The sequence below is a fragment of the Novacetimonas cocois genome (assembly GCF_003311635.1).
Lineage (GTDB): Bacteria > Pseudomonadota > Alphaproteobacteria > Acetobacterales > Acetobacteraceae > Novacetimonas > Novacetimonas cocois.
The window spans coordinates 1-41,644 of the sequence record NZ_QEXL01000016.1 but is presented as its reverse complement, the minus strand read 5'-3'; the positions used below and the strand labels follow the sequence as shown (position 1 = coordinate 41,644).

Below are 41,644 nucleotides of genomic sequence, written 5' to 3'. Positions count from 1 at the left end.
GTTTTCTGGAATAATCGGGCAGTATGAGGTCAGGACGGGCTGGTACGTACGACGGGCGATTTTCTGCTTATGTTCCAGATCGGTTTTGCGAGGGTAGCCAGCATGCAGGGTAACGACAGGCAGAAGATGGAGGAACCGGTACGGCTATTCAGGAATTCCATGCTTGAACGCCTGACCCTCCTGTCCTTTCGCGTGTTCCTGTGCGTCTGGCTGCCGCTTCTTGCCATGGCGCTGGCCTATGGCGCATGGCGATCCTCTTCCGTCATGGGATTCATCCTGTGGACGGCTATCGGATTTGCGGTCTGGTTTCCCACCGAATATCTGCTGCACCGTTTCCTGTTCCATCTGCAGGCACGTTATGTGGCCGTGCAGTCGCTGGTCTATCTGCTGCATGGAAACCATCATGAACAGCCTAACCATCCCCTGCGGAACCTCATGCCGCTCAGCGTGACGATCCCGCTGGCGGGGGTCATCTGGGGCGTGGGCGTTTTCATGCTGGGATCAGGCCGGGGCGGAAGTCTGGCCGCCGGGTTTTTTGGCGGTTACGTGTTTTATGATGTGATCCACTATTCTTGCCATCAGTTTCCGATGCGCGGGCCATTGCTGCGTCGGCTGAAAATTCATCACATCAACCATCATTACCGCGACCATCACACCAATTATGGCATTACCAGCACCTTTATCGACCGGACTTTCCATACGCTGCTCGTGATACAGCAGAAGAAATCCTGATCCCTTTCGCCCGAAGACATCTGGCCACACTTCCCTGACAGAAGTGTACGGCAGGGATCAGTTCCTGTTGTCCGACAGGGCGGTGTGTTGCGCGTCCTCTTCCCCCTGATCGAATTCCTGCGCCTCGTTATCCAGATCGTCGAGTTCGATCATGGCACTTTCCGCGCTTTGCGCCGGCGGCAGGGAGGGGATCGAGTCGCTTTCCGGCCCGACAGGCCTGGCATCAAGGGTGCGGACGACGTTGAAGGCCATCCCGACCGCCCCCAGCCCGAACAGGACACTTCCCATCACCTGTCCCACCTGCACGCCCATGGGGCCGAAACGGGTGCCGATCCAGACAAAGGGAATGGTGCCCAGCGTCGCCCGCCCCCAGTTGAACAGCGTCGAGTACAGCGGATAACCAAGGTTGTTGAACGCCGAGTTCGCGACGAACAGCATGCCGATAAAGACGTAACCGCCAATGGTCCAGTTGCAGAACAGGCGGATCAGGTCGGCGGTCGTGCCGGTGGCCGAAAAAATCCGGATCACGATGTCCTGTCCCAGGAACAGGATCGCCCATGTCAGGGCCACGCATCCCATCACCAGCTTCAGCGCGGCCACAAGTGTTTCCTGCACGCGCGCGACCTGGCCCGCTCCCAGATTCTGCGACATGATTGGCCCGATTGAACCCGTCAGCGCAAATACGAAGGCGAAGGCGACGGGTACGATGCGGTCAATGGTGGCCTGTCCCGCGACCGCCGCCAGTCCAAAGGACGCCATGGCATGGGTGACGAAAATACCACCCACGGGCGTGGCGAGGTTCGTCAGGATGGCGGGAACGGCGATGTGCCCGACGCAATAGGTATCGGCGCGTATGAACCGTGCCACGGGCCGCGCCAGCAGGTCGTGCTGACGCGCGCAGCAGATGCCAAGTGCCGCCACCAGCGCGCGTGACGCAAGCGTGCTGAGGGCCGCCCCCTCCAGTTCCAGATTCATCCACAGGATCAGGATGGGATCCAGCACGGCGGAAATCAGCGCGCCCGCCAGCGTGACATTCATGGATTGCTGGGCCGCCCCCACCGCGCGCAGCAGGCTGGAACATCCCATGCCCGTCGCGATCAGCGGCAGCAGGGGGGAGGCAATATACAGGTAAAGCGCTGCCTGATGCTCCGCCTCGCCATGGGCGCCAAGCGCATGCAGGATGGGATGGGCCAGCAGGGCCGTGCCAAACCCGATCAGGCTGGTCAGCGCCAGCATGACGACGGAAAAGGAAGAGGCGATGCGTTGCGCGACATCGTGGTGTCCGGCCCCGATCTGCCGACCCGTCGTCGCCCCGAGCCCGATCGACATGCCGATGGAGACGGCAATCTGGATGAACCCGACTGCTGCGGTAAAGCCGATCGCAGCCGTCAGGGCGGGATTGTGCAGCGTTGAGATGTAGAACAGGTTCAGCAGGTCAACCATGAACACGGCCATCAGGCCGATGGCGCCGGTGCCCGCCATGACGACCACATGGCGCATGATGCTGCCCTGACAGAAGGCGGCATGCCGTCTGGACGCGGGCCGTCGCATGCGCGTCATCCGGCGCTGGTCCGGATATTGCGGCCATAGCGTACGTTCATGCGATATCGGCCAGGGCCAGTCAGGCGGTTCATGTATCCACCATACAGGACATCCCCGGGATCAGGAACATATTGCATGCGGCCCGTGGGGTGAATAATCCCCGGTCGGGCGATGGCGCACTGATTTGTGTCATTTGTGTCTGTATTCTGATGTCCATTGTGCAATGCAAAATAAACACAGTAATTGTGCGGTGCAAAAAAAGTAAAAACGATATCTATTTTATTTTTTATGTTGACCTCGTGGAAAATAAATGCCAATAATGGCTCATGAAGTCAGCATGGCTTCGCAAAATACTGAAACGTCCGGACTGAATACAGTCTGGTATAAAATTCCACATGACATGCTCATGTGTGGCCACCTGGGCGGGGCACATTGCAATTGCAGTGTGTCCCGTTTTTTTTGACCTGGGCCAGCCGTGCATTTAGGCGGGGGCATGTCTTTGTCTTTTACGTAGCGATCACGGGCCGGGGCGGCGTAATCTTTGCATACGGGGTCATTCCGGATGGAAAGTGCCCGCATGAACGCTAAGAAGGATACGGATCATGTCCAGACTGACAACGGCCGAACGTGATGCACTGCCGGATTCGGCATTTGCCCTGCCGGGGCGACGCTATCCCATTCCTGATGAGACACATGCCCGTGATGCCCTCGCCCGGGCGAGCGAGATGCTGCATCGCGGAGACCTGACGCAGGAGGAATATGACACGATCGTTCGCCGTGCCCGCGCCGTGCTAGGCGAAGACTGAGACGCGACCATCCCGGTTTTGCCCGGTTTGCAAGGGATCGTTTAAGATAATCAATTGATAATTAACAAAAGTTTTTGGGTGCCGCCTTTTTTCAAAAAGGCGGCGTTCTTCGAAGCTTTTGCAAAAAGCTTCACCAAAAACTTCCTGATGATTTTCAGGGAATTGCATCCCATGTTGGGGGCCAGAAGGACCTGCCAACAAAAAACGGGCAGGGAACATGCCCCGCCCGTCATAAGGTCGTATCGCCGGGGAACGTGTCCCTCAGCCTGCCTTGTCGAGTTCGGCTTCCAGCGCGGGCAGTACCTCGAACAGGTCACCCACCAGGCCGTAATCCGCAATCTGGAAAATCGGGGCCTCGGGGTCCTTGTTGACCGCCACGATGACCTTGCTGTCCTTCATGCCAGCCAGATGCTGGATCGCGCCTGAAATGCCCATGGCGATATACAGTTCCGGCGCCACGATCTTGCCGGTCTGTCCCACCTGATAATCGTTGGGCACGAACCCGGCATCGACCGCCGCGCGCGACGCGCCGATGGCGGCACCCAGACGATCGGCCAGAGGCTCCAGCAGCTTGAAATTCTCTTCGTTCTGCATGCCGCGCCCGCCGGACACCACGACACGCGCGGATTCCAGTTCCGGACGCTCCGACTGCGACAGTTCGGTGCCGACAAACTGCGAACGGGTATCGTCCGCCGGGGTGGAAACATTCTCGACCGGGGCCGAGCCCCCCTCGGTCGCGACCGGGTCAAAGGCGGAGGCACGGACCGTCAGGACCTTTTTCGGGTCGGAGGACTTTACCGTGGCAAGCGCGCTGCCGGCATAGATCGGGCGCACGAAGGTATCGGCGTCGATGACTTCCACGACATCGGGGATCGGCTGCACATCCAGCAGCGCGGCGGCACGCGGCAGCGTGTTCTTGGCGTTCGCGCTCGACGCGGCAAGGATGTGGGTATAGCCATCCGCCAGCGAGGCCAGCAGTGCCGCCACGGGCTCGGCCAGTTCATCCGCGCTGACGCCATCCGCAGCACTCAGGACCTTTTTCACGCCGGGCAGCTTCGCCGCCGCCGTGGCGGCCCTGGCGGCATCGCGGCCCACGACCAGCACATCGACATCACCCAGCTTTGACGCCGCCGCGATGGCGGAACGCGACGCCTGTTTGATGGCGCCGGCTTCGTGGTCGAGGAGTACGAGTACGGTCATGATCAGATCACCTTTGCTTCGTTACGCAGCTTCGCGACCAGTTCCGCTGCGGAATCCACCTTGATGCCCGCCTTGCGTCCCGTGGGTTCGGCCACCGACACGATGCTCAGGCGGGGGGTCATGTCCACGTCCACCTCGGCGGGCGTGATTTTTTCCATCGGCTTCTTGCGTGCCTTCATGATGTTCGGCAGCGAGGCATAGCGCGGCTCGTTCAGGCGCAGGTCCGCCGTGACGATGGCCGGCAGCGTGAGCGCGACGGTCTGCAGGCCGCCATCGATTTCGCGCGTGACCATGGCCTTGCCATCGGTGATCTCCACCTTGCTGGCGAACGTGCCCTGCGGCCAGCCCAGCAGCCCGGCCAGCATCTGGCCCGTGGCGTTCATGTCGTCATCGATGGCCTGCTTGCCCAGGATCACCAGATCGGGCTTTTCCTTTTCCACCAGCGCCTTGAGCACCTTCGCCACCGCCAGGGGCTCGGTCACCGCGTCGGTTTCCACCAGGATGGAACGGTCCGCCCCCATGGCCATGGCGGTACGCAGCGTGTCCTGCGCCTTGGGCTCGCCAATGGAAATGGCCACGATTTCCGTGACAACGCCCTTTTCCTTCAGGCGGACGGCCTCTTCCACTGCGATTTCGTCGAACGGGTTCATCGACATCTTGACGCCGGCGGTTTCAACGCCGGTGCCGTCGGCCTTCACGCGTGGCTTGATATTATAGTCGATCACGCGCTTTACGGGGACAAGAACCTTCATCACGTCTCTTCCTGTCTGTGGCTGGATGGGGGATGGGAAAGGAGGGACGCCATGCGGCAGGCGCTGGCGTCCACGGGCATGTGCCTACATGCCGCCGGGGTAGTTCGGACCGCCGGACCCTTCGGGCGTCACCCAGTCAATGTTCTGGGTCGGGTCCTTGATGTCGCATGTCTTGCAGTGGACGCAGTTCTGCGCGTTGATCTGCAGCGTGGGGTTCGTTTCCTCGTCCACGACCTCATACACCGCCGCAGGGCAGTAGCGGCTTTCGGGGGAGCGGAACACGTCCCAGTTGACGGTCTTCCACATGGACATGCTGCGCACCTTCAGGTGCACGGGCTGGTCTTCCTCATGGTTGGTGTTCGACAGGAAGACGGAGGACAGCTTGTCGAACGTGACCTTGCCGTCCGGCTTGGGATAATCGATTTTCGGCGAGATGGAGGCAGGCTCCAGCGTCTCGTTATCGGCATGGCGGGTATGGAGCGTCCACGGTGCCCGCCCGCGCAGCAGCATCGCGTCAATGCCCGAATACAGCGCGCCGCCCTTCATGCCGAAGCGCGCGAAGGCTGGGCGGATGTTGCGCACGCCGCGCAGTTCGTCCCACAGCCACGATTCCCGGATGCGCCGCGTATAGGAACCCGGTTCCACCCGGTTGGTCAGGAAGGCCTCCGCCACGGCCTCGGCCGCCAGCATGCCCGACTTCATCGCGGTATGCGTGCCCTTGATCTTGGGCACGTTGAGGAAGCCCGCCGTGTCACCCACCAGCATGCCGCCGGGAAAGGTCAGGCGGGGAATGGACTGCAGCCCGCCTTCGGACAGGGCGCGTCCGCCATAGGACAGGCGACGCCCGCCCTCGAAATACGGACGGAAGGAGGGATGCAGTTTCACGCGCTGCATTTCGTCAAACGGGGAAAGCCAGGTGTTGGGGTAATCCAGCCCCACGACAAAGCCGTAGGAGACGAGGTTTTCCCCGAAATGGTACATCCACGCCCCGCCATAGGTGCGATCATCCAGCGGCCAGCCAAAGCTGTGCTGCACCAGGCCGGGGCGGTGCAGTTCGGCGGGGATTTCCCACAGTTCCTTGATGCCCAGCCCATAGGTCTGGGGATCGACGCCCTTGCGCAGGTTGTACATCTGCATGACCTGCTTGGTCAGCGACCCGCGGCAGCCTTCGGCGAAGATGGTGTATTTCGCGCGCAGTTCCATTCCCGGTGCATAATTGTCACCCGGCTTGCCATCGCGGCCGATGCCCATGTCGCCCGTCGCGACACCCACCACGCGCCCGTTTTCGGTCAGGACCTCCGCCCCTGCGAAACCGGGATAGATTTCTACGCCCATGGCCTCGGCCTGCGTCGCGAGCCAGCGGCATACTTCGCCAAGGCTTGCGATATAATTGCCGTGGTTGCGCATGTGCGGCATCACGCGGTCCAGCATCGGCACGCGATAGCCACGCGTCTGCGTCAGGTAGAGCATGTGCTCCTCGCTGACGGGGGTGTTCAGCGGCGCGCCGCTGTCGCGCCAGTGCGGCAGGAGTTCATCGAGCGCGCGCGGCTCGATCACCGCGCCGGACAGGATATGCGCCCCGATCTCGCTGCCCTTTTCAATCAGGCAGACGCTGGTGTCGGGGGCAAGCTGACGCAATCGGATGGCCGTCGTCAGTCCGGATGGGCCGCCGCCGATGATTACGACGTCGAATTCCATAATCTCGCGCGGGTTTTCGCTCATACCTAATCTGTCCTCTTGCGTCATGACCGGGATGACATGGATAGGTGGGATACCACATGTAGCAACGCTTCCTAGAACCGTTTGAAACGGGAATAAAGCTTTTGTGCATGTGTATCGTGCATGATGCATATATCCACGGGCGGACGTGGATATGGTTTCCCGTTCCGGCGGCTACTGCGGGGGAAAGGCCAGTTCGCCCCGCGACTGCCATTCGGGACCGACATAATTGACGATCAGCGTCCGGCGCAGGCCGGTGATGGGACGCCGCACGAAGCCGTGCCATGACCGGTCCGACGGAATGAACAGCAGCCCGGAATTGAACGCGCCCGACGCCCGGGCCACCGGCCGGCCCTGCGGGGTCAGAAGGTCGGTGCCCCATTCATGCGCGTCGGGGTCGATGGACAGGGAGATCAGCAGCGTCAGGCGCTTGGCCCCGATATCGGTGTGGGGGCTGAGCCAGAATCCGTCCGTATCGAGACACAGTTCAAGGCGCAGGAACGTATGGGCCAGATCGATATGGCACGTCCGTTCGAAATGCCGTCGCGCGGCGGGCGCGTCGAACAGGTGGGCAAGCAGGTCCAGGTCCGCATCACGGTCGCGGACGGCGGGCGTTACGAAAATGCGCCTGCCATTGCGCACGTCTCGCCGTCCGTCATTTTCGCCCGCATGGAATGTCGCGCCCGGATCCCATGCCAGCAGTGCTGCCGTCACCGACGGTGGCAGGACGTTTTCCATGTGCCAGTGGGGAAACGGCGCAACGGCGTGGCGCGCCGCCGTCAGGGCGCCGATCACGGAGGTATAGGCATCCTGATGCGTCACGGGACCGGTGGAGGCGCCATGCGGGGGCATGCTCAGACGCCGCTGGCGTGGCGCTGGGGCCTGTCCGTGTCTAGGTGACGGTCGAAAACGGCCGCGACATGGCGCAGGAAGGGCCGGCCTTTTTCGGGGATATGGAGTCGCTGCCCCGATATGGCGACGAACCCGTCGGCCTCGAGGTGGGCAAGGGCGCGTATTTCGTCGCGGAAATGATCCCGGGGCAGGTCGTGATGGTGAATGACATCGCCAAGGTCGATCGCCATGTCGCACATCAGCCGTTCGATGATCGCGGCACGCAGCCGGTCATCGGGCGTGCGGCGGACGCCGCGCACCACGGGCAGGCAGTCGCGTGTCGCCCCGATCAGCCGCGCATAGGCGGCGGAGGAGATCGCGTTCTGGGTCAGTCCCTGGGGAAAGGATGAAATTGCGGAGGCTCCCACCCCGATGAGGACCTCTGCCGGGTCGGTGGTGTACCCCTGGAAATTGCGATGCAGCGTGCCGCTTTGCGCCGCGGTGGCCATGCGGTCGTCGGGGCGGCTGTAATGATCCAGCCCGATGGGCATGTATCCCGCATCGCACAGGGCTTCGTGGATGGCCGCCCTCTGCGCGAAACGGGCTGCGGGATCGGGTAGCTGCCCTGTGGGCATCAGGTTCTGGCGTTTCTGTTTCCACGGCACGTGGGCATAACCGAAAACCGCCAGCCGGTCGGGCGCCAGCGCCGCGATTGCGGTGGCCGTGTCGCGCACGCCAGCCACCGTCTGGCGCGGCAGGCCATAGATCAGGTCGATGTTGATCGAACCGATCCCCTCGTTACGCAGCATGTCGATACAGGCGCGCGTCTGCTCCAGGCTCTGGATGCGACCGCAGGCTTCCTGCACGGCGGGATCGATGTCCTGCACGCCCAGGCTGGCGCGGTTGAAGCCCAGTTCGCGAAGCACGGCAGGGTAATGCGCGGGAAGGTGGCGCGGGTCGATTTCGATGCTGGTTTCCGCGTCGGGCAACACGGCAAAGCTGCTGCGGATGGTCTGCATGACCTGCCGCAGCGTGCCCACCGGCAGCGTGGTGGGTGTTCCGCCCCCCCATTGCAGGTGGGAGACGGGATGGCCGGTGCCGATCAGTTCGACAACCCGGCGCAGTTCCTCGATCAGCAGGGCGGCATAGGCGGCCCGGGCGTCGGCGCTGCGCAGGACGGCGGTATTGCACCCGCAGAAGCGGCACAGCGTGTCGCAGAAGGGAACATGGAGGTAGAGGGAGACCGGATCGCCCGGTCGCACGGCGCGCAGCCATTGCCGCGCGTCATCCGGCCCCACGGCATCAGTGAACTGCGCCGCCGTGGGATAGCTGGTGTAACGTGGCAGGTTCCGGGCGTACCGCGCCAGCAGCGCGGCGGGATCTGCCACGTTCATGTCATCAGAACCGGTAAGCGATACCGGCAGAGACGACCGTCGGGTCCAGCGAGTCGTGGGCCTTGACCTTCAGGGTTTCGGTGTCGTTTTCAGCCCAGGCGTGCATGCGCACGAACATCTGCTTCACGTCGAAGTTGAAGAACCAGTTGCCCACCAGCTGGTAATCGACACCGGCATTGATCGACGGACCACCGGTAAAGCCGGAGTTCAGCTTGTTCAGGCCCAGCGCGCCACTGGCGTTCATGTTGTGGAACCACATGAACGTGCCGCCCACGCCCACATACGGGTTCAGGCGCTTGTGCGGACGGAAATGCCACGCGACCGTCACCGTCGGCGGCAGCACCCAGGCGCTGCCGACATCGGTCTTGCCACCCAGCGCGCCGCCTTCACCCGCGACTTCATGACGGGTGCTGGTGGCGATCAGGTCGAGGGAGATGTTGTCGGTCACGAAGTATTCGAACGTCAGTTCGGGCATGACCTGATTGGTCGTCTTGACGCGCGCGCCCGGCAGGGCCTTGCCATCCAGCCAGACCTTGCTGTCGCGGTCTTCGGGCAGGACGCCGACGGCCGACAGGCGGATCATGAAATCGCCCTTGCCCAGACCGATCTTGGTGCTGGCGCATGTCTCAAAAATGCCACAGTGACCATGCGGGCGCGAGGGTGCGACGGGGGCGGCCAGCGGGGCGTTGACATAGGTGGACGGCGCAGTCGTCTGAGCATGGCCCGCGACGGGTGCGACAACTGCGGCACCCAGAGCCGCCACAACGGCAGTATTACGCATTTTCTTCATCTGGTGCGGACCTTTTCGTTCTGACGACTGAACGTCGCAAACAACTGATTTTGATGAATGGCAACAATCATGGGGCGCTTACATCGCACCTTGATATGGATCAATCAGGAAGGCGGAGAGAAACCGTTAATTTCCGTTAAAAGCAGGGTTCTTTCGACTATGTGTTCGTCAGGACACACTTTTTGGGGGTGGGTTGTCATTTTTGTGACGGGCTGCATTGTGCGTATTGCATGGCATCCCAGTTCGCGTGCCAGCTCCGCCATGACCGGATGAAAGGCGTTCATGACGTGCTGTGCATCGCCCGGTGTCATCACGATGTAATGGTCGCTGGTCAGCACCTGCCCGAGGCGGATGTCGAAATCGCGGCGGTAGGTCACCATGGCGCATGGCAGGCCGCGCGGCCCGTAATGGGCGACCAGTATGCCCTGTCGCGGGCGCTTGCGCCGCGCGGACATGCGACGCCCCACGTCCATCCACCGCCGACGTTCCATTTCGGGAAAAGCATGCTGGATCAGGGGGTAGAGTACCAGGATATCCGCAGCGCCAAGCCGCCGGACCGTCAGGGGAGAGCGTCCATGCACTGGTGGCGGAATCCTTTGCCCGAAGATGATTGACCTGCATGATTTACCGGATCGGGATCGGGGCTCCGCATTGATTTATATCAAGGGGTCATACATACTGCCGGGCTTTCGGGCAGCAGTCATTTGCCGGTGCCCAACTTAGTGTCCGCGCGGGCGCCCCGTCGCGGGCGCCACATGACGTCACATCGGGTGACAGCAGGGAATTGGGGAAAACATGCCGGATACGTCTTCGTGCCAGTTCGAGCAGCGACCACGGCGTCTTGTCATGGGCACTGCCGGGCTTCAGGCAGATTTCTGCAAGATGTGCAATGTCCGCCCCTCCAGCGTGTGCAGCGCCATCGAGAACGAAGACATAGGCCGCCTGGCCGAAGCCGCAGTGGAAACCATCGTGACCCCCGGCCGCTGCTTCATCGAGGAAGGGGAGCCGGCGACCGATTTCTTCAACGTGACATCCGGCACGGTCAAGCTGTTCAAGGCGCTGCCTGATGGGCGGCGGCAGATCACGGGGTTTGCCGGGCCGGGGCATTTCCTCGGGCTTGCGGTGTCCGACCGTTACGCCTTCGGGGCCGAAGCGGTCGATACCGTGCGGCTGTGCCGTTTTTCGCGCGAACGCATGCGCATCCTGCTGGATGATTTCCCCCGCATGGAACGCCGCCTGCTTGAGGAGGCGTCGAACGAACTGGTTGCGGCCCAGAACCAGATGCTTCTCCTGGGGCGCAAGACCGCCCGTGAGCGGGTGGCCAGTTTCCTGCTGGATCAGGCGAACCACGGCGAACTGAACAGCGAGGGGCAGCTTCACTTGCCCATGACGCGGGGCGATATCGCCGATTATCTGGGCCTGACCATCGAAACCGTCAGCCGTACGCTGAGCTGGATGCGCGCGCAGGGGATGATCGACGTTGGCAAGGGCTATGCCATTACCCTCCTTGCGCAGGAACGACTCGAAAGCCTAGCTGAGGGCGAGGACTGATCCCCGCACCTCCCGCCGTTTCGTGCGGCCACAGGGGCAGGCCCCTGCAGCGAAAGCGGCAATTTTAAATAGTACCCTGAAATCGTAAAAGTTTTTGGTGAAGCTTTTTGCAAAAAGCTTCAAGGAACGTCGCCTTTTTGAAAAAAGGCGACACCCAAAAACTCCTGTTTCCTATCAACGGACTGTTTTCAGGCCGGGTCTTACGCGCCCGGTGGCTGGCTGTCGTCTTCGTCAATCATGTCGGGCGTGAAGAGGGGCGTGGTATTCGTCCCCCGGGTCGGTCCGCCGACGATGTGGCCTATGGGCGTCAGGATATCGACATGGTCACAGATGATCTTGAATACCGCCAGCAGGGGCACCGACAGGAACGCCCCGCCAATTCCCCACAGCCAGTCCCAGAACATCAGTGATCCCATCACCAGCACGGGATTGAGCGTAAAGCGCCGCGCCAGCACCATCGGGGTGATCGTCTCGCCTTCCGTCAGGTGGATGCACAGGTAGATCGCGGGCGGCAGCGCCGCCTGAAGGACGGAGGGAAAGGTGAACAGCCCCACGAGGAAATAGACGGTGATCCCCATCATGGGACCGATGATGGGGATGTAGTTCAGCAGGAACGCCATCACCCCCCACAGCAGCGGGTTGGGCATGCCCAGCAGCCAGCACTGCAGCATGTTCGCAAGGCCGACGAGCGAATTGATGATCGTGATGGTCGCCAGATAGAGCGAGACGTTGCGTTCGATCTGATAGGCGATCTGGACCGTCCGCCGCTTGTCCGCGAAGGTGGGCATGATTTCCACGAACCGGCGCAACAGGCTGTCCCCCTGCGCCAGCAGGAAGAACAGCATCAGGATCATCGTGAAGAACTGCCCCACGAACGCCCGCGTTCCCAGCAGCAGGGAGGATCCGAAATTGTTGAACTCCCCACCCGCCGGCGCCGCCGACATCACGACGCGCTCGGACTCGTCCCCTCCGGCCTTGGCCGTGTGATCGAGGTGACTGCCCGCGATGGTCATGAAGTTCTCGATACGCTCCGACGCCGTGCCGATCAGGTGGATCGGCCCCCGCAGGAATGCGAGGCGGTCGCCCAGCGCGCTCATCGCCTCGGGGGCGCGTTCGATCCACCCGGCGGCGGGCACCGAAATGGCGGTCCCGATGGCGCCCACGACGCCAAAGACCCCAAGGATCAGCAGCAGGGCCGCCAGGGGCTTGGGCAGCTTCAGCTTCAGGTGCAAAAAGCGCATCGGCGTGGACAGCAGCAGGTTCACCACCAGCGCCAGGATCATCGGCAGGATGATGGAGGCCGCGAAATACAGCGTATAGAAGACGGCAAGGATGCAAAGCACCAGAAGGCAGGCCGTCTTGAGGTCCATGCGCGTATGACGCATGACCTCACGCGCGCGGTGCTGCTGCATGCTTTCGTACGATGGCGCGGCGGCAGGCGGCGGGGGGGACGTGGGCGTGTTCTCTTCGGGCGGCATGATCCGGCTTCACCTTTGGCAAGACCCAGGGGATCAGAGGACCGACCAACCGGTTTTACCGAGCAAGAAACAGGAAAATACGCCTAGTCCGTCCCGGTCGCCTTCGCAACCCACAACACGGGCTGTCATTGCCGCTACGCGATTCTTGCAATGGCCGGGACGGAAGGCCGGCGGAAGAACACGGGATTGTGAATGTATTCCTTTCCCCATCCGGCCGGATGCTGGCGGGAAGGTGTTGCAACCGGGGGGATTCAGCATTCAAATGAATAATGGATATGAAGGTTTATCGCCTTCATCGCAGGAATATGGAGATAAAGACATGGCATGGAACACCCCCAAGATCGTTGAGGTTCCCCTGGGCGCGGAAATCAACAGCTACGTCTGCGGCGAAAAGAAGTAAGATGTTTTCATCGCCACCTGTCTCGTCACAGGTGGCGATTTTCATATAAACACCAGCCATGATCGACATCATCGTTCTTGGCGCGGCCGCAGGTGGCGGATTCCCACAGTGGAATTCCAACGCGGAAGGCTGCCGACGGGCCCGGTCCGGCGATCCCGCCGCACTGCCCCGCACACAGGCATCGATCGCCATCAGTGGCGACGGACGGCACTGGTTCATCGTCAACGCATCGCCCGACCTGCGTACCCAGATCAACCAGACCCCTGCCCTTCACCCGCATGAAGGACTGCGTTCCACCCCGATCGCGGGCGTGATCCTGACGGGGGGAGAGGTCGATACCATCACCGGCCTGCTGACCCTGCGCGAACGCCAGCCGCTTACGCTGCTTGCGACCGATGCGGTCCTGGCGACGCTGGATGCCAACCCGGTGTTCGAGGCGCTGAACCGCCAGGTGGTGACCCGCACCGCGCTGCCGCTGGAGCGGGATTTCCCCCTGACGCTGGTGGATGGCACGCCTGCGGGCCTGACGATCCGGGCCTTTGTCGTGCCGGGCAAGGTTCCGCTGTATGCCGAACGCGGCCCCGATCCCGCCGCCATTGTCGAAAATGGGGAGACGATCGGGCTGGAGATCACCGATGGCGCGCGCCGCGTATGTTTCATTCCCGGCTGCGCGCGGATGACGGATGCCCTGCGACAGCGCCTGTCGGGGGCGGATCTGGTCTTCTTCGACGGGACGTTGTGGGTCGATGACGAAATGCTGCGCGCCGGCGTGGGGGAAAAGACGGGCCAGCGCATGGGGCACATGTCGCTGATGGGCGAGGCGGGGACATTCGCCGCGTTCCGCGATCTGGATATCGCGCGCAAAATCCTGATTCACATCAACAATTCCAACCCCGTGCTGCTGTCTGATTCGCCCGAGCGCAAGCGCGCCGCGGCGGAGGGCTGGGACGTGGCCCATGACGGGATGAGGATTACATTATGACCGGACAGATACTCTCTCCCGACGGGCTGGAAGCCGCGCTGCGTGCCATCGGGGCGGAGCGTTACCATAACCTCCATCCTTTTCATCGCGCGTTGCATGATGGCCGCCTGACGCAGGGACAGGTGCAGGCATGGGCGCTGAACCGTTATTATTACCAGTGCCAGATCCCGGCCAAGGACGCGACGCTGCTGGCGCGGCTGCCGACGGCGGAACTGCGCCGGGAATGGCGGCGGCGGCTGGTCGATCATGATGGCGACGCGCCGGGCACGGGCGGCGTGGCGCGCTGGCTGCGGCTGACGGACGGGCTGGGCCTTGACCGCGCGTATGTCGAGTCGCTTGACGGACTGCTGCCCGCCACGAAATTCGCGGTCGATGCCTATGTCGCCTTCGTGCGGGACCGTTCGATACTGGAGGCGATTGCGTCCTCGCTTACGGAACTGTTTTCCCCCACGATCATCAGCGAACGCGTCGCGGGGATGCTGCGCCATTATGATTTCGTCAACAGCGACACGCTGGCCTATTTCCATCCGCGTCTGACGCAGGCCCCGCGCGATTCCGATTTCGCGCTGGCCTATGTTCGCGAACATGCCCGCACCGCCGAACAGCAGGAAGCGGTGCTGGCGGCGCTGAAGTTCAAATGCGCGGTGCTGTGGTCCATGCTCGACGCGCTGGATTACGCCTATGTCACGCCGGGCCGGATTCCGCCCGGCGCGTTCCGGCCGACCTGTCCATGACGGAGGTCGCGCCCCTTGCGCCCGACAGCGTGGTGCGGTTCGCCCGTGGCGTGCGGCTGCAGCATGACCGGGTACGGGATCAGTGGGTGATCCAGGCGCCGGAACGCGCGTTCCTGCCCGATCCCGTGGCGGTGGAGATCCTGCGCCTTGTCGATGGGACGCGCACGCTGGATGACATCGTGACGGATCTTGCCGCGCGTTTCGCCGCCCCGCGTGACCTGATCGCGCGCGACGTCATGGAAATGGCGGCCGATCTGGTGGCGCGGCAGGTGCTGCTGCCATGACGGAGACGCCCGCGCCACCGATGAGCCTGCTGGCGGAACTGACGCATCGCTGTCCGCTGCAATGTCCCTACTGCTCCAACCCGCTGGCGCTGGAGCCACGCGCCGGTGAACTGACCACCGCGCAATGGATCGACATCCTGGACCAGGCGGCGGAGCTTGGCGTGCTGCAGGTGCATTTTTCCGGGGGCGAGCCGATGGCGCGTCCCGACCTGCCCGAACTGGTGCGCCATGCGGTGGGACGGGGGCTTTATACCAACCTGATCACATCAGGCGTCCTGATGACGCCCGCGACCTTTGGCGCGCTGGTGGAGGCGGGGCTGGATCATGTGCAGCTGTCGTTTCAGGACATCGACCCGCAGAATGCCGAACGTGTCGGTGGGATGAAGGGCGCGCAGGCAAGGAAGATGGCTGCCGCCGCCATGGTCGTGGCCGATGGTATGCCGCTGACGCTGAATTTCGTCATTTACCGTGAAAACGTCGCCCGCGTGGCACAGATGATCGACAGCGCGGCGGAAATGGGCGCGCGGCGGGTCGAAATCGCCCATACGCAGTATTATGGCTGGGGCCTGCGTAACCGCGACGCCCTGATGCCCACCCGCACGCAGGTGGACGAGGCCACCCGCGCGGTGGAGGCCGCGCGCACGCGTTATGCCGGTCGCCTGACCATCGATTACGTCACGCCTGATTATTATGCCGACCGTCCCAAGCCATGCATGGGGGGATGGGGACGCCGGTTCGTCAATATTTCCCCATCGGGCCGCGTCCTGCCGTGTCATGCGGCCGAAAGCATCCCGGGGGTAAGCATTCCCGACATCCGCGAGGCTGGACTGGGTGCGATCTGGGATACGGCCCCGCTGTTTACCATGTTCCGTGGAACGGACTGGATGCCCGCGCCGTGTCGCACCTGTGACCAGCGTGAAAAGGATTGGGGTGGCTGCCGCTGTCAGGCGCTGGCGCTGGCGGGGGATGCGGCGGCGACCGATCCGGTGTGCGAACGTGCCCCCGACCATGACAGGATCACAGCCGCGATCGCCGAGCGCCCTGACGTGGCCCCACCTTTTGTCTATCGCCGCTATGCCAATGGCGACGTGGGCTAACCCTTAAGTAATAAAAGTTTTTGGGTGCCGCCTTTTTTCAAAAAGGCGGCGTTCTTTCGAAGCTTTTTGAAAAAAGCTTCACCAAAAACTTCTTTACGGTTGCAGCGTGTCTCACTGGGTCGCTCCCTGCCGTGTTCGGGCAGGGAGCGGCATTTATGGCCTCTTGTCCCGCTCAGGATTCCTGGGAAAGGGGAACGGCGGCTTCCCGCTGCGCTTCCTTGCGCGAAGGCTGTCCGATTTCGCGCAGGGGCAGGCCCGCCATCAGCCGCTTTTCGATATTTTCAAGGGTCATGTCGCGCGTTTCAGGGACGAAGCGCCATGTCACGAACACGAACGCCAGGTTGAAGGCCGCGAACATCCAGAAGGTAGGGCCGTTGCCGATCCATTGCAGCAAAGACAGGAACGTCGCGCCGATAAACATGTTCGCCAGCCAGTTCGTCAGGGTGGAGATGGAAATCCCCAGATCACGTCCCTGAAGCGGCTGCACCTCCGAACACAGCACCCAGATCAGCGGACCTGCCGACATGGAGAAGCCGGAGATATAGATCATCAGCATGAAGACGGCGATGATCTGCTCCCCCTGACCCAGCGGGAGGGAGTTGAGCAGCAGCCCGAGGCTTCCCATCCCGACAGCCATGATAAGGAAGCCGGCATACAGGATCGGCTTGCGGCCCCATTTGTCCACCAGGCCGATAGCCACGAAGGTCGCCAGCATGTTCACCAGCCCGACCATCGCCGTGCACCACAGCTGCGCCGGGCCGACATATCCCGCCAGCGCGAAAATCTTGGGCGCGTAGTACATGACCACGTTCACGCCCGCCAGCTGCTGCATGATCTGCAGCCCCATGCCCAGTAGGATGGAGCGGCGGAAATTACGGTTGGCCAGCAGCCCCCAGCCTTTCTGCTTCTGCTGGAGCTGGTCGCTGATGTTCTGGATTTCGCGCCGGGCGTCGTCATCGCGGTCACGCAGCGCGACAAGCACCTCCAGCGCCTCGCTGCGGCGACCCTTCATCATCAGCCAGCGCGGGCTGAACGGCAGGAACAGCGTGCCGATCAGGAACAGCAGGCCCGGGATCGCGGCGACGGCGAACATGCCGCGCCAGTTGCCGGAATAGCTGAAGAAGGTGTTGCTCATGAACGCAAGGAAGATCCCCGCCGTGATCATCAGCTGATAGGTGGAGATCATGGCCCCGCGCGCCGTTTCGCTGGCGATTTCCGACAGGTAGAGCGGCGCGGTGAAGGCCGCGACCCCGATCGCCAGCCCCATGACCGCGCGTCCCACGATCATCGACGGCACCGACCATGCCAGCGCGCATTCCAGCGATCCGGCCACGAACACTACAGCGCCGATCAGCAGCGTGCGCTTGCGCCCGATATGGTGGGACATCCATCCCCCGCACAGCGACCCCGCCGCAGCACCCGCCATCATGGAACTGACGATCCATTCCTGCTGTATGGTGGAGGCATGGAACTGTCTGGCGACGAAATCCAGCGCGCCGGAAATGCCCCCGATATCCAGCCCCGCCATCAGGCCCGCCAGCGCGGCAAGACATCCGATGATCAGGGAACGTATCCGCGACGATCCCGCGGGTGGGGTGACCGACTGGTTCATTATGTGCTGATCCTTATATTTTATTTCTTTTTCGTTACCAGCGTGGCGGCCCGGCGCCACGCTGGTTCAGCCCTGAAATATGCCTGGCGTGGTTGACGCCGGACCTGTTGGAATACCTGCTCAAATAGGCGCCTGACGCGCCACACCCGTCAGGAAATAGCACGGAACGCCCCACGCACGTGTATGATCAGGATCATTTTCAACCAGATCATGCACCATAAAACGTCGCAGTCGCAGGATTGCCACACCGCCTTCGTCCGATACCGCCTCCATATCCTCCGCCATGGCGGCATACCATGGCATGACGCCATGGCGTTCCGTCAATCGCAAAGGCGCGCGTGGACTGATGGAAATGCCGTGCGCCAGCATGTCCTCGGCCTGCTGTTGCGTCGTTACATGATAGAAATACCCATCCGCGCCGTCCGAGGGACCGAACTGCCGCAGGGGAACAGGGCCCAGATTCACCTCTGCCCCCTGCAGATGGGTGACGACGCGCGGCGGGGCGGGCACCGGCGGCAGGGGGCGGGCGAACAGGTCATCCTGTCCCGCGATCGTCGCGTTGGTGGGATGCGGCCTGCGCGCGGACGGCTTGCGGGGGGGCGGTGTCCGTTGCCTGTCCTGCATGTCAGGGGGAAGCGGCAGGGGCAGTTCGCCGGTTTCGTTGCGACGCGAACGCGTCATCGCGACACTCCACCCCGAAGGGGGACCAGTGGTTTGATCGTGGCCTGTCGCGTCGTGACGCGGGCCGGGGCCATCATGCCGACAAACGCGGCGCGGATGCAATCGCCGTCACCCTGCGACGGGATCCGCGTTCAGGCGCAGGCGGCGCAGATGCCCTCGGCCTCGATCGTGGAGGTACGGATGCTGAACTGGCGGGCCTGCGTGGCATGGACCAGCGCATGCACGATCTGGCTGTCCTCCAGCTCGGTCACCTGTCCGCAGCGCGTGCAGATCAGGAACTGCGCGCTGTGCAGGTGGTTTTCGCATTCGCGCGCGCTGTGCAGCATGTGCCGGCAGGCCACGAAGGCCGACAGGCGTTCGATCTTGTGGATAAGCCCGTGTTCAAGCAGGAAATCCAGCGCGCGATAGACGGTGGGTGGTGCGGCCGCCCTGGTGTCGTTGCGCAGCCGGTCGAGCAGGTCGTACGCCCCCACGGGCCGGTCGGACGCAAGGATCAGCCCCAGCACATGGCGGCGTTGCGGCGTCAGGCGCGCGCCGTTGCGGCGGCACATATCCTGCGCCCGGCCCAGCATGCGTTCGACATCGGCGCCAAAGGTGGAACTGTCCGCGCCCGGGTCCGTGCTGTCCTGCCGATCATCCATGCCCATCTGTCACGCCCATTCCTGTCATCCTCTGATGGGGATATACGCCTGAACGCGGTGACGATGAAGCCCTGTGGCCGGTTTCAGCCTGTCATGCCAGATGATTGTCCCACCAGGACAGAAGCAGGATGAATATCACGACGCCGCCCTGCAGGCCCAGCAGCATGCGCCATGTCAGGACCGGCACGTCAACGCTGTCATCCGTCCTGTCGTCGTGTTGTCCTGTCTGTCGCAATACGTCCGTCCTGCCGTATAGGGGAGAGAAGGATATCGCCGCAGAGGAATTAATTTCGCGTAAATTCAGCGACAGTCTGAAAATGGTAAAAGTTTTTGGGTGTCGCCTTTTTTCAAAAAGGCGACGTTCTTCGAAGCTTTTTGGGAAAAAGCTTCACCAAAAACTTCTTAACTGTTTTCAGCCTTCGCTGGCTGGCGGCAGCATGTGGTAGGTACGGTTGAAATAGATCAGCCCCCCATGGCTGCTGCCATTGCGCAGGCTTTCGACCGCACCGAACATCACGCTGTGGGTTCCCACCTCCACGATGCGTTCGATCCGGCAGTCGAAGGACGCCACTGCCTCCTCCAGCACCGGCGCGCCGGTCGTCAGCGTGCGCCAGTGACCCGAGGCAAAGCGTTCATGCTGTTCCGCGGCGGAGGCGAACACGCCGGAAATGTCCTGCTGGCTGGCGGACAGCACGTTGATGCACATCGCCGCCCCCTCGCGAAAGCGGGAACGAACGCGCGACGTACGGTTCAGGCAGACCAGCAGGGTCGGCGGGTCGTCGGTGACCGAACATACGGCAGAGGCCGTGAAACCGGCCGGGTCCTCCATCGTGCCTGTCGTCACCACATTCACCGCCGCGCCCAGCCGCGCCATTGCATCCCGATACGTCCGGGCGTCGATACCCATTATGTTATCCTGTTTTCCTGACGTCACATGATCGCGCGTTCATTAAAAGCATGCCGAAGCGGTGGTTCCCCTACCTTATTCTGTCATGCTTGAACATAACCGACAATTCGAGGAGACGCCGCCACGATGACAGACGGGACGCTGCGCATTTCGCGTGAAGGCCATCTGGGCCGCATCACGCTCGACCGCCCACGGGCGCTTAACGCGCTTGACGCCGGGATGGTCGCGGCAATCGCCGGATGCCTCCGGACATGGCGGGAGGATCGCGAAATCCGGACCATCATGATCGACAGCACGGCCCCGCGCGCCTTTTGCGCGGGCGCCGACCTGCGCGCGCTGCACGCCCTGTTGCAGACCGGCGGGGCGGAGGCGGTGCTGTCGGTTTTCCGTGGGAACTACCGCCTTGTCTCGATGCTGGCGGGATATCCCAAGCCGATCGTCTCCTTCATGGACGGGATCTGCATGGGCGGGGGCATCGGGCTTGGCGGGCATGTCAGGCACCGGATCGTGACCGAGAATTCCGTCCTCGCCATGCCGGAGGTCGCGATCGCCCTGACCCCCGATGCCGGCGGATCCTACCTCCTGTCGCGCGCGCCCGGCCTGTCGGGGCTGCGGCTTGCGGTGACGGGCGGGCGCATGAACGCGGCGGAGGCGATCGCCGCCGGGTTCGCGGACCGGCTGGTCCCCTCGGCCCATCTGGAACAGGTGGCCACCGATCTGGCGCGGCATCCCGCCGGGCGCGTGCTGGACCTTGCCCCCGCCGTGACGGCAGAGGCGGCGGGATGGGGCGACATGGCAGAGGTTGATGCCGTCTATGACGCCCCGGACGTGAACAGCGTCCTCGAACGCCTGCGGACATGTGACGCCCCGTGGGCCGAGGCCGATCGCGCGGCGCTGGCGCAGGCCGACCCGTTCGCGGTGGAGGTCGCATGGCGCGCCTATTTCCGGGCGCGGGCGCTGCCGGATCTGGACATGGTGCTGGAACAGGAGTTCCGTCTGGTCTCGGCCCTGATCCGTCGCCCCGATTTCGCCGAGGGCATCCGCGCGCGGCTGATCGATCGCGATAACGCCCCACGATGGTCCTGCGCGGGTGGACAGGGCATAACGCCCCGACAGGTCGATGTCTGCTTTGCTCCTGCCCCCGTCTCGCTGGACCTTCCGGTCCTGCCCGCTGCCCAAGGTTGAATTCCATGCCCTTTTCCGCCGCCTATCGTCCCGCCACGCGCCACATGACACTGGGCGATGCGTTCTATGACCCCGTGAAGGCAGCGGATTTCCCGGCCCATATCCTGCGTTTCCGCAATCAGGACGCGGCCGGGCGGGTCGGGCTGGACACCCTGACGGATGCCGAGTGGATTGCCCATCTGGGGCGTTTCGAACCCCTGCCGGACAGCCTGCCGCAACCGCTTGCGCTGCGTTATCACGGGCATCAGTTCCAGTCCTACAACCCCGATCTTGGCGACGGGCGCGGGTTCCTGTTCGCGCAGCTTTATGACGCGCTGGACGGGCGGCTTCTGGATATCGGCACGAAGGGCAGCGGCACGACCCCATGGTCGCGTGGCGGCGATGGTCGGCTGACGCTCAAGGGCGGCGTGCGCGAAATCCTGGCGAGCGAGACGCTGGATGCGATCGGCGTGACCACTTCGCGCAGCCTGAGCGTCATAGAAACGGGCGAGGCCCTGCATCGGGGGGATGAACCCTCCCCCACGCGTTCATGCGTGCTGGCCCGGCTGGGACATTCGCATATCCGCATCGGCACGTTCCAGCGCCTCGCCGCGATGGAGGACCTGCCCTCCCTGCGGCTGCTGCTGGAGTATGTGATCGCGACGTACTATCCCGCGCTGTCCGGTGGCGAGGATCCGGCGGCGGACCTGCTTGACGCGCTGTGCGCGCGCCTTGCGCTGCTGACGGCGCAGTGGATGACGGCAGGGTTCGTGCATGGCATCCTCAATACCGACAACATCAACATCGCGGGCGAAAGCTTTGATTACGGCCCGTGGCGTTTTGCCCCGCATTACGATCCGTCCTTTACCGCCGCCTATTTCGATCATTCCGGGCTGTATTCCTTTGGCCGGCAGCCCACCGCCATGATGTGGAATCTGGCGCGGATGGCGGAATGTCTTCTGCCATTTTCGGAAATGGAGAAAATAAGAAGTATTTTTGAAAAATTTCCGAAACGTTATGAACGCTTCCTTGATATATGTACCCTGCAACGCCTTGGCCTGCATGAAGAATCAAGGAACAAATCCACCGAACTGCGTGAATCCGTCTGGTCTTTTCTCGAGGAAAGTCGGATCGGGTTTGAATTTCTGTTTTTTGACTGGTATGGTGGCGCCATCAGTTGTGAACGGGCCATGTCCGGACCACGGAAGTATTTTTACGAATCTTCGGCGTTCCAGGCATTGCGAAACCGGATCGAAGCCCATGCGCCGCGCGCGGGCGTCGATGTCTCGCTTGCGTATTTCAGGCGTGACGATCCCTGCGCGATGTGGATCGAAAGGGTCGAGGGGATATGGCATCCCGTCGCCCGCGATGATGACTGGTCCGCATTCCACGCGGCCATGGCACATGTTGCCGAAATGAAATCGGCCCTTGGCGCGGCAGGTCATATCCGATGTGCAACGGATGGAACCCTGACCGGGACCGGGAATTAAACAGAAACAGGATAAAGGAACAGGCATGCAGAATTATTCACCACACACCCAGACACCTCAGTCAACGGATGCCCAGTCGCCCCTGTCCGAACCCATTCCCGACCTGTCCAACCTCGAACTTTCGCCCAATGCCCACAAGACTCTCTGGCTCGCAGCCATCGTGGCCGCCATCTGCGGTGGCCTCTATGGCTACGATACCGGCATCGTTTCCGGCGCGCTGCTGCTGATCACACGCGATTTTCAGCTCAGCAGCTTCTATCAGGAGATGGTGGCCTCCGCGATCCTTGCGGGCGCGGTCATGGGATCGTTCATTACCGGCTGGATGTCCGAACGTTTCGGGCGCCGTAACTCGGTCATGATCGTCACGGCGGTGTTCGTCCTTGGCGCGATGGCCTGTGCCCTGGCGCCGGACGTGTATGCCCTGATTGCCGCGCGCGTGTTCCTGGGGCTTGCGGTGGGTGGCTCGACGCAGGTCGTGCCGATGTACATTTCCGAACTCGCCCCCGCGAAAAAGCGCGGGCACATGGTGACGATGTTCAACATCGCCATCGGTGTCGGCATCTTTACCGCCAACGTCATCGGCTTTGCCGCGCGCGATGCGTGGGGATGGCGTCCGATGGTGGCGATCGCGGCCATTCCTGCGCTGGTGGTTTTCATTTCCATGTTCTTCCTGCCCAAGAGCCCGCGCTGGGCGGCGGAAAATGAAAGCCTCGATTCCGCGATCGAGCAGCTGCGCCGGATACGCACCACGCGGCGCGAGATCCGCAAGGAGATCAAGCGGATCCAGATCACCGCGAACGAGGACGCGGACCCCGATGACATCGGCTGGCGCGGCCTGATGCAGCCATGGGTCAGGCCCGCGCTGGTCGCGGCGCTGGGCGTTGCGTTCTTCACGCAGGCCGGCGGACTGGAAATGATGATCTATTACGCGCCGACGTTCCTGTCGGATGCGGGTTTTGGCAATTCGGCGGCCCTGCTGGCCAGTATCGGGATTTCCATCGTCTATCTGGTGATGACGGTGCTGGGGTCGAACATCGTGGACCGCATCGGCCGCCGTCGCCTGGTGCTGGTGATGGGGCCTGGCTCGGTCCTCAGCCTGATCGGGCTGGGCATCATGTTCCTTGTGCATCCGGACAAGGGCAGCATCGGAAGCTGGATGATCATCATCTTCATGCTGCTGTTCATGGTGTTCAACGCCGGTGGCATTCAGGTGGTCGGCTGGCTGCTGGGCGCGGAAATGTTCCCCCTGTCGATGCGCGGCAACGCCACCAGCCTGCATTCCGCCATGCTGTGGGGCAGCGACCTGCTGGTGACCAGCACGGCGCTGACGCTGGTCTCCACCATCACGCTTGGCGGGACGATGTGGTTCTATGCCGGGGTCAATCTGGCGTCGGTGCTCTTCATCTACTTCTTCGTGCCCGAAACACGCGGTGCCTCGCTGGAGGATATCGAGGACGCGCTGCGCGAGGGACGTTTCCGCCCCACGCGCGAATGTGCCGCCATTGTCGAAGAGGAAGAGGACTGAAGTTCCGGTCCCCTTGCCTCCATGCGGTCCCATTAAGTAACAGAAGTTTTTGGGTGCCGCCTTTTTTCAAAAAGGCGGCGTTCTTCAAAGCTTTTTGAAAAAAGCTTCACTAAAAACTTTTATGGTTTCAGGCCATTTTCCTATGCCGTGCGCAGGACGACATGTTCGCCGTCATCCTGCGTCGGCAGCCCCAGCACCTGCCGGTAGAAATCCAGTTCCAGTTCAAGGGCGCGGCGGACCGTTTCCTCCTTGCGGAAACCATGTCCCTCGCCCGCGAATTCGTACTGCGCGCAGGCAATGCCGCGCTGACGCAGCGCACTGGCCATTTCGTCCGCCTGCGCGGGGGGCACGACCTTATCGTCCAGGCCATGCAGGAACAGGACCGGCACATGGATATCCGCCGCCTGCTGCAGGGGGGAGCGCGCGATATAGGTATCCTCGTCCTGCGGGTAGGGACCGATCAGCGAATCGAGGTAGCGGGATTCGAACTTGTGCGTCTCCTGCGCCAGCGCGCGCAGGTCGGTGACGCCGTACAGGCTGGTCCCGGCGGCGAACAGGTCCGAACGCGCCAGCGCCCCCAGCACCGTCAGGCCCCCTGCGCTGCTGCCACGGATGACGATACGTTTCGGATCGACCAGCCCCTGCGAAATCAGGTGGCGGCAGGCCGCGATGCAGTCATCGATGTCCACGATGCCCCATTCGCGTTCCAGACGCTGGCGATAGGGACGGCCAAAACCGGTGGAGCCACCGTAATTGACATCCACCACGGCAAAACCACGGGAGGTCCACCACTGCACCTTGAATGAAAAGGCGGGGTTCGCCCGTCCCGTCGGACCGCCATGCGCCATGACTACCAACGGCGGCAGGCTGTCGGTTGGGGCGTGGCAGCGGGCGCTGGCGGGGGGATAGAAAAAGGCATGTCCTGTTCCCGTCGCACCCTCCGGCAGTGGGAAATGCAGCGCCTGCGCGTGGGAGATGTCGACCGCCGACATGGGCAGGCTGATCGCGCGGCGCAGGACCTGCGGGGGCTGTCCGGGCGTGCCGGTCAGGACCGCCGCGGCATCGTCGGGGGGCGTATCCAGCCACGCCAGCGTGCCGTTCGACAGCGCGACCGGACACTGGGCGGGGAAATGCAGGTCCACCGGCGACGCCGCGCCATCACGCAGGATGACCGCGCGGTTCTGGCCGTCGCTGATGGCAATGGCAAGGATCGCGCCATCGGGCAGCGGGCAATAGCTGCGCAGGCCGAATACCCATTGCGGCAGCCCGATTTCCGCCTTCATCGGGGCCACGGGCTTTGCCGGCGCGGTCGTCGCCACGTCGAAACGGTAGAGGTTCCACCATCCGCTGATATCCGATGACGCCAGCAGGTGGCCGTCTGCCTCCCACCGGGGTTCGATGACGGACCGTGGGGTGCCGTCATCACCAGCCAGCGTCCATGGCGCGGCGGGACGGGGCATGTCCGTCCCTTCCTGCAGCAGTGACGCCACGCGCAGGCGGGTGGCGTCCCATGGCATGTTGGGATGGTCCCATTCAACCCATGCCATGAACCGCCCGTCGGGCGAGGGACGCGGGCTGCTGAGGAAATCCGGACCCATGACCAGCGGCGTTCCGCCGTTGTCGGTGGGATCGGCATCCGGCCCGCAGTCAAAGACGACGATGGCGGCAATGGCCTCGCCATCGGTATTATGGTCCTCGCGCACGCAGAAAACGAAACGCCCGCCCAGTCCCAGCGCGAAATCGGCAAAGCGCAGGTTCTCCATCCCGCCGAGCGGACGTGGCGCCGCGTCCCCGTCGATCAGCCAGACGGACCCGTCCGTCCGGTTGCTGAAGACGATCCGTCCCGCCGCGACCGTATAGGCCCCGCCGCCATATTCATGCACCCGTGTCCCGACATCGAACGGCGCGGGTACCATGTCCCGCGTGACGCCGTCCCGCCAGCGCACCAGCACGCGGCGTCCGCCTTCTGCCGGGCGTCCCTCGATCCAGTAGATGTCCGTGCCGTCCGCCTGCACGTCCGACAGGCTGATCGTGGCGCCAGCGACAAGGGCGGCCGTGATGGGCGACGGCCATGTGCCGTATGGGAGGGAGATCCGATCCACGGGATTGGATACGCGAGAAGCCATGTTTTATTCCTGCCACAGTGTCAGAACGTCATGATATGAACTTGGCATCGACAGGGGGTGCCGATATTTCCATGCCTTGTCCCTCATACACCACACTTGCCACAAGACAGGTAAAGTCCACTGCTCCAGCATTTTGAACAGCTTTTTCAGCATTATGGCTATGGCGTGATTGGCGTTATCGTCATGCTGGAAAGCATGGGCGTCCCGCTGCCGGCGGAAACGCTCCTGATCTCCGCGGCGATCTACTGCGCCAGTACCCATCATATGAGCATCCGCTGGGTCGCCACCGCCGGCGTGCTGGGCGCCATCATGGGGGATAATTTCGGATACCTGATCGGGCGCATTTTCGGCTTTCCGCTGCTCGAACGCCATGGGGCGAAGCTGGGCCTGACGCCCCGGCGCCTGACGCTGGGGCGTTTCCTGTTCAAGCGGCATGGGGGAACCATCGTCCTGTTCGGGCGCTTTGTCGCCATACTGCGCGTGTTCATCGCGCTGCTGGCGGGGGCCAATCACATGCCCTGGCACCTGTTCCTCATCTTCAATGCACTGGGCGGGATGCTGTGGGCCGGCGGGTATTCGTATGGCGCATACTATCTGGGGCACAAGGTGATGCAGATCTCCGGCCCCGTGGGGGTGACGTTCGGGATCCTCGGCGCGGTCGGGCTCGTGGTCTCGATCCTTTTCCTCCGCCACAATGAACAGCGCCTGACCGAAGAAGCGGAAGCCGCCATGGAAAAAGACATGCAGAAAGCCGAAAAACGGGGCGCGTCGTCATGACGGCCCATTGGGACATCACGCAGGCGCCACGCCTGGTGGGCAGGGTGGCGGTTGTCACGGGGGCCACGGGTGGTCTGGGCTATGCCACCGCGCGGGGGCTGATGTCGCGGGGCGCGCAGGTGATCCTTGCGGGTCGCAATCCGGCCAAGGGGGCCGCCGCGCTGGAACGGCTGCGGGCGGACTGTCCCGATGGGGTTGCGGATTTCATGATGCTGGATCTGGCCTCGCTGCAGTCCATTGCCGATTTCGTGCAGAACCTGTCCGGCCGCACGGGATCGGTCGATATCCTTGTCAACAATGCCGGCGTCATGGGAACGCCCCGTCGGCAGGAAACGGTCGACAGGTTCGAGATGCAGTTCGGGACGAACTATCTCGGCCCGTTCGCCCTGACCGCCCGCCTGCGTCCGCTGCTGTGCGCGGGCAGGGATGGCGCGCGTGTCGTGACGGTGGCAAGCCTTGCCGCGCTGTCGGGCCGCATCATGTTCGACGACCTTCAGGCGCGGCATCATTATACGCCGTTTACCGCCTATCGTCAGAGCAAGCTTGCCGATCTGATCCTTGCCCTTGAACTGGACCGGCAGGCGCGCCAGCACGGATGGCCGATCCATTCCATCGCGGCCCATCCCGGATGGGCCCTGACCGATATCGCCGTCAGCCGCTCCCCCATCCCGCAGGGACTGCGCGAACGCCTGCTGCGGCGTGCGACGCTGGTGGCCTTTACCCTGTTTGGACAGTCGGCCGAACATGGCGCATTGCCGATCCTGTTCGCGGCAACCGCGCCACAGGCCCGTGACGGGGGATATTACGGGCCCGATGGCTGGGGCGAACGCCGTGGCAACGTGACGGAGGCCCACATGCCCCCCGCCGCGTGCGACCTGCAACTGGCGCAGCGTCTGTGGCAGGTGTCGGAACGGCTGACGGGGACGGTGCTGTCGTGAACTCTTATTGGACCGTCATGTTTTCAGATGAGGCTGGTACAGCCTGACGGCTGTGAAATTATGGAAGTTTTTTGTGAAGCTTTTTTTCAAAAAGCTTCAAAGAACGTCACCTTTTTGAAAAAAGGCGACATCCAAAAACTTCGGTTATTTTCCCAACAGTAACTCTGGGCGAATTCCGGAGCATCAGTTCCGCACGAATGTCCAGTAAAACGGCTGACGTCCCGCCTTCAGCGCCTTGGTCTCATACCGTGTGGGGGGCCAGCCTTCGGGCCGTTCCAGAACGGGAGGGGCGGTGCGGAACAGGGTCTGCGCGCCCATGACTTCTTCCACCCATGCCTGATAGGTCGGATCGTCGCTGGCGACCTGCCAGATTGCGCCGGGTTTGAGGATACGCGCCATCATGCGCACCGTGTCGGGATGGATGAAGCGCCGCTTGGCATGGCGCGCCTTGGGCCACGGGTCGGGAAACATCAGGAACGCCCGGTCGATCGAGGCATCCGGCAGTTCGCGCAGCAGGATGCGGGCATCCTCGTCCCAGATGCGCAGCATGTCGGGGATGGGGGCGTCGCCTTCCTGATCGTCCGGCACGAGGCGGGACAGCAGCGAACACAGGCCGTTTTCAAAGACCTCGCACGCGATATAGCCGACATCGGGATGGGCCCTGTTCTGGGCAAGGGAATGTTCGCCGCTGCCAAAACCCACCTCCAGCCAGATCTCGCGTGGGGGATGGGCAAAGGCGCTGGCCGGGTCTGTCATGGCGGATGGGGGAAAACGCAGTCGCGGTAGCGTCAGGTCCAGCAGGCGTTGCTGACGGGGACGCAGCGGGTGTCCACGGTGACGCCCGTACAGGCGATCGGGCGACGCCTTTACATCCACACTAGCCGTCATGAAAACAGATCATCCTTGGTCGGATACGATGGGTGATGGTCCAAGTCCATCGCGTCATGAAACAGCCGGTCCCCGTTTTGGATGTGGACCGGCCGGGTCTCAGGCAATCAGCGGTTGAAGGCGCTGCGCAGGGTATCGACGAGGTCCGTCTTTTCCCACGTGAAGTCGTCCTTCGCCGCATCGGGCGTGCGGCCGAAATGACCATAGGCCGAAGTCTGGGTATAGATGGGGCGGTTCAGGCGCAGGTGCTTGCGGATGCCGCGCGGCGACAGGTCCATCACCTCGCGCAGGACGCGGCCCAGCTTTTCCTCATCCACGTCCTTGCCCGTTTCGGCAAGGTCCACATACACCGACAGGGGATGCGACACGCCGATCGCATACGAAATCTGCAGCGTGCAGGCATCGGCAAGGCCGGCTGCCACGATGTTCTTGGCGAGGTAGCGGCAGGCATAGGCGGCCGAACGGTCAACCTTCGTCGGATCCTTGCCCGAGAACGCGCCACCGCCATGGGGGGCCGCGCCGCCATAGGTGTCGACGATGATCTTGCGTCCCGTCAGGCCGCAGTCCCCATCGGGACCACCGATCACGAACACGCCCGTCGGATTGACATAGAACTCGTCTTCCGGGCACATCCAGCCGTCAGGCAGGACGTCCTTTACCACGCCGCGCAGTTCCTCGCGGATGGTTTCCTGGCTTGCGCCTTCGACATGCTGGGTGGAAATCACGACGGAGGTCGCGCCCACAGGCTTGCCATCGACATAGCGCAGGGTCACCTGGCTCTTGGCGTCGGGCTGCAGGGCGGCCGCGCGCGGGTCACCCGCCTTGCGCAGGTCACGGATGCGATGAAGGATGCCGTGCGCGTAATGCAGCGGGGCGGGCATCAGGCTGTCGGTTTCGCGCGTGGCAAAGCCGAACATGATGCCCTGGTCGCCCGCGCCTTCGTCCTTTTCACCGGCACTGTCAACGCCAACCGCAATATCGGCGGACTGTGCGTGGAGGTAATATTCGACCTCGGCGTTCTTCCACGAGAAACCGGGCTGGTCATAGCCAATGTCACGCACGGCCTCGCGCGCGCCTTCGATCAGCAGTTCGGGCGTGACTGAAGCCGGGCCGCGCACTTCGCCCGCAAGGACGATGCGGTTGGTCGTGACCAGCGTTTCACACGCAACACGGGACTCACCGTCTGCCGTCAGGAATGCATCAAGGACGGTATCGCTGATCCGGTCGGCAACCTTGTCGGGATGTCCTTCCGATACGGATTCCGAGGTAAACAGAAAGTCGCCTTTGTTGCGCATGTTGATTCCATAATGTCTGATAAAACGGACGATGGTAACGCCACAAAGACGGGCGCCGAAGTAGTGCACGGATTTGGCCGAAGTTCCCGGTAGCGTCAAGTTTTTTTGCGGAATGACACGATTGCGGTCGTGGAATTCACGCCAGACCCAGTACATCATCCATGGAATAGAGACCCGCCCTGCGCGTTCCGGTCCACAGCGCCGCACGCACCGCGCCGGTGGCGTAGATGCGACGGTCAAAGGAACGATGGGTCAGGGCAATCTGTTCATGGGCGGACGTGAAGATGACACTGTGTTCCCCCACGATCTGCCCCCCACGCAGGACGGCAAAGCCGATGGCGTCATCCGCACGCGGACCGGTATGGCCGCTGCGGGCGACCTCCATGTGATCCTTCAGCATGATGCCACGGCCATCCGCCACCGCGTTGCCGATTGCCAGGGCCGTGCCCGATGGCGCATCGACCTTCTGCCTGTGATGCATTTCCAGTATTTCGGCGTCATATTCGCGTCCCGGCAGGGCGGCGGCCATCTGGCGCGCCAGTCGCGTCATCAACGTCACGCCGGGGGAAAAGTTTGCCGCCTGTACCACCGGAATCTGTCGTGCCGCAACATCGACCGCATCCTGTTCGCGTTCGCCAAGTCCCGTCGTGCCCAGCACCCATGCCGTGCCACTTTGCGCAAGGTCGCGCGCATGCGCGCACACGGTCGATGCATTCGTGAAATCGATGACGACATCACAGACTTTGGCAAGGTCCGCCACCGACGTGAAAATGGGACAGATGGGGGAGGCGGCATCGGCCACGGGTTCAAGAATGCCATTGCGAGTCGACCCGCCCGCCAGCGTGGCGCCCGCCGCCACGACTTCCTCACGCAGCAGACGTCCCACCCGCCCGTTGATCCCGGCGATACCGATGCGCATCGTTTCCGCGTTCATGACAATCTCCGCCCCGTTACCCCGTAAAAAACAGATGGCGGCGCGACCGGGGGATCGCGCCGCCTGTAGCATATCCATGGTGCAGGTTGGGGGGACACCATGCATACGATGCAAAAACCTATACCTGATCAAACCGTCTTTTCAACCACATCCCCATAGGGAGGGGCGTGCGGATTACAGCTTTCCTTCGAAAAAGTCCTTGACCTTGCTGAAGAAGCCGGTGCTTTCCGGGCTGCCTTTGTCATGGCCGCCACCATCCGCCTCGAACTCTTCAAGAAGTTCGCGCTGGCGACGGGTGAGGTGACGGGGCGTTTCCACCACGACCTGAATATACATGTCGCCGCGCGCCGAAGAACGCAGGACGGAGAACCCCTTGCCACGCAGGCGGAAATTCTCGCCCGTCTGGGTGCCTGCCGGGATCTTGACCTTGGTGCGCGATCCATCGACGACCGGCACCTCGATTTCGGTGCCCAGCGCCGCCTGCGTCATGCGGACCGGCACCCGGCAGTAGATGTTGGCCCCGTCGCGCTGGAACAGCGGATGGGGCTCCACACTGATATGGACATACAGGTCGCCCGGTGTGACCCCGGCGCCCCCGGCCTCGCCCTCGCCCGACAGGCGGATGCGGGTGCCGTCTTCCACGCCGGCGGGGATCGCGACCTCCAGCGTGCGGTTCTTTTCCACCGTGCCGGTGCCGTGGCAGACCTTGCACGGATTGCGGATCAGCCGGCCGCTGCCATGGCAGGTCGGACAGGGGCGTTCGACAAAGAAAAAGCCCTGCTGCGCGCGGACCTTGCCCGCCCCATGGCATGAGGGACAGACTTCCGGCGGCTGGTCCTTGTCGGCCGAACCCGTGCCGTCACAGCTTTCGCAGGTGACGCGCGTGGGGACGGTGATCTGTTTCTTGACGCCCGAAAAGGCTTCGGCGAACGTGATGCTGACCTGAACCTGAAGGTCGGCGCCCGCGCGGCGTCCGCCACGGCGTCCGCCCATCATGTCACCGAACATCTGTTCGAAAATATCGCCCAAGCCGCCACCGCCGAAATCGAACCCGCCGGGACCCGCGCCGGGGCCGCCCCCCTCGAACGCCGCATGGCCGAAGCGGTCATAGGCGGCGCGCTTCTGATCGTCTTTCAGGACGTCATAGGCTTCGTTGATTTCCTTGAACCGTGTCTCGGCCTCGGCGTCGCCGGGATTGCGGTCGGGATGGTATTTCATGGCCAGCCGGCGATACGCCTTCTTGATCTCGGTGCCATCGGCATCCCGGGAAACTTCCAGAACCGCGTAATAATCAAGATTGGTGGCCATAATGGGTCCTCAGTGAAACGGGGCCGCCCCGAAGGAGGGGCCTGGTCAGGCAGTCCTTGTCATGGGCGCGGCCGGGCCGTTGTCGGATTGGGGTGGGAATCCGGATCGGATCCGTATCGAGTCTTTACAACAGGAAAAGCGCCCGTCTTCCACGAAGCACGGGCGCCACCTGGATCAGGGGAGGGAGCGTCAGCCCCCTTCCCCATTTACCGGAGTAATGTATGACGCCTTGCGACGATCAGGATGACTTCTTGCTGTCGTCCACATCCTCGAAGTCGGCATCCACCACTTTCTCGCCGTTCGGGCCAGCGCCCGGCGCGGCACCCGCGGCCCCGGCAGCAGCGCCCGGTTCCGCCTGGCCGGCCTTGTAAACGGCCTCGCCAACCTTCATCGCGGCCTGCGTCAGACGGTCGGTCGCCTTCTTCAGGGCTTCGGCGTCGGTGCCTTCAAGGGCCTTGCGGACCTCGGTAATCGCGGCCTCGGCTTCGGTCTTGTCGGCCGCCGGGACCTTGTCGCCGGCTTCGGACAGCGACTTTTCGACCTGATGGGTCAGACCTTCGGCCTGGTTGCGGGCCTCGACCTGTTCCTTCTTGGCCTTGTCGGCGGCGGCGTTGGCTTCCGCGTCCTTGACCATGTTTTCGATATCGGCTTCGGATAGACCACCAGATGCCTGGATCTTGATCTGCTGTTCCTTGCCGGTGGCCTTGTCCTTGGCGGACACGGACACGATGCCGTTGGCGTCGATGTCGAACGTCACCTCGATCTGCGGCACGCCACGCGGTGCGGGGGCGATGCCCGTCAGGTCAAACGTGCCCAGCAGCTTGTTGTCGGCCGCCATTTCGCGTTCGCCCTGATAGACCTTGATGGTCACGGCGCTCTGGTTGTCTTCCGCAGTGGAGAAGGTCTGGCTCTTCTTCGTCGGGATCGTCGTGTTGCGGTCGATCAGGCGGGTGAACACGCCACCCAGCGTCTCGATCCCCAGCGACAGCGGCGTGACGTCGAGCAGCAGGACGTCCTTCACGTCACCTTGCAGCACCGCGCCCTGGACCGCGGCGCCGATCGCGACGACTTCGTCCGGGTTCACGTTGCGGGCGGGTTCCTTGCCGAAGAACTGCTTCACCGCCTCGATCACCTTGGGCATGCGGGTCATGCCGCCGACCAGGATGACTTCGTCGATTTCACCAGCGTTGACCGACGCATCCTTCAGCGCGGCGCGGCAGGGTTCCAGCGTGCGCTGGATCAGGTCGTCAACCAGGCTTTCCAGCTTCGCACGGGTCAGCTTCAGCACGAGGTGCTTCGGACCGGACGCGTCGGCCGTGATGAACGGCAGGTTGATTTCCGTCTCCTTGGAGGAGGACAGTTCGATCTTCGCCTTTTCCGCCGCTTCCTTCAGACGCTGCAGGGCCAGCTTGTCCTGACGCAGGTCGATGCCCTGCTCGCGCTTGAACTCGTCCGCGAGGTAGCTGATGATCCGCGCGTCGAAGTCTTCACCGCCGAGGAAGGTGTCACCGTTGGTGGACTTCACCTCGATCACGCCGTCGGAGATTTCGAGGATCGAGACGTCGAACGTGCCGCCACCAAGGTCATAGACCGCGATCGTGCCGCCGTTCTTCTTCTGCAGGCCATAGGCCAGGGCGGCCGCCGTCGGCTCGTTGATGATGCGCAGGACTTCGAGGCCCGCGATGCGGCCCGCATCCTTCGTCGCCTGACGCTGCGCGTCGTTGAAGTAGGCGGGAACCGTGATGACGGCCTGCGTCACCGGCTCGCCAAGGTAGGATTCGGCCGTTTCCTTCATCTTGCCCAGGATGAAGGCGGAAATCTGTGCCGGGGCATACTTCTTGCCCTGTGCCTCGACCCATGCGTCGCCGTTGTCGCCCTTGACGATGGCATAGGGGACAAGTTCCTTGTCCTTCGCCACGGTCGGGTCGTCGTAACGGCGGCCGATCAGGCGCTTGACGGCATAAAGGGTGTTGGCGGGGTTCGTGACCGCCTGACGCTTGGCGGCCTGGCCGACCAGCATTTCACCGCTGTCGGTGAACGCGACCATCGACGGGGTGGTACGTGCGCCTTCGCTGTTTTCAATAACGCGGGTTTCATCGCCTTCGCGGACCGCGACGCACGAATTGGTCGTGCCAAGGTCAATACCGATAACCTTACCCATGAATACTCTCCTTGATAGCGGCCTTGACGGGCCCGAAGCACCCGAAAAAGCCCTTTTGATCATTCATTTGCCGACAGGTGGAAAATAAGGACTGCATCGTCACATCCTCGCTGGTTCCGCCCGTCAGCGTTACTTTCTGATTTAAGCAGGCCCGCCAGCCCTTTCAAGGGGGCGCAGGCCGATCAATCGGGATTTTCAGCCCGTGATATCAGGCATGTCCCTTGGACACGACAACCATCGCGGGCTTCAGCAGACGACCGTGCAGGGTCCATGCCGGCGTCCACGCCTGCATCACGGTCCCGGCCGCGTGTTCATCGCTGTGCTGTTCCGCCATGGCCTGATGCAGGTTGGCGTCGAAGGGCTTGCCCTGCGGATCGACGGCGACGATGCCGTTGCGTTCCAGAATGCCCAGGAACGAACGCTCGGTGCTTTCGATTCCTTCGCGCATGCTCTTGACGATGCCTTCCTCGCCCTCGGTCCTGGCAGGCAGGCTGGCGAGCGCACGCTTGAGGTTTTCCGCGGCCTCTACCACGTCGCGGGCGAATTTCTGCGTGGCGTACTGCCGCGCATCCTCGATCTCGCGCTTGGTGCGGTTGCGCAGGTTCTGCATTTCGGCTTCGGCGCGCATCCACTTTTCGCGCATCGCCGCGACTTCGGCCTCCAGCTCCGCGATGCGGTCGGCCGGTTCGGCCGCCGTCGTGGACGTTTCGCCTGCCTCGGCCGCCGGAGCGTCATGAGGCTGCTGTCCCTCGGGCTGGTGCTGGTGTGTGCCTGCGCCGGATGCGGCGTCGGCGTGGGGGGTGGGGTCTGTATCGTGGGTCATGACCTATCAAGTAGGTAACGGTCGCCAGATGGACAAGGCATAACGGTATGCGCAGGCATGCCGAATTTGCGTGCTGCCCCGTCAGCTGCCGGACGGCCGTCCCGTCCCTTCCTCGTGTTCATCATTATGGCGCATGCCCTCATGACATGCGGACCGATATGACGCTATGCTCCAACCGCCCCCCAAGGCAAGCCCCCACGACGCGCGCGCCCGATGGCCGCCATCCGCAGATAAAACATGAAGAGATCCTGATGGAGCCGACGAAACAGACGATCGTACTGGTTGATGACGATCGCAACATCCTGACGTCCGTGCAGATGACGCTGGAAGCGGAAGGGTTCACCGTCCAGACCTATACCGACGGGGAAAGCGCGCTGCACGGACTGATGAGCCGCCCGGCAGACCTTGCAGTGCTGGATATCAAGATGCCGCGCATGGACGGGATGGAACTCCTCCAGCGCCTGCGCGCGCGCTCGCAGCTGCCGGTCATTTTCCTGTCGTCCAAGGACGAGGAGGTGGACCAGTTGATGGGCCTGCGGCTGGGCGCGGATGATTACATCACCAAGCCCTTTTCGCAGCGCCTGCTGCTGGAGCGCATCCGCGCGCTGCTGCGGCGGAATGAACTGACCCGCAACGAGGCCGTGGGCGCAAGCCCGACCAGCAACATGATCCGCGGCAACCTGTCGCTGGACGAAACGCGCCATCAGTGCCTGTGGCATGGCCGCGACATCCAGCTGACGGTGACGGAATTCCTGCTGGTCAAGGCGCTGGCGACGCGCCCCGGACTGGTGAAGTCGCGCGATCAGCTGATTGACGCCGCCTATGGCGAGAACATCTATGTCGATGACCGCACCATCGACAGCCACATCAAGCGCGTGCGCAAGAAATTCCGCCAGGTGGACGAGGATTTCAACCAGATCGAGACGCTGTACGGCATCGGGTACCGCTACAAGGAAGAGTAGGAACATCCCCTGAGGCGCCCCTTCCCCATGTCTGATATCGCCTCTGATATCGCCCTGAGGCTGTCGTCCCTGCGCGCGTGGTTGCGCAGGATCCGCAGGAAGGGCGCCGGCAACAGGCTGTCAGCCAACAATGCCGCCGCGGCAGCCTATATGGAGTACCGCACGCGGCTTGTCTCGCCCCTGATGCGGCGGATCCTGCTGGTCAACATGCTGCCGCTGGGGCTGCTGGCGCTGACGCTGCTGTACCTGACGCAGTTCCAGAACAGCCTGCTGGAGGCCGAGGTCTCCGCGCTGCGTGAACAGGCGCGGATCTATGCCGGTGCGCTGGGGCAAAGTGCCGTGACCACCACCCGGCATGGGGTTTTGCTGGACCCTGCGCTGGCGCGTCCGCTGCTGCTGCGCCTGACCGAGCCCAGCCCCAACGCGCGGGCGCGCCTGTTCGCCCCGGACGGCCAGCCCGTGGCGGACAGCCGCGCGGAACGGACAAGCCCGCGCCCGCCGCGTCATGGACCGGGCGCGCATGACGGGATGGTCGGGGAAGAGGAGGATCGTTCCCCCCTGTATCCCGAAACCCGCAACATCGGGGAGCGGCTGTACAACTGGCTTCTGTCGCAGCTGCCGACCCTGTCGGGCGAGCGGATCATGACGCTCGATACGCCTGATACCGACCCGTCGGTGCAGCCGGTGGCGGGGCCGAACGGGACGCGCATCATGGAAATGCCGCCCTATATCCGTCGCACCGCGCACCAGCGCCTGATGGTGACGGTGGCCGAACCCGTCATGCATGACGGACAGACCACGGTAGGCATCATCCAGCTGACGCGCGAGGCACGGGACGTGGACCGTTCCCTGTTCGCCGTGCGTTCGTCGATCCTGTCGCTGTTCCTGATGGCGCTGGCGCTGACGATCCTGCTGTCATGGTACCTGTCGCTGACGATCGCGCGGCCGCTGCTGCGGCTGGCGGCGTCGGCGCATGTCATGCGCGAATCTTCCGGCCGGACGGACACGGTGCCCGAGCGTCTGCTGGCGCGCCGTGACGAGATCGGGGAAGTTGCCCGCGCGTTGCAGGACAGTGCCAGCGCATTGTGGGCACGCATGGACGCCATCGAACGTTTTGCCGCCGATGTCAGCCATGAGATCAAGAATCCCCTGTCATCCATCCGCTCCGCCATCGAAACCCTGTTGCGGATCGAGGACCCTGAGCGGCAGAAGCGGCTGATGATGATCATTCATGATGACGTACGCAGGCTGGATCGCCTGATTACCGATATTTCCGACGCCAGCCGCGTGGATGCCGAAATCTCCCGCGCGCGGGCCGAGCCCGTGGCGGTGGTGCCATTGCTGTCGGTGCTGGCGGAAATACATCAGACCACGCGTCAGCCCGGTCAGCCCGTCATGAGCGTCGCCAGCAGCGGCAACAGCGCGGAGCGGCCCCTGACGGTCATGGCGGTGGAGGACCGGCTGGTGCAGGTGCTGCGCAACCTGATCGGCAATGCGATTTCCTTCTCTCCCCCTGATGGGCAGATCCTGCTGAGCGCCGTGCCTGCGGGCAACATGGTCGAAATCGCTGTCGCGGACGAAGGGCCGGGCATTCCGCAGGCAAAACTGGACAATATCTTTGACCGTTTTTACTCCGAACGGCCCACCAGCGAGAATTTCGGACAGCATTCCGGGCTGGGCCTGTCCATCAGCCGTCAGATTGTCGAGGCATTGCGTGGGACAATCAGCGCGGAAAACCGCATTGATGCCGATGGACATGTCATCGGCGCGCGCTTTGTGATCTGCCTGCCACGGGTGGGGTAGGGGAATGGTGATCTTGGCTGTCAGGTCGCGAGATGTCATTGGCGTAATCGAGAATTTCATCAACTTGCTTCATGATGTCATCCAGCATTGGTGTGATATAGTCTGGGTTTCAGTTTTGGGGATGCCTGCAAAGCCATGACGAAATCTGCTTTGTTGGCAAGAGTCCAGCCAGAACACGCCGTTTTTAGTGGTTGTAAGATAAAGAAGCATATCTTGAGAAAAATCTCGAAATCAGCGTGACTGCCAACTCGCCCGTTGATGCGTTCGATCATGCCATCGGTATGCGGCGAATAGGCCTTGGTTCAACATTGATCGACACTCATTTTGCGACAGGCCGCTTCAAAGGCATTCGTCGTAAAGCATGAACTGCGAATCGGTCAGGATATGGGTAGTTCAGAAAGGAAAAGAGACGTTTATCTGTCCCGTTGTGGCCCGTATCTCCAACTTTGCCATGGGCGGAGATATAATCCGGTGCCATTGTGCCACCGTTCAACTCATAATACCTGATCCTATCCTATGCTCCGTGCTCCAACATGGCGTCTTAAGAATTACTCATTCCAAAAAAGGAAGCCTGAATGTCGATTTGACCTATAGGAATGTTCGAGCAAGGAAGACCTTACCATCGCTACGCGTAACTGTTTCTTGAAAAGTAGCGTCATGATGCCAACCAGCACGATACATTTGTTCTTCAAGAACGAATTCGCGTGGTTCGCGACATGGTGCATGACGGATGAGGCACAGATTACTGTGTAGCATGGCGTGATGCGCAACGCCCCGAATCATAGGAATATGGCAGAAACAGTCCTACCTCAGATGTATGGTTATAGGATGGATTCGATCCCATTTCATTCCGTTTCTCCCTACCACATCAGTGGTATCGACATGGCGGATGTTGTTACGTAATATCCCCTCCAAATATGTTCTTTTGAGGTAACTGACGTGAAATTTCCTCTTGGCGGTAGAAACGCAGCACTTCTACAGGCGGCGCGGGCTGAAAAAAAAGCTGGCCGCTGGTCGAAAGCGGCTGAGTTATATCAGGATTACTTGTCGAAGGCAGGACGTAACGCACGAACATTCCGGCATATTGTTCAGTTAGGCAACTGTCTGAAAGATGCCGGCCATTATGATGAAGCCCTGGCTGCATATAACGACGCGGAAAAGATCGACAATAAAAATTCCGATCTTTATTTGCAGCGTGGCCATCTCTTCAAGCTGATGCAGAATTTTCCTGCATCGGCTTATGCCTATCAGAAAGCTTACAATCTTGATCCCAGCAACCATCACGCCAAGGAAGAAATAGAGCATAGCGGCGCGCTTGCGGTCGTCCAGGCTCCCCTTTCGGAACAGAACCAGGTTGTTCGGACCATCTGGCTGGATGTTGCCGACTTCCTTATCTATGCCCAGCATAATACCAGTATGAGCGGCATCCAGCGCGTCATCGCCAATCTGGTTTTGTACCTTCGAGACTTCACTGCCGCCGGATGGCGTGTGGTACCGGTTGCCCCCGAGTATGACCAGGATCGCATTCTGTCGGTCAAGACAAACGACATGATCGACCTGATCAATGTGTATGACTCCGTGGACTGCAATCATGAAACTATTCTAAAGAGCGTACAGAAAGCGTACGACGGACGCACCCGGGTCTGGCCTGCGGCAGGGGACGTGCTGTGCATGGCCGGCGCTTTCTGGATCCTGCCGAATTACGACGGCGTCATGAGGCTGAAGCAAAAAGGGATCATGTTCTGCCCGTTCATCCATGATCTGCTGCAGATCCGTGAACCGGAATATGTTCAGCGGGCCGCGACCGACAAGTTCCAGATTCAGATGAGTGATGCCTCTGAACTGAGTGATTTCATTTTAACCAACTCGGAATATGTTGCCTCTGATGTTCGTACTTACATCAAGGAGACAAAGCTGACCGAGAGGCCGGTAAATGCGGTTGTACTCCCCACCGAACTCAAGATGACGACGAGCGATGTTCACATCGATGATGAGAAGATCAAGTTTGTCGTAAACCATGACTATGTTCTGTGTGTTTCAACCATCGAGATACGAAAAAACCACAAGCTTCTGATTTCCGTATGGGAAAAGCTGCGCGAGGAGATGGGAGACAAGGCGCCCTTCCTCGTCCTTATAGGGAAATGGGGCTGGCAAATTGATGAATTTCATCAATATATCGAAGAAAAAGGCTACATCGACGACTGGCTGTTCATATTTAATGGAATTCCCGATGTAGAAATGGAATACCTTTACAAGCATTGCATGTTTACGGTGTATCCGAGCTTCGCTGAAGGATTTGGCCTGCCCATCGGCGAAAGTCTCGTTTATGGCAAGCCATGTATCGCATCCGACACGACATCCATGCCTGAAGTTGGCGGGAAGTTCGTGCGCTATATTGATCCGTTCGATGCGGAAGGGGCTTATCCTATTATTCGGAAACCTATTGTTGATCGTCAGGATCTGAAACAGTGGGAAGACGAGATCAAAAAGGACTTCCGCCCCAAGAGGTGGAGTGATTTCTGCTCCGAATTCTACAATGCCATTGCCAAAGAAGCCGATTCAATCAAATCGGACGTAACAAGTGCATTTGTCTATCTGCCGCCAGAATACCTTATCGAAGGTGGTGATCACGATATCCTCATTCGTGCGGCGGAAGAAAAGCCTATCGTTACTTTCCGCTCGGCACGTATTGTAAACTGGCATCCCAATGAAAACTGGGGCTGCTGGAGTTCGTCCCGTCGATCGGAAATCGCGTTCCGCACCGACCTGTCGGAAGGGGAAAAGGCTGAAGTTTTCCTGCGTTTTCACAGAACTCCCTACAATGCCGCCAATCCTTTTGTTGTTATCGACGGAGGAGATGGCATTCAAAATGCACCCTTGACGGAACATCCGACATTCTACCGTGTTATAGCGCGTGTCCAGAAAGGCGGCGTGATCCACCTTAAATTACTTGCGCGTGGATATTTCCCCGCGGCCCATGGCCGGGAAATTTTCATCGCATGGAGTGGCCTCGCCTATTGCCGTTATGACGATCCTGGTGCGCTTACGGCAACGCTGAATGCGCTTCTTCCGATAGCCAAAGAAAAGTAATTTAGCCTGACAGCTATGCGTTCAGTCCCGGGATTTGGTAGTGCACTATTTTCCCGCGAGCGGAAGGAAACCCTATGGGATAAATACGTCATGGCAGCGCCATGATCACGCACATGGTACGGGAAGCCGCACCGCGCTCGAAAGCTAAAGTTTCGCACCCGGTGCTGAATTAGGCCTAGGGCGTGTCGTCAGTTAATTCCGATGATGGCGGAAACGAGTTGCACGGC

39 protein-coding genes are annotated in these 41,644 nt (G+C 61.9%); 16 read left to right on the top strand and 23 right to left on the bottom strand.

Annotation, left to right across the window (positions count from 1 at the left end):
- Positions 1 to 159: 159 nt before the first annotated feature.
- Entirely contained in the window at positions 160 to 732 is a 573-nt protein-coding gene (locus NJLHNGOC_RS12075) for a sterol desaturase family protein (protein WP_239021511.1), read from the top strand.
- Between the two features lie 57 nt (positions 733 to 789).
- Here the strand turns inward: NJLHNGOC_RS12075 and NJLHNGOC_RS12070 are convergent, their stop codons facing one another.
- Complete coding sequence (locus tag NJLHNGOC_RS12070) at positions 790 to 2,292, bottom strand: MATE family efflux transporter (RefSeq protein ID WP_408890880.1); 1,503 nt, start codon at positions 2,290 to 2,292, stop codon at positions 790 to 792.
- A 584-nt stretch (positions 2,293 to 2,876) separates the two neighbouring features.
- On the opposite strand from NJLHNGOC_RS12070, the gene NJLHNGOC_RS12065 reads away from it, so the two are divergent.
- On the top strand, positions 2,877 to 3,080 hold the full coding sequence (locus NJLHNGOC_RS12065) for a hypothetical protein (RefSeq protein WP_110528364.1): 204 nt from the start codon (positions 2,877 to 2,879) through the stop codon (positions 3,078 to 3,080).
- Here NJLHNGOC_RS12065 and NJLHNGOC_RS12060 read toward each other — a convergent pair.
- From NJLHNGOC_RS12060 to NJLHNGOC_RS12025, 8 genes are all read right to left on the bottom strand, one after another.
- The gene (locus tag NJLHNGOC_RS12060) at positions 3,066 to 3,299 is read right to left on the bottom strand and encodes a hypothetical protein (RefSeq protein ID WP_206059787.1); all 234 of its coding nucleotides are present in this window, start codon (positions 3,297 to 3,299) and stop codon (positions 3,066 to 3,068) included. The two genes, NJLHNGOC_RS12065 and NJLHNGOC_RS12060, sit on opposite strands and share 15 nt — an antisense overlap.
- Before the next feature lie 42 nt (positions 3,300 to 3,341).
- Positions 3,342 to 4,280: an electron transfer flavoprotein subunit alpha/FixB family protein gene (locus tag NJLHNGOC_RS12055; protein ID WP_113596585.1), complete on the bottom strand. Its 939-nt coding sequence runs from the start codon at positions 4,278 to 4,280 to the stop codon at positions 3,342 to 3,344.
- 2 nt (positions 4,281 to 4,282) lie between these two features.
- The gene (locus NJLHNGOC_RS12050) at positions 4,283 to 5,032 is read right to left on the bottom strand and encodes an electron transfer flavoprotein subunit beta/FixA family protein (RefSeq protein WP_113596584.1); all 750 of its coding nucleotides are present in this window, start codon (positions 5,030 to 5,032) and stop codon (positions 4,283 to 4,285) included.
- Between the two features lie 84 nt (positions 5,033 to 5,116).
- Positions 5,117 to 6,754, bottom strand: a complete 1,638-nt coding sequence (locus tag NJLHNGOC_RS12045; RefSeq protein WP_113596583.1) for an electron transfer flavoprotein-ubiquinone oxidoreductase — start codon at positions 6,752 to 6,754, stop codon at positions 5,117 to 5,119.
- A gap of 171 nt (positions 6,755 to 6,925) precedes the next feature.
- Positions 6,926 to 7,603 carry a 2OG-Fe(II) oxygenase gene (locus NJLHNGOC_RS12040; RefSeq protein WP_239021510.1) on the bottom strand — a complete coding sequence of 226 codons (678 nt, stop codon included), beginning with the start codon at positions 7,601 to 7,603 and terminating at the stop codon, positions 6,926 to 6,928.
- A gap of 2 nt (positions 7,604 to 7,605) precedes the next feature.
- Complete coding sequence (gene hemN, locus NJLHNGOC_RS12035) at positions 7,606 to 8,976, bottom strand: oxygen-independent coproporphyrinogen III oxidase (protein ID WP_113596582.1); 1,371 nt, start codon at positions 8,974 to 8,976, stop codon at positions 7,606 to 7,608.
- A 4-nt stretch (positions 8,977 to 8,980) separates the two neighbouring features.
- On the bottom strand, positions 8,981 to 9,766 hold the full coding sequence (locus tag NJLHNGOC_RS12030) for an OmpW/AlkL family protein (RefSeq protein ID WP_110528376.1): 786 nt from the start codon (positions 9,764 to 9,766) through the stop codon (positions 8,981 to 8,983).
- Between the two features lie 104 nt (positions 9,767 to 9,870).
- Positions 9,871 to 10,347: a hypothetical protein gene (locus NJLHNGOC_RS12025; RefSeq protein WP_113596581.1), complete on the bottom strand. Its 477-nt coding sequence runs from the start codon at positions 10,345 to 10,347 to the stop codon at positions 9,871 to 9,873.
- Positions 10,348 to 10,561: 214 nt separating this feature from the next.
- On the opposite strand from NJLHNGOC_RS12025, the gene NJLHNGOC_RS12020 reads away from it, so the two are divergent.
- Positions 10,562 to 11,317 carry a Crp/Fnr family transcriptional regulator gene (locus NJLHNGOC_RS12020; RefSeq protein ID WP_113596580.1) on the top strand — a complete coding sequence of 252 codons (756 nt, stop codon included), beginning with the start codon at positions 10,562 to 10,564 and terminating at the stop codon, positions 11,315 to 11,317.
- A gap of 200 nt (positions 11,318 to 11,517) precedes the next feature.
- Here NJLHNGOC_RS12020 and NJLHNGOC_RS12015 read toward each other — a convergent pair whose 3' ends face one another.
- Positions 11,518 to 12,795, bottom strand: coding sequence for an AI-2E family transporter (locus tag NJLHNGOC_RS12015; protein WP_113596579.1), 1,278 nt, complete (start codon positions 12,793 to 12,795; stop codon positions 11,518 to 11,520).
- Positions 12,796 to 13,114: 319 nt separating this feature from the next.
- Here NJLHNGOC_RS12015 and pqqA point away from each other — a divergent pair, with 319 nt between their 5' ends.
- The 5 genes from pqqA to pqqE are packed head-to-tail and all read left to right on the top strand — an operon-like array spanning position 13,115 to position 16,292.
- Positions 13,115 to 13,195, top strand: a complete 81-nt coding sequence (gene pqqA, locus NJLHNGOC_RS12010) for a pyrroloquinoline quinone precursor peptide PqqA (protein WP_010508617.1) — start codon at positions 13,115 to 13,117, stop codon at positions 13,193 to 13,195.
- A 58-nt stretch (positions 13,196 to 13,253) separates the two neighbouring features.
- Positions 13,254 to 14,177 carry a pyrroloquinoline quinone biosynthesis protein PqqB gene (gene pqqB, locus NJLHNGOC_RS12005; protein ID WP_113596578.1) on the top strand — a complete coding sequence of 308 codons (924 nt, stop codon included), beginning with the start codon at positions 13,254 to 13,256 and terminating at the stop codon, positions 14,175 to 14,177.
- Complete coding sequence (gene pqqC, locus NJLHNGOC_RS12000) at positions 14,174 to 14,911, top strand: pyrroloquinoline-quinone synthase PqqC (RefSeq protein ID WP_110528391.1); 738 nt, start codon at positions 14,174 to 14,176, stop codon at positions 14,909 to 14,911. Before pqqB ends, pqqC begins: the two co-directional genes overlap by 4 nt.
- The gene (pqqD, locus tag NJLHNGOC_RS11995) at positions 14,908 to 15,195 is read left to right on the top strand and encodes a pyrroloquinoline quinone biosynthesis peptide chaperone PqqD (protein WP_110528394.1); all 288 of its coding nucleotides are present in this window, start codon (positions 14,908 to 14,910) and stop codon (positions 15,193 to 15,195) included. Before pqqC ends, pqqD begins: the two co-directional genes overlap by 4 nt.
- Positions 15,192 to 16,292 (top strand): pyrroloquinoline quinone biosynthesis protein PqqE, encoded by a 1,101-nt coding sequence (gene pqqE, locus NJLHNGOC_RS11990; RefSeq protein WP_113596577.1) that lies wholly within the window; start codon positions 15,192 to 15,194, stop codon positions 16,290 to 16,292. Before pqqD ends, pqqE begins: the two co-directional genes overlap by 4 nt.
- 172 nt (positions 16,293 to 16,464) lie before the next feature.
- Here the strand turns inward: pqqE and NJLHNGOC_RS11985 are convergent, their stop codons facing one another.
- The 5 genes from NJLHNGOC_RS11985 to NJLHNGOC_RS11970 form a co-directional block, all read right to left on the bottom strand.
- Positions 16,465 to 17,904, bottom strand: a complete 1,440-nt coding sequence (locus NJLHNGOC_RS11985; RefSeq protein ID WP_113596576.1) for a sugar porter family MFS transporter — start codon at positions 17,902 to 17,904, stop codon at positions 16,465 to 16,467.
- A 120-nt stretch (positions 17,905 to 18,024) separates the two neighbouring features.
- Positions 18,025 to 18,585, bottom strand: coding sequence for a hypothetical protein (locus NJLHNGOC_RS11980; RefSeq protein WP_113596575.1), 561 nt, complete (start codon positions 18,583 to 18,585; stop codon positions 18,025 to 18,027).
- A gap of 131 nt (positions 18,586 to 18,716) precedes the next feature.
- On the bottom strand, positions 18,717 to 19,232 hold the full coding sequence (locus tag NJLHNGOC_RS11975) for a transcriptional repressor (RefSeq protein WP_110528407.1): 516 nt from the start codon (positions 19,230 to 19,232) through the stop codon (positions 18,717 to 18,719).
- Positions 19,233 to 19,317: 85 nt separating this feature from the next.
- Positions 19,318 to 19,461: a hypothetical protein gene (locus NJLHNGOC_RS16025; protein ID WP_165837931.1), complete on the bottom strand. Its 144-nt coding sequence runs from the start codon at positions 19,459 to 19,461 to the stop codon at positions 19,318 to 19,320.
- Positions 19,462 to 19,638: 177 nt separating this feature from the next.
- Complete coding sequence (locus NJLHNGOC_RS11970) at positions 19,639 to 20,133, bottom strand: flavin reductase (protein ID WP_110528411.1); 495 nt, start codon at positions 20,131 to 20,133, stop codon at positions 19,639 to 19,641.
- Between the two features lie 126 nt (positions 20,134 to 20,259).
- Between NJLHNGOC_RS11970 and NJLHNGOC_RS11965 the strand changes: the two genes are divergently transcribed.
- From NJLHNGOC_RS11965 to NJLHNGOC_RS11955, 3 genes are read left to right on the top strand one after another with little or no spacing between them, the layout of a single operon-like run.
- Positions 20,260 to 21,318, top strand: coding sequence for an enoyl-CoA hydratase/isomerase family protein (locus tag NJLHNGOC_RS11965; RefSeq protein WP_113596574.1), 1,059 nt, complete (start codon positions 20,260 to 20,262; stop codon positions 21,316 to 21,318).
- Positions 21,319 to 21,323: 5 nt separating this feature from the next.
- Complete coding sequence (locus NJLHNGOC_RS11960; RefSeq protein WP_113596573.1) at positions 21,324 to 22,787, top strand: protein adenylyltransferase SelO; 1,464 nt, start codon at positions 21,324 to 21,326, stop codon at positions 22,785 to 22,787.
- Positions 22,788 to 22,812: 25 nt separating this feature from the next.
- Complete coding sequence (locus tag NJLHNGOC_RS11955; RefSeq protein ID WP_113596572.1) at positions 22,813 to 24,312, top strand: sugar porter family MFS transporter; 1,500 nt, start codon at positions 22,813 to 22,815, stop codon at positions 24,310 to 24,312.
- A 140-nt stretch (positions 24,313 to 24,452) separates the two neighbouring features.
- On the opposite strand, the gene NJLHNGOC_RS11950 is transcribed toward NJLHNGOC_RS11955, so the two are convergent.
- On the bottom strand, positions 24,453 to 26,438 hold the full coding sequence (locus NJLHNGOC_RS11950; RefSeq protein WP_113596571.1) for a prolyl oligopeptidase family serine peptidase: 1,986 nt from the start codon (positions 26,436 to 26,438) through the stop codon (positions 24,453 to 24,455).
- A 183-nt stretch (positions 26,439 to 26,621) separates the two neighbouring features.
- Between NJLHNGOC_RS11950 and NJLHNGOC_RS11945 the strand changes: the two genes are divergently transcribed.
- Complete coding sequence (locus NJLHNGOC_RS11945) at positions 26,622 to 27,215, top strand: DedA family protein (RefSeq protein WP_206057964.1); 594 nt, start codon at positions 26,622 to 26,624, stop codon at positions 27,213 to 27,215.
- Positions 27,212 to 28,153, top strand: coding sequence for an SDR family oxidoreductase (locus NJLHNGOC_RS11940; protein ID WP_113596570.1), 942 nt, complete (start codon positions 27,212 to 27,214; stop codon positions 28,151 to 28,153). The genes NJLHNGOC_RS11945 and NJLHNGOC_RS11940 overlap by 4 nt, the downstream gene beginning before the upstream one ends.
- Before the next feature lie 183 nt (positions 28,154 to 28,336).
- On the opposite strand, the gene trmB is transcribed toward NJLHNGOC_RS11940, so the two are convergent.
- The 6 genes from trmB to NJLHNGOC_RS11910 form a co-directional block, all read right to left on the bottom strand.
- Positions 28,337 to 29,041: a tRNA (guanine(46)-N(7))-methyltransferase TrmB gene (gene trmB, locus NJLHNGOC_RS11935; RefSeq protein ID WP_113596569.1), complete on the bottom strand. Its 705-nt coding sequence runs from the start codon at positions 29,039 to 29,041 to the stop codon at positions 28,337 to 28,339.
- Positions 29,042 to 29,148: 107 nt separating this feature from the next.
- Positions 29,149 to 30,336 (bottom strand): methionine adenosyltransferase, encoded by a 1,188-nt coding sequence (metK, locus tag NJLHNGOC_RS11930; protein ID WP_113596620.1) that lies wholly within the window; start codon positions 30,334 to 30,336, stop codon positions 29,149 to 29,151.
- Between the two features lie 136 nt (positions 30,337 to 30,472).
- The gene (gene dapB / locus NJLHNGOC_RS11925) at positions 30,473 to 31,270 is read right to left on the bottom strand and encodes a 4-hydroxy-tetrahydrodipicolinate reductase (RefSeq protein WP_113596619.1); all 798 of its coding nucleotides are present in this window, start codon (positions 31,268 to 31,270) and stop codon (positions 30,473 to 30,475) included.
- A gap of 174 nt (positions 31,271 to 31,444) precedes the next feature.
- Positions 31,445 to 32,578 carry a molecular chaperone DnaJ gene (gene dnaJ / locus NJLHNGOC_RS11920; RefSeq protein WP_113596568.1) on the bottom strand — a complete coding sequence of 378 codons (1,134 nt, stop codon included), beginning with the start codon at positions 32,576 to 32,578 and terminating at the stop codon, positions 31,445 to 31,447.
- A 238-nt stretch (positions 32,579 to 32,816) separates the two neighbouring features.
- A complete protein-coding gene (dnaK, locus tag NJLHNGOC_RS11915; RefSeq protein WP_113596567.1) occupies positions 32,817 to 34,739 on the bottom strand; it encodes a molecular chaperone DnaK in 1,923 nt (640 codons plus the stop codon).
- Between the two features lie 208 nt (positions 34,740 to 34,947).
- Positions 34,948 to 35,562 carry a nucleotide exchange factor GrpE gene (locus NJLHNGOC_RS11910; protein WP_113596566.1) on the bottom strand — a complete coding sequence of 205 codons (615 nt, stop codon included), beginning with the start codon at positions 35,560 to 35,562 and terminating at the stop codon, positions 34,948 to 34,950.
- Positions 35,563 to 35,813: 251 nt separating this feature from the next.
- Here NJLHNGOC_RS11910 and NJLHNGOC_RS11905 point away from each other — a divergent pair, with 251 nt between their 5' ends.
- Entirely contained in the window at positions 35,814 to 36,524 is a 711-nt protein-coding gene (locus tag NJLHNGOC_RS11905; protein ID WP_113596618.1) for a response regulator transcription factor, read from the top strand.
- A 150-nt stretch (positions 36,525 to 36,674) separates the two neighbouring features.
- Complete coding sequence (locus NJLHNGOC_RS11900; protein ID WP_113596617.1) at positions 36,675 to 38,327, top strand: stimulus-sensing domain-containing protein; 1,653 nt, start codon at positions 36,675 to 36,677, stop codon at positions 38,325 to 38,327.
- A gap of 77 nt (positions 38,328 to 38,404) precedes the next feature.
- Here NJLHNGOC_RS11900 and NJLHNGOC_RS15735 read toward each other — a convergent pair whose 3' ends face one another.
- Complete coding sequence (locus tag NJLHNGOC_RS15735) at positions 38,405 to 38,599, bottom strand: hypothetical protein (protein ID WP_133258743.1); 195 nt, start codon at positions 38,597 to 38,599, stop codon at positions 38,405 to 38,407.
- Between the two features lie 667 nt (positions 38,600 to 39,266).
- Here NJLHNGOC_RS15735 and NJLHNGOC_RS11895 point away from each other — a divergent pair.
- Positions 39,267 to 41,417, top strand: a complete 2,151-nt coding sequence (locus NJLHNGOC_RS11895; RefSeq protein WP_133258742.1) for a glycosyltransferase family 4 protein — start codon at positions 39,267 to 39,269, stop codon at positions 41,415 to 41,417.
- The last annotated feature ends 227 nt before the right edge of the window (positions 41,418 to 41,644 follow it).

What these genes read in the sequence shown, in the direction of transcription:
- NJLHNGOC_RS12075 (WP_239021511.1), top strand. Translation starts at nt 160, where the DNA reads ATGCTTGAACGCCTGACCCTCCTGTCCTTTCGCGTGTTCCTGTGCGTC.
- NJLHNGOC_RS12070 (WP_408890880.1), bottom strand. Translation starts at nt 2,292, where the DNA reads ATGACGCGCATGCGACGGCCCGCGTCCAGACGGCATGCCGCCTTCTGT.
- NJLHNGOC_RS12065 (WP_110528364.1), top strand. Translation starts at nt 2,877, where the DNA reads ATGTCCAGACTGACAACGGCCGAACGTGATGCACTGCCGGATTCGGCA.
- NJLHNGOC_RS12060 (WP_206059787.1), bottom strand. Translation starts at nt 3,299, where the DNA reads ATGTTCCCTGCCCGTTTTTTGTTGGCAGGTCCTTCTGGCCCCCAACAT.
- NJLHNGOC_RS12055 (WP_113596585.1), bottom strand. Translation starts at nt 4,280, where the DNA reads ATGACCGTACTCGTACTCCTCGACCACGAAGCCGGCGCCATCAAACAG.
- NJLHNGOC_RS12050 (WP_113596584.1), bottom strand. Translation starts at nt 5,032, where the DNA reads ATGAAGGTTCTTGTCCCCGTAAAGCGCGTGATCGACTATAATATCAAG.
- NJLHNGOC_RS12045 (WP_113596583.1), bottom strand. Translation starts at nt 6,754, where the DNA reads ATGAGCGAAAACCCGCGCGAGATTATGGAATTCGACGTCGTAATCATC.
- NJLHNGOC_RS12040 (WP_239021510.1), bottom strand. Translation starts at nt 7,603, where the DNA reads ATGCCCCCGCATGGCGCCTCCACCGGTCCCGTGACGCATCAGGATGCC.
- hemN (WP_113596582.1), bottom strand. Translation starts at nt 8,976, where the DNA reads ATGAACGTGGCAGATCCCGCCGCGCTGCTGGCGCGGTACGCCCGGAAC.
- NJLHNGOC_RS12030 (WP_110528376.1), bottom strand. Translation starts at nt 9,766, where the DNA reads ATGAAGAAAATGCGTAATACTGCCGTTGTGGCGGCTCTGGGTGCCGCA.
- NJLHNGOC_RS12020 (WP_113596580.1), top strand. Translation starts at nt 10,562, where the DNA reads ATGCCGGATACGTCTTCGTGCCAGTTCGAGCAGCGACCACGGCGTCTT.
- NJLHNGOC_RS12015 (WP_113596579.1), bottom strand. Translation starts at nt 12,795, where the DNA reads ATGCCGCCCGAAGAGAACACGCCCACGTCCCCCCCGCCGCCTGCCGCC.
- pqqA (WP_010508617.1), top strand. Translation starts at nt 13,115, where the DNA reads ATGGCATGGAACACCCCCAAGATCGTTGAGGTTCCCCTGGGCGCGGAA.
- pqqB (WP_113596578.1), top strand. Translation starts at nt 13,254, where the DNA reads ATGATCGACATCATCGTTCTTGGCGCGGCCGCAGGTGGCGGATTCCCA.
- pqqC (WP_110528391.1), top strand. Translation starts at nt 14,174, where the DNA reads ATGACCGGACAGATACTCTCTCCCGACGGGCTGGAAGCCGCGCTGCGT.
- pqqD (WP_110528394.1), top strand. Translation starts at nt 14,908, where the DNA reads ATGACGGAGGTCGCGCCCCTTGCGCCCGACAGCGTGGTGCGGTTCGCC.
- pqqE (WP_113596577.1), top strand. Translation starts at nt 15,192, where the DNA reads ATGACGGAGACGCCCGCGCCACCGATGAGCCTGCTGGCGGAACTGACG.
- NJLHNGOC_RS11985 (WP_113596576.1), bottom strand. Translation starts at nt 17,904, where the DNA reads ATGAACCAGTCGGTCACCCCACCCGCGGGATCGTCGCGGATACGTTCC.
- NJLHNGOC_RS11980 (WP_113596575.1), bottom strand. Translation starts at nt 18,585, where the DNA reads ATGACGCGTTCGCGTCGCAACGAAACCGGCGAACTGCCCCTGCCGCTT.
- NJLHNGOC_RS11975 (WP_110528407.1), bottom strand. Translation starts at nt 19,232, where the DNA reads ATGGGCATGGATGATCGGCAGGACAGCACGGACCCGGGCGCGGACAGT.
- NJLHNGOC_RS11970 (WP_110528411.1), bottom strand. Translation starts at nt 20,133, where the DNA reads ATGGGTATCGACGCCCGGACGTATCGGGATGCAATGGCGCGGCTGGGC.
- NJLHNGOC_RS11965 (WP_113596574.1), top strand. Translation starts at nt 20,260, where the DNA reads ATGACAGACGGGACGCTGCGCATTTCGCGTGAAGGCCATCTGGGCCGC.
- NJLHNGOC_RS11960 (WP_113596573.1), top strand. Translation starts at nt 21,324, where the DNA reads ATGCCCTTTTCCGCCGCCTATCGTCCCGCCACGCGCCACATGACACTG.
- NJLHNGOC_RS11955 (WP_113596572.1), top strand. Translation starts at nt 22,813, where the DNA reads ATGCAGAATTATTCACCACACACCCAGACACCTCAGTCAACGGATGCC.
- NJLHNGOC_RS11950 (WP_113596571.1), bottom strand. Translation starts at nt 26,438, where the DNA reads ATGGCTTCTCGCGTATCCAATCCCGTGGATCGGATCTCCCTCCCATAC.
- NJLHNGOC_RS11945 (WP_206057964.1), top strand. Translation starts at nt 26,622, where the DNA reads ATGCTGGAAAGCATGGGCGTCCCGCTGCCGGCGGAAACGCTCCTGATC.
- NJLHNGOC_RS11940 (WP_113596570.1), top strand. Translation starts at nt 27,212, where the DNA reads ATGACGGCCCATTGGGACATCACGCAGGCGCCACGCCTGGTGGGCAGG.
- trmB (WP_113596569.1), bottom strand. Translation starts at nt 29,041, where the DNA reads ATGACGGCTAGTGTGGATGTAAAGGCGTCGCCCGATCGCCTGTACGGG.
- metK (WP_113596620.1), bottom strand. Translation starts at nt 30,336, where the DNA reads ATGCGCAACAAAGGCGACTTTCTGTTTACCTCGGAATCCGTATCGGAA.
- dapB (WP_113596619.1), bottom strand. Translation starts at nt 31,270, where the DNA reads ATGAACGCGGAAACGATGCGCATCGGTATCGCCGGGATCAACGGGCGG.
- dnaJ (WP_113596568.1), bottom strand. Translation starts at nt 32,578, where the DNA reads ATGGCCACCAATCTTGATTATTACGCGGTTCTGGAAGTTTCCCGGGAT.
- dnaK (WP_113596567.1), bottom strand. Translation starts at nt 34,739, where the DNA reads ATGGGTAAGGTTATCGGTATTGACCTTGGCACGACCAATTCGTGCGTC.
- NJLHNGOC_RS11910 (WP_113596566.1), bottom strand. Translation starts at nt 35,562, where the DNA reads ATGACCCACGATACAGACCCCACCCCCCACGCCGACGCCGCATCCGGC.
- NJLHNGOC_RS11905 (WP_113596618.1), top strand. Translation starts at nt 35,814, where the DNA reads ATGGAGCCGACGAAACAGACGATCGTACTGGTTGATGACGATCGCAAC.
- NJLHNGOC_RS11900 (WP_113596617.1), top strand. Translation starts at nt 36,675, where the DNA reads ATGGAGTACCGCACGCGGCTTGTCTCGCCCCTGATGCGGCGGATCCTG.
- NJLHNGOC_RS15735 (WP_133258743.1), bottom strand. Translation starts at nt 38,599, where the DNA reads ATGATCGAACGCATCAACGGGCGAGTTGGCAGTCACGCTGATTTCGAG.